Source organism: Nostoc sp. DSM 114167, assembly GCF_052692655.1.
In genome coordinates this window covers 3,554,801-3,610,726 of record NZ_CP195116.1, presented here as the reverse complement: position 1 = coordinate 3,610,726, position 55,926 = coordinate 3,554,801, and the positions used below count along the sequence as shown (strand labels likewise).

Annotated in this window: 63 protein-coding genes and 1 pseudogene (1 of these 64 running past the window's edge); 35 read left to right on the top strand and 29 right to left on the bottom strand. The window is 40.8% G+C overall.

All coding sequences use genetic code 11. The features are described 5' to 3' along the window. The first annotated feature begins 142 nt into the window (after positions 1-142). Complete coding sequence (locus NSTC731_RS15415) at positions 143-565, top strand: response regulator (RefSeq protein WP_445631554.1); 423 nt, start codon at positions 143-145, stop codon at positions 563-565. 21 nt (positions 566-586) lie between these two features. Here NSTC731_RS15415 and NSTC731_RS15410 read toward each other — a convergent pair whose 3' ends face one another. Next, positions 587-766 carry a hypothetical protein gene (locus tag NSTC731_RS15410; RefSeq protein ID WP_445631553.1) on the bottom strand — a complete coding sequence of 60 codons (180 nt, stop codon included), beginning with the start codon at positions 764-766 and terminating at the stop codon, positions 587-589. Between the two features lie 661 nt (positions 767-1,427). On the opposite strand from NSTC731_RS15410, the gene uvrC reads away from it, so the two are divergent. Further along, positions 1,428-3,305 (top strand): excinuclease ABC subunit UvrC, encoded by a 1,878-nt coding sequence (gene uvrC / locus NSTC731_RS15405; RefSeq protein ID WP_445631552.1) that lies wholly within the window; start codon positions 1,428-1,430, stop codon positions 3,303-3,305. 1,092 nt (positions 3,306-4,397) lie between these two features. Further along, a complete protein-coding gene (locus tag NSTC731_RS15400) occupies positions 4,398-4,577 on the top strand; it encodes a replication restart DNA helicase PriA (RefSeq protein ID WP_322728673.1) in 180 nt (59 codons plus the stop codon). 92 nt (positions 4,578-4,669) lie between these two features. Here NSTC731_RS15400 and NSTC731_RS15395 read toward each other — a convergent pair whose 3' ends face one another. From NSTC731_RS15395 to lgt, 6 genes are all read right to left on the bottom strand, one after another. Further along, positions 4,670-5,125, bottom strand: a complete 456-nt coding sequence (locus NSTC731_RS15395; protein ID WP_445631551.1) for a hypothetical protein — start codon at positions 5,123-5,125, stop codon at positions 4,670-4,672. 485 nt (positions 5,126-5,610) lie between these two features. Continuing rightward, complete coding sequence (gene rlmN / locus NSTC731_RS15390; RefSeq protein ID WP_445631550.1) at positions 5,611-6,702, bottom strand: 23S rRNA (adenine(2503)-C(2))-methyltransferase RlmN; 1,092 nt, start codon at positions 6,700-6,702, stop codon at positions 5,611-5,613. 79 nt (positions 6,703-6,781) lie between these two features. Continuing rightward, complete coding sequence (locus tag NSTC731_RS15385; RefSeq protein WP_445631549.1) at positions 6,782-7,135, bottom strand: phenylpyruvate tautomerase MIF-related protein; 354 nt, start codon at positions 7,133-7,135, stop codon at positions 6,782-6,784. An 84-nt stretch (positions 7,136-7,219) separates the two neighbouring features. After that, a complete protein-coding gene (locus tag NSTC731_RS15380; protein WP_445631548.1) occupies positions 7,220-7,660 on the bottom strand; it encodes a hypothetical protein in 441 nt (146 codons plus the stop codon). Positions 7,661-7,682: 22 nt separating this feature from the next. After that, positions 7,683-8,441, bottom strand: a complete 759-nt coding sequence (gene cobM / locus NSTC731_RS15375; protein ID WP_445632105.1) for a precorrin-4 C(11)-methyltransferase — start codon at positions 8,439-8,441, stop codon at positions 7,683-7,685. Positions 8,442-8,753: 312 nt separating this feature from the next. Beyond that, positions 8,754-9,629 (bottom strand): prolipoprotein diacylglyceryl transferase, encoded by an 876-nt coding sequence (gene lgt, locus NSTC731_RS15370; protein ID WP_445631547.1) that lies wholly within the window; start codon positions 9,627-9,629, stop codon positions 8,754-8,756. Between the two features lie 295 nt (positions 9,630-9,924). Between lgt and coaD the strand changes: the two genes are divergently transcribed. From coaD to NSTC731_RS15355, 3 genes are all read left to right on the top strand, one after another. Beyond that, the gene (gene coaD, locus NSTC731_RS15365; RefSeq protein ID WP_445631546.1) at positions 9,925-10,476 is read left to right on the top strand and encodes a pantetheine-phosphate adenylyltransferase; all 552 of its coding nucleotides are present in this window, start codon (positions 9,925-9,927) and stop codon (positions 10,474-10,476) included. Beyond that, entirely contained in the window at positions 10,386-11,054 is a 669-nt protein-coding gene (locus tag NSTC731_RS15360) for a DivIVA domain-containing protein (RefSeq protein ID WP_322696300.1), read from the top strand. The genes coaD and NSTC731_RS15360 overlap by 91 nt, the downstream gene beginning before the upstream one ends. Before the next feature lie 145 nt (positions 11,055-11,199). Continuing rightward, positions 11,200-11,526: a Ycf66 family protein gene (locus NSTC731_RS15355; RefSeq protein ID WP_445631545.1), complete on the top strand. Its 327-nt coding sequence runs from the start codon at positions 11,200-11,202 to the stop codon at positions 11,524-11,526. 101 nt (positions 11,527-11,627) lie between these two features. Here NSTC731_RS15355 and NSTC731_RS15350 read toward each other — a convergent pair whose 3' ends face one another. Then, positions 11,628-11,819: a DUF6887 family protein gene (locus tag NSTC731_RS15350; RefSeq protein WP_445631544.1), complete on the bottom strand. Its 192-nt coding sequence runs from the start codon at positions 11,817-11,819 to the stop codon at positions 11,628-11,630. A gap of 118 nt (positions 11,820-11,937) precedes the next feature. Here NSTC731_RS15350 and NSTC731_RS15345 point away from each other — a divergent pair, with 118 nt between their 5' ends. Together NSTC731_RS15345 and NSTC731_RS15340 are read left to right on the top strand one after the other, a co-directional pair. Further along, positions 11,938-12,276: a hypothetical protein gene (locus tag NSTC731_RS15345; protein ID WP_445631543.1), complete on the top strand. Its 339-nt coding sequence runs from the start codon at positions 11,938-11,940 to the stop codon at positions 12,274-12,276. Beyond that, complete coding sequence (locus NSTC731_RS15340) at positions 12,264-12,803, top strand: FG-GAP repeat domain-containing protein (protein ID WP_445631542.1); 540 nt, start codon at positions 12,264-12,266, stop codon at positions 12,801-12,803. Before NSTC731_RS15345 ends, NSTC731_RS15340 begins: the two co-directional genes overlap by 13 nt. Positions 12,804-13,073: 270 nt before the next feature. Here NSTC731_RS15340 and NSTC731_RS15335 read toward each other — a convergent pair whose 3' ends face one another. The 3 genes from NSTC731_RS15335 to cysS all read right to left on the bottom strand — a co-directional run bounded on the left by NSTC731_RS15335 (position 13,074) and on the right by cysS (position 17,676). Further along, a complete protein-coding gene (locus NSTC731_RS15335) occupies positions 13,074-14,420 on the bottom strand; it encodes a TldD/PmbA family protein (RefSeq protein WP_445631541.1) in 1,347 nt (448 codons plus the stop codon). Between the two features lie 253 nt (positions 14,421-14,673). Further along, entirely contained in the window at positions 14,674-16,113 is a 1,440-nt protein-coding gene (locus NSTC731_RS15330) for a TldD/PmbA family protein (RefSeq protein ID WP_445631540.1), read from the bottom strand. Positions 16,114-16,230: 117 nt separating this feature from the next. Then, positions 16,231-17,676: a cysteine--tRNA ligase gene (gene cysS / locus NSTC731_RS15325; RefSeq protein ID WP_445631539.1), complete on the bottom strand. Its 1,446-nt coding sequence runs from the start codon at positions 17,674-17,676 to the stop codon at positions 16,231-16,233. A gap of 137 nt (positions 17,677-17,813) precedes the next feature. Between cysS and NSTC731_RS15320 the strand changes: the two genes are divergently transcribed. The 5 genes from NSTC731_RS15320 (at position 17,814) to NSTC731_RS15300 (ending at position 22,693) form a co-directional block, all read left to right on the top strand. Beyond that, on the top strand, positions 17,814-18,938 hold the full coding sequence (locus NSTC731_RS15320) for a CobW family GTP-binding protein (RefSeq protein WP_445631538.1): 1,125 nt from the start codon (positions 17,814-17,816) through the stop codon (positions 18,936-18,938). A gap of 370 nt (positions 18,939-19,308) precedes the next feature. After that, the gene (gene dtd / locus NSTC731_RS15315) at positions 19,309-19,761 is read left to right on the top strand and encodes a D-aminoacyl-tRNA deacylase (RefSeq protein ID WP_445631537.1); all 453 of its coding nucleotides are present in this window, start codon (positions 19,309-19,311) and stop codon (positions 19,759-19,761) included. A 103-nt stretch (positions 19,762-19,864) separates the two neighbouring features. Beyond that, complete coding sequence (psb28, locus tag NSTC731_RS15310; RefSeq protein WP_445631536.1) at positions 19,865-20,206, top strand: photosystem II reaction center protein Psb28; 342 nt, start codon at positions 19,865-19,867, stop codon at positions 20,204-20,206. A gap of 101 nt (positions 20,207-20,307) precedes the next feature. Next, complete coding sequence (locus tag NSTC731_RS15305; protein ID WP_445631535.1) at positions 20,308-20,811, top strand: MogA/MoaB family molybdenum cofactor biosynthesis protein; 504 nt, start codon at positions 20,308-20,310, stop codon at positions 20,809-20,811. A 130-nt stretch (positions 20,812-20,941) separates the two neighbouring features. After that, complete coding sequence (locus tag NSTC731_RS15300; RefSeq protein WP_445631534.1) at positions 20,942-22,693, top strand: diguanylate cyclase; 1,752 nt, start codon at positions 20,942-20,944, stop codon at positions 22,691-22,693. A 194-nt stretch (positions 22,694-22,887) separates the two neighbouring features. Here NSTC731_RS15300 and mraY read toward each other — a convergent pair whose 3' ends face one another. Together mraY and NSTC731_RS15290 are read right to left on the bottom strand one after the other, a co-directional pair. After that, positions 22,888-23,991: a phospho-N-acetylmuramoyl-pentapeptide-transferase gene (gene mraY, locus NSTC731_RS15295; protein WP_445631533.1), complete on the bottom strand. Its 1,104-nt coding sequence runs from the start codon at positions 23,989-23,991 to the stop codon at positions 22,888-22,890. A 79-nt stretch (positions 23,992-24,070) separates the two neighbouring features. Next, positions 24,071-24,313 (bottom strand): DUF3134 domain-containing protein, encoded by a 243-nt coding sequence (locus NSTC731_RS15290; RefSeq protein ID WP_322711499.1) that lies wholly within the window; start codon positions 24,311-24,313, stop codon positions 24,071-24,073. Positions 24,314-24,557: 244 nt separating this feature from the next. On the opposite strand from NSTC731_RS15290, the gene NSTC731_RS15285 reads away from it, so the two are divergent. The 5 genes and pseudogenes from NSTC731_RS15285 to NSTC731_RS15265 form a co-directional block, all read left to right on the top strand. Then, positions 24,558-25,142 (top strand): PAP/fibrillin family protein, encoded by a 585-nt coding sequence (locus tag NSTC731_RS15285; RefSeq protein ID WP_445631532.1) that lies wholly within the window; start codon positions 24,558-24,560, stop codon positions 25,140-25,142. Positions 25,143-25,449: 307 nt separating this feature from the next. Beyond that, positions 25,450-25,665 carry a photosystem I reaction center subunit IV gene (locus NSTC731_RS15280; protein WP_094349537.1) on the top strand — a complete coding sequence of 72 codons (216 nt, stop codon included), beginning with the start codon at positions 25,450-25,452 and terminating at the stop codon, positions 25,663-25,665. 251 nt (positions 25,666-25,916) lie between these two features. After that, positions 25,917-26,777, top strand: coding sequence for a DNA-formamidopyrimidine glycosylase (locus tag NSTC731_RS15275; protein ID WP_445631531.1), 861 nt, complete (start codon positions 25,917-25,919; stop codon positions 26,775-26,777). 110 nt (positions 26,778-26,887) lie between these two features. After that, positions 26,888-27,103 carry an NAD(P)H-quinone oxidoreductase subunit O gene (locus NSTC731_RS15270; RefSeq protein WP_194042991.1) on the top strand — a complete coding sequence of 72 codons (216 nt, stop codon included), beginning with the start codon at positions 26,888-26,890 and terminating at the stop codon, positions 27,101-27,103. A 71-nt stretch (positions 27,104-27,174) separates the two neighbouring features. Continuing rightward, a pseudogene (locus tag NSTC731_RS15265) lies at positions 27,175-27,408 on the top strand (malate dehydrogenase); the annotation flags it as partial. A 105-nt stretch (positions 27,409-27,513) separates the two neighbouring features. Here NSTC731_RS15265 and NSTC731_RS15260 read toward each other — a convergent pair. Both NSTC731_RS15260 and NSTC731_RS15255 read right to left on the bottom strand, forming a co-directional pair. Further along, positions 27,514-27,906 (bottom strand): translation initiation factor, encoded by a 393-nt coding sequence (locus NSTC731_RS15260; protein WP_445631530.1) that lies wholly within the window; start codon positions 27,904-27,906, stop codon positions 27,514-27,516. A 90-nt stretch (positions 27,907-27,996) separates the two neighbouring features. After that, positions 27,997-28,479: a hypothetical protein gene (locus NSTC731_RS15255; RefSeq protein ID WP_445631529.1), complete on the bottom strand. Its 483-nt coding sequence runs from the start codon at positions 28,477-28,479 to the stop codon at positions 27,997-27,999. A 331-nt stretch (positions 28,480-28,810) separates the two neighbouring features. On the opposite strand from NSTC731_RS15255, the gene NSTC731_RS15250 reads away from it, so the two are divergent. From NSTC731_RS15250 to NSTC731_RS15240, 3 genes are read left to right on the top strand one after another with little or no spacing between them, the layout of a single operon-like run. Then, positions 28,811-29,485 (top strand): hypothetical protein, encoded by a 675-nt coding sequence (locus tag NSTC731_RS15250; RefSeq protein WP_445631528.1) that lies wholly within the window; start codon positions 28,811-28,813, stop codon positions 29,483-29,485. After that, positions 29,442-31,415, top strand: coding sequence for an ATP-binding protein (locus NSTC731_RS15245; RefSeq protein ID WP_445631527.1), 1,974 nt, complete (start codon positions 29,442-29,444; stop codon positions 31,413-31,415). The genes NSTC731_RS15250 and NSTC731_RS15245 overlap by 44 nt, the downstream gene beginning before the upstream one ends. A gap of 2 nt (positions 31,416-31,417) precedes the next feature. Then, positions 31,418-32,866 (top strand): DUF1802 family protein, encoded by a 1,449-nt coding sequence (locus NSTC731_RS15240; RefSeq protein ID WP_445631526.1) that lies wholly within the window; start codon positions 31,418-31,420, stop codon positions 32,864-32,866. Between the two features lie 170 nt (positions 32,867-33,036). Here NSTC731_RS15240 and NSTC731_RS15235 read toward each other — a convergent pair whose 3' ends face one another. Beyond that, a complete protein-coding gene (locus NSTC731_RS15235) occupies positions 33,037-33,288 on the bottom strand; it encodes a type II toxin-antitoxin system RelE/ParE family toxin (protein ID WP_445632104.1) in 252 nt (83 codons plus the stop codon). A 47-nt stretch (positions 33,289-33,335) separates the two neighbouring features. Then, positions 33,336-33,602, bottom strand: a complete 267-nt coding sequence (locus NSTC731_RS15230; RefSeq protein WP_445631525.1) for a ribbon-helix-helix domain-containing protein — start codon at positions 33,600-33,602, stop codon at positions 33,336-33,338. A gap of 599 nt (positions 33,603-34,201) precedes the next feature. Here NSTC731_RS15230 and NSTC731_RS15225 point away from each other — a divergent pair. Further along, positions 34,202-34,861, top strand: a complete 660-nt coding sequence (locus NSTC731_RS15225) for a Nif11-like leader peptide family natural product precursor (protein WP_445631524.1) — start codon at positions 34,202-34,204, stop codon at positions 34,859-34,861. 256 nt (positions 34,862-35,117) lie between these two features. Here NSTC731_RS15225 and NSTC731_RS15220 read toward each other — a convergent pair whose 3' ends face one another. The 3 genes from NSTC731_RS15220 to NSTC731_RS15210 all read right to left on the bottom strand — a co-directional run bounded on the left by NSTC731_RS15220 (position 35,118) and on the right by NSTC731_RS15210 (position 37,517). Then, positions 35,118-36,704, bottom strand: a complete 1,587-nt coding sequence (locus tag NSTC731_RS15220) for a glucose-6-phosphate isomerase (protein WP_445631523.1) — start codon at positions 36,702-36,704, stop codon at positions 35,118-35,120. A gap of 296 nt (positions 36,705-37,000) precedes the next feature. Then, positions 37,001-37,258, bottom strand: coding sequence for a cytotoxic translational repressor of toxin-antitoxin stability system (locus tag NSTC731_RS15215; RefSeq protein WP_251959737.1), 258 nt, complete (start codon positions 37,256-37,258; stop codon positions 37,001-37,003). Between the two features lie 61 nt (positions 37,259-37,319). Beyond that, on the bottom strand, positions 37,320-37,517 hold the full coding sequence (locus NSTC731_RS15210; protein ID WP_322715232.1) for a hypothetical protein: 198 nt from the start codon (positions 37,515-37,517) through the stop codon (positions 37,320-37,322). A 296-nt stretch (positions 37,518-37,813) separates the two neighbouring features. Here NSTC731_RS15210 and NSTC731_RS15205 point away from each other — a divergent pair, with 296 nt between their 5' ends. From NSTC731_RS15205 to NSTC731_RS15190, 4 genes are all read left to right on the top strand, one after another. Then, positions 37,814-38,947: a branched-chain amino acid ABC transporter permease gene (locus NSTC731_RS15205; RefSeq protein ID WP_445631522.1), complete on the top strand. Its 1,134-nt coding sequence runs from the start codon at positions 37,814-37,816 to the stop codon at positions 38,945-38,947. Then, positions 38,937-39,719 (top strand): ABC transporter ATP-binding protein, encoded by a 783-nt coding sequence (locus NSTC731_RS15200; RefSeq protein WP_445631521.1) that lies wholly within the window; start codon positions 38,937-38,939, stop codon positions 39,717-39,719. The genes NSTC731_RS15205 and NSTC731_RS15200 overlap by 11 nt, the downstream gene beginning before the upstream one ends. 132 nt (positions 39,720-39,851) lie before the next feature. Continuing rightward, positions 39,852-40,415, top strand: a complete 564-nt coding sequence (locus NSTC731_RS15195; RefSeq protein ID WP_445631520.1) for a YfbM family protein — start codon at positions 39,852-39,854, stop codon at positions 40,413-40,415. Between the two features lie 62 nt (positions 40,416-40,477). Next, positions 40,478-41,053 (top strand): Uma2 family endonuclease, encoded by a 576-nt coding sequence (locus tag NSTC731_RS15190; RefSeq protein ID WP_445631519.1) that lies wholly within the window; start codon positions 40,478-40,480, stop codon positions 41,051-41,053. Positions 41,054-41,141: 88 nt separating this feature from the next. On the opposite strand, the gene NSTC731_RS15185 is transcribed toward NSTC731_RS15190, so the two are convergent. The 4 genes from NSTC731_RS15185 to glpX form a co-directional block, all read right to left on the bottom strand. After that, the gene (locus tag NSTC731_RS15185; RefSeq protein ID WP_445631518.1) at positions 41,142-41,732 is read right to left on the bottom strand and encodes a Uma2 family endonuclease; all 591 of its coding nucleotides are present in this window, start codon (positions 41,730-41,732) and stop codon (positions 41,142-41,144) included. A gap of 46 nt (positions 41,733-41,778) precedes the next feature. Next, positions 41,779-42,339, bottom strand: a complete 561-nt coding sequence (locus NSTC731_RS15180) for a DUF2087 domain-containing protein (RefSeq protein WP_445631517.1) — start codon at positions 42,337-42,339, stop codon at positions 41,779-41,781. Between the two features lie 99 nt (positions 42,340-42,438). Further along, entirely contained in the window at positions 42,439-43,725 is a 1,287-nt protein-coding gene (locus NSTC731_RS15175; RefSeq protein WP_445631516.1) for a glutamyl-tRNA reductase, read from the bottom strand. A gap of 240 nt (positions 43,726-43,965) precedes the next feature. Next, positions 43,966-45,003, bottom strand: a complete 1,038-nt coding sequence (gene glpX, locus NSTC731_RS15170; protein ID WP_445631515.1) for a class II fructose-bisphosphatase — start codon at positions 45,001-45,003, stop codon at positions 43,966-43,968. A 356-nt stretch (positions 45,004-45,359) separates the two neighbouring features. Here glpX and NSTC731_RS15165 point away from each other — a divergent pair, with 356 nt between their 5' ends. From NSTC731_RS15165 to grxD, 7 genes are all read left to right on the top strand, one after another. Continuing rightward, on the top strand, positions 45,360-45,932 hold the full coding sequence (locus NSTC731_RS15165; RefSeq protein WP_445631514.1) for a DUF981 family protein: 573 nt from the start codon (positions 45,360-45,362) through the stop codon (positions 45,930-45,932). Between the two features lie 48 nt (positions 45,933-45,980). Next, complete coding sequence (gene grxC, locus NSTC731_RS15160) at positions 45,981-46,295, top strand: glutaredoxin 3 (RefSeq protein ID WP_445631513.1); 315 nt, start codon at positions 45,981-45,983, stop codon at positions 46,293-46,295. Positions 46,296-46,634: 339 nt separating this feature from the next. Beyond that, complete coding sequence (gene tadA, locus NSTC731_RS15155) at positions 46,635-47,120, top strand: tRNA adenosine(34) deaminase TadA (RefSeq protein ID WP_445631512.1); 486 nt, start codon at positions 46,635-46,637, stop codon at positions 47,118-47,120. Positions 47,121-47,232: 112 nt separating this feature from the next. Further along, on the top strand, positions 47,233-47,988 hold the full coding sequence (locus tag NSTC731_RS15150) for a lysophospholipid acyltransferase family protein (protein ID WP_445631511.1): 756 nt from the start codon (positions 47,233-47,235) through the stop codon (positions 47,986-47,988). An 809-nt stretch (positions 47,989-48,797) separates the two neighbouring features. Beyond that, on the top strand, positions 48,798-49,406 hold the full coding sequence (locus NSTC731_RS15145; protein ID WP_445631510.1) for a hypothetical protein: 609 nt from the start codon (positions 48,798-48,800) through the stop codon (positions 49,404-49,406). Between the two features lie 226 nt (positions 49,407-49,632). Then, positions 49,633-49,890: a BolA family protein gene (locus NSTC731_RS15140; protein ID WP_292776142.1), complete on the top strand. Its 258-nt coding sequence runs from the start codon at positions 49,633-49,635 to the stop codon at positions 49,888-49,890. Positions 49,891-49,995: 105 nt separating this feature from the next. Then, positions 49,996-50,319 (top strand): Grx4 family monothiol glutaredoxin, encoded by a 324-nt coding sequence (grxD, locus tag NSTC731_RS15135; RefSeq protein ID WP_445631509.1) that lies wholly within the window; start codon positions 49,996-49,998, stop codon positions 50,317-50,319. Positions 50,320-50,665: 346 nt separating this feature from the next. Here grxD and NSTC731_RS15130 read toward each other — a convergent pair whose 3' ends face one another. Continuing rightward, on the bottom strand, positions 50,666-50,914 hold the full coding sequence (locus NSTC731_RS15130) for a DUF6761 family protein (protein ID WP_194042008.1): 249 nt from the start codon (positions 50,912-50,914) through the stop codon (positions 50,666-50,668). Between the two features lie 582 nt (positions 50,915-51,496). Between NSTC731_RS15130 and NSTC731_RS15125 the strand changes: the two genes are divergently transcribed. Then, positions 51,497-52,270: a response regulator transcription factor gene (locus NSTC731_RS15125; protein ID WP_445631508.1), complete on the top strand. Its 774-nt coding sequence runs from the start codon at positions 51,497-51,499 to the stop codon at positions 52,268-52,270. Positions 52,271-52,386: 116 nt separating this feature from the next. Here NSTC731_RS15125 and NSTC731_RS15120 read toward each other — a convergent pair whose 3' ends face one another. The 4 genes from NSTC731_RS15120 to NSTC731_RS15105 all read right to left on the bottom strand — a co-directional run bounded on the left by NSTC731_RS15120 (position 52,387) and on the right by NSTC731_RS15105 (position 54,812). Then, positions 52,387-53,160, bottom strand: a complete 774-nt coding sequence (locus tag NSTC731_RS15120; protein ID WP_445631507.1) for an ABC transporter ATP-binding protein — start codon at positions 53,158-53,160, stop codon at positions 52,387-52,389. A gap of 27 nt (positions 53,161-53,187) precedes the next feature. Continuing rightward, on the bottom strand, positions 53,188-53,754 hold the full coding sequence (locus NSTC731_RS15115) for a hypothetical protein (RefSeq protein ID WP_445631506.1): 567 nt from the start codon (positions 53,752-53,754) through the stop codon (positions 53,188-53,190). A 68-nt stretch (positions 53,755-53,822) separates the two neighbouring features. After that, positions 53,823-54,284 (bottom strand): DUF4079 domain-containing protein, encoded by a 462-nt coding sequence (locus NSTC731_RS15110; protein WP_445631505.1) that lies wholly within the window; start codon positions 54,282-54,284, stop codon positions 53,823-53,825. Between the two features lie 132 nt (positions 54,285-54,416). Next, on the bottom strand, positions 54,417-54,812 hold the full coding sequence (locus tag NSTC731_RS15105; RefSeq protein WP_445631504.1) for a DUF1830 domain-containing protein: 396 nt from the start codon (positions 54,810-54,812) through the stop codon (positions 54,417-54,419). 589 nt (positions 54,813-55,401) lie between these two features. On the opposite strand from NSTC731_RS15105, the gene NSTC731_RS15100 reads away from it, so the two are divergent. Continuing rightward, positions 55,402-55,926, top strand: partial view of a photosystem II high light acclimation radical SAM protein gene (locus NSTC731_RS15100; RefSeq protein WP_445631503.1) — the beginning only. Its footprint extends 1,068 nt past the window's final position; only the first 525 of its 1,593 coding nucleotides appear in the window; the start codon lies at positions 55,402-55,404; its stop codon lies off the right edge, out of view.

Here is a 55,926-nt window from a genome sequence, read left to right as displayed (position 1 = left end):
AGCTAAATTTGATTGATTTATATTTTGGATTTAAATCGTATAAGTACAATTTCTATTTGTTTCACTCTTTAAATGCACTACTGTTTTAGTTTATGGTAATAATTACTAGCTTTTAATTAAGATAATCAGATAATAGGTAGCAATGACAGTACAATTACTCAATATAAATCAGCCATTGCAGTCACACAAAGTTAGACGAATTTTACTAGTTGAAGACCATTACCTTAATCGGATGTTGCTTAGTGACTATCTAAGTTACTGTGGTTATGAAGTCCAAAGTTTATCAGAAGGTTCTGCTTTTTTCTCAACCATAGAGAAATTCGAGCCTGATTTAATGTTATTGGACTTGAAATTGCCAGATATTGACGGTTATTCACTCTTAAAACAAGTCCAGCAAAAACCTGATTTGTCAAAAATACCTATCATTGTGGTTTCAGCCTTTGCTTTTAAAGCAGATCAAGAACTAGCTCTGAGTTTGGGTGCATGTAGCTATTTTGTCAAACCTTTAAAACTCAAGGATCTCATCCTTGCAATTGAAGAACAGTTTTCTTGTCGCCACAGATAAACTTTTTTGCTAATTGTGTGTTTATTCCGCTTTTTGTTCGGCAATAAACTCTTCAACGCACTCGCTAAGACTTTGTACAGAACTGCCAATTGTTGAGATTTTATGTTGTACTTGCGCTAATAACAAAACTGCTGTTTGCAGTTCATTAAGAGTTTCAGCCATAGCCTCACGATACTGGATTTCAAAGTCTTGTAAATTCATAATTTAGCTCTTGTATGAAATCATCATAATAAATATTTTTCAATCATAATCGTAAAATTAACTGACTAAATCCGTTAATTCGCTTAATATTATAAATTCAATAAATAAACATAAATATTATCAATAAATAAAAATTTTATGTGATATTTATACAAGCAATATACAAACATATTATTGATGAATAAAAAACTGAAGTCAATATAGAAATACGAGCATCTAATCTAAACTATAAAGTTTCAAATAATAAAGTACGATCGATTTAAAAATATTAATTATAAATTCAAAAAGCAAAGTTTTTATTCTGACAGTAGCAGCCAATGGCTAAGGCCGCAGCTAGACAAACTCTCGTCCGCTCCAAAGTTATACTGCTTGCAGTAAGTTTTTTGGCAAGTGAGCCTCTACCTTGGAAGCCAAAGAAGTGACTACAACAGACTTTTCTTTATGCGGGCTAAAAGCCTACCTGGCTTGAGAGTGATGAGTAAAGAGTGCTGAATGCTGAGTTAGGGGTTATTATTCTCCCACAGTCCCCAGCCCCTTTTTCATCTGTTCTGGTAGATGCCACTCATGACTACTACTTTATATTTACTTGATAAATAATTTATTAAATCGGCACAAAAAAATAATTTTTCTTAAAATAGAGAAAGATTACCTAATTTTGGTTGTGACAATATCTACTCAAATATTACCACTGGTTAAAGAGCCAGAACGACTAGAAAACCGTCTAGCCGAAATTCCACCGGAACCGGGGGTTTATTTCATGCGGGACAAGAGCGATCGCATTATATATATAGGTAAATCACGTAAATTGCGATCGCGTGTCCGTTCCTATTTCCGGGATGGCTACAACAAGACTGAACGGATCGCCACGATGGTCAAGTTAGTGACAGAAATTGAATTCATCGTCACTGATACTGAAGCTGAAGCTTTAGCGTTAGAAGCCAATTTGATCAAGCAGCACCAGCCATACTTTAACGTGTTGCTCAAAGATGATAAAAAATATCCCTATCTCTGCATTACTTGGTCAGAAGATTATCCGCGAATTTTTATTACCCGTAAACGCCAATTCGGTAAAGAAAAGGATAAATTTTACGGACCTTATACTGATGCTGGTTTATTGCGAGAAATTGTCCGCATCTGCAAGCGTATTTTTCCACAACGACAACGACCTCAACCACTTTTTAAAGACCGCCCTTGCTTGAATTTTGATTTAGGGCGTTGTCCAGGTGTTTGTCAACAGATGATTTCACCAGAAGAATATCGCAAAATTGTCCAAAAAATAGCGATGGTTTTTCAAGGTCGAACCCAGGAATTGATTGATATTTTGACCCAACAGATGAACGCAGCCGCTGAGAACTTGAATTTTGAGTCAGCAGCGCGGATTCGCGATCAAATTTCTGGGTTAAAGTCGCTGACAGCTGATCAGAAAGTTTCCTTACCAGATGATACTGTTTCGCGGGATGCGATCGCACTAGCAGCTGACGAACAGCACGCCTGCATTCAACTATTCCAGATTCGCGCTGGGCAATTGGTAGGACGTTTAGCCTTTGTGGCGGATGCTCACGCAGAACCAGGAGCTATTTTACAACGAGCTTTAGAGGAACATTACCAAACTGCTGATTCCGTAGAAATCCCTTTAGAGATTTTGGTACAGCATGATTTACCAGATACGGAAATATTGGCAGATGTCTTAACTCAACGTAAAGGCAAAAAAGTCACAATATTGACTCCTTTGCGCCAAACTAAAGCAGAATTAATTGAGATGGTAGAGCGAAATGCTCAGTATGAATTGCAAAGAATGCAGAAATTTGGCGATCGCCATCACCAAGCAATGCAAGATTTAGCCACCATTCTCGATTTACCAGATGTACCCCACCGCATTGAAGGTTATGACATTTCCCATATTCAAGGGTCAAATGCTGTAGCTTCGCAAGTTGTGTTTATCGACGGATTACCCGCAAAACAGCACTATCGTCACTACAAAATTAAAAACCCCACGGTGACAGCAGGACACTCAGATGATTTTGCCAGTCTTGCTGAAGTCATCCAGCGGCGGTTCCGTAAATATGGGGAAGATCAGCAATTACAACGTTTGGGTAATCCTGACTGGCCTGATTTAATCATGATTGATGGTGGTAAAGGTCAGTTATCATCAGTTGTTGCCGTTTTGCAAGAGATGAATTTATTAGAAGACTTGCGAGTTGTAAGTTTAGCAAAGCAGCGAGAAGAGATTTTTTTACCAGGAGAATCTAAACCCTTGACGACTGATGCAGAACAACCTGGGGTTCAGTTGTTGCGGCGGCTGCGGGATGAAGCGCATCGGTTTGCAGTGAGTTTCCATCGTCAACAGCGCAGTGATAAATTGAAGCGATCGCGTTTAGATGAAATTCCTGGCTTAGGACATCATCGACAAAAGCAGCTACTAGGGCATTTTCGCTCAGTTGACTATATTCGGCAAGCGACAACCCCGCAACTTGCCGAGGTTCCAGGAATCGGGCCGCGTTTGGCTCAAGAAATTTACGACTATTTTCATCCTGCTTGAGGAGATTAGTAGTTTGTCAAATTTCAATTGATGTATGAATAAACAAGTTTGTAGTAAGGACTTTAGCCCTTACTACAAACCTTTCAAACTAGCTTGACAAAGTATTAGTTCCACTCTCGCAGAGGATTCTGTTAAGGTTGTCTGCGAGAATTTAAGATGTGTAAATACCGTAAATTTACGGTATTTCGTAACTATGATAATTTTGATTAAATTTTCATACCAGAATTTCACCTCATAAATAGACCTCTTGCAAAAATCCTTGAATCACCCCTCTCCAACCCTCCTTTCAAGGGCAGGCTTTTAGGCTTTCGATAAATAGTTGAGAATGTTCTCAATTATTGAACGTAGTTTTAAGTTCTCAGACAATGGTTTTGGTTTTAAAATCCCAAAAATTTGTCTAATCAAAAAAACCTGCCCCAGAAAGCTCCAACCCTCCCCGTATGTATTGGGGAGGGGCAAGATTTTAAGTTTCCGCCAATATATCGGGGGGATTAAGGCTTTCAAGGGCAGGCTTTTAGGCTTTCGATAAATAGTTGAGAATGTTCTCAATTATTGAACGTAGTTTTAAGTTCTCAGACAATGGTTTTGGTTTTAAAATTCCAAAAATTTGTCTAATCAAAAAAACCTGCCCCAGAAAGGGGGATTAAGGGGGGTCTATTCGACTTATGCAAGAGGTCTAATCTTGCTAGCAAATATTAACTAATCCTTAAGATAAATATTTTGTTACTAAATATACAGTATTTTCTGTAGTTTAATTTTTGAATACAAGAACGGCTTTTTTTTGCATCTGCCCAAGATGACTATAAATAAGCCTCTCTCAAGGCATTCGTCATAGGGATCAGTAAATCTCTAAGCAGTATCTAATTTAAAGATAATTTATGTATCTAAAGTAAGAGGGTAAAATCACTTAAATTATAGGATAATATACAAAGATATCAAAAAGGATATCGAAAACTTTTTCAAATCTGAAATTTTGTTTAAAATAATTAGCCAATATTAAAGTCGTTTGTTAAGTTGGTTCAAACCAAAATCATTGCTACTTTAACTGGCAGTTCTCTCCAATAAAAAATACTTACAACCAGGGGTTTTAAAATGCAGACAGTACAAAAGATTTACTGCCCAAATTGCGGCTGCCAAGCAGAACGTTATTATATTACTGATAGTCAATTAACTCGAACACAATGCTCTAGTTGTGACTACTTGATGATTAGTTGCACTCGCACTGGCAAAGTAATTGAGGCTTATGCACCAGGAATTTATGCACAGCGCTAGATAATAAAAATTAAAAATTAGAGAATGTTTTCTCTAATTTCTAATAATAAAGTTACTTGTCAAAAATTTTAAAGACTTTACAGATTATTCTGTTATCTGAGTTGTTGCTGTCGGATCTGTTCTTGTAACCTAAATTGTTGCTGTTGTCTAATTTGTTGATCTTGTCTAAGTTGTTGCTGTTGTATTCTTAGTTGTTGCTGTCGTGAAAAGTCTTGCTGTTGTAGTCTTGTTTCTTCCTGTTGTAGTCTCAATTGTTGCTGGCGGAAGATTTCTTGCTGTTGTCGTGTAAATTCTTGCTGTTGTATTGTCTGTTGTTGTTGTAGTTGTTGTGGCTGTTGAAAATTTTGTCGTAGCCATATTTCATTCATTCGTTCTTGTGTTTGCTGATTTTGCCGATCCTGTTGTTGTCTGACTCTTTCTTGAAGTGAATCTTGCGTCTGGGGATTCGTCCGAATTATTTGGGCATTAACAGGAGAATTAATCGATAAAGCTTTGGCAAGCACAATCAATGGTAGCCATACTTTAACCAACGATAAGCGATTCAACATACAATTATTTCCTCAATTGTTATAAGTTAGGTTGAGCGATCGCTAAACCCTTAAAATGTCAACAAAATTTCCCTATACATCAATATAGGGGCTTGCAATAGTTAACTGAAGCTAATGTCTTATTTAGCGTTATGGGCTTACGCGATACTTACGGCTGACTACGCCAACATTCTTCAGTCGGCGACGTGTTCTAAATATTAGTGCGTTGGGAATAGCTTTCTAAATCAAGGTTATATCCAGTGCATTCTCTTGATTTTTCATAAAACTCTTGCTTATTAGATATTCATTAGATATTCATTTTAATTAAATTATACATTTAAATTTTTTACATGGTTTGCCGGATTACCGTAAATCTACCTGCGGTGGGTAAGTTAACAAAGGGATCTCAAGCGGTTTTACGCCATAGATAAACAGAGATGTATCTGAAGACATATCTCTGTTTATCTGCGGTTTGATATTCATTCATAGAATAGACTGCAACAAGTTTAATTTTTACTTGCTCTCAATTGTCCGCAAGCAGCATCGGCTTCTAAACCACGGGAATAACGGACACTAACAGCAGTATTTTGTTGCTTAAGGACGTTGACAAATGCTTGAATGCGATCGCGATTAGGGCGTTTGTAGTCTACTTCTTGGATAGGATTGTAAGGAATCAAATTCACATGACTTTGGAATCCTCGCAGGCATTTTGAAAGTTCTAATGCGTGTTCTGGTAAATCGTTAACACCAGCCAGGAGAATATATTCAAAGGTAACGCGGCGGCCAGTGATTTCTACATATTCTCGACATTCAGCCAGTAAATCTTCCAGAGGATAGGCACGGGCGCTAGGGACGAGTTTTTCTCGTAGTGCTTGATTGGGGGCGTGGAGACTTACAGCCAAAGTGATTTGCAAATTATTTTGTGCGAACTGACGGATGCGATCGCGAATACCCACTGTGGAAACTGTAAGCGATCGCTGCCCAATACCGATATCTTGATTGAGACATTTCAAAGCTGCTAAAACATTCTCAGTATTCAACAACGGTTCGCCCAGTCCCATAAACACCACATTGCTAACCCGTTGCTGAAAATCTTCTTGCACAGTTAACACCTGATCGATAATTTCATGCCGTGCTAGGTTGCGTTTGTAGCCTCCCTTACCAGTGGCGCAGAAATCACACGCCATTGGGCAACCCACCTGAGTAGAGACGCAAACTGTCAAACGGGCTTTTGGGCCTTCTCCTCTTTCTGCAAAGGTGGGGATACCTACAGTTTCAATAATCTGCCCGTCTGTTAATCGTAAAAGATATTTCACTGTACCATCGGGAGCCTCAGAGCGGTAATGTAAAATTGAGCGCCCAATTGGAACTTCTGCCACTTCTTGCCGCCATTGCTTGGAAAATACAGAAATATCAGCTAGCGATCGCACCCCTTTGTCGTAGATCCATTCATGCAGCTGCTTTCCTCTGTAAGCAGGTTGTCCTTGTTGCTGCACCCAAGTAGTTAACTCTGCCAGAGAAGCACCTAGAAGGGGAGGGATTAATTCTGATTTTTCTGAGTTGAAGTCAACCTGAGATACAAGAGGCGTAGCAGACATAAAAAAATCAAGAGTTGATGTAGGATCTCTATCCTACACCTGCTAGATAAAGTTAGCCTTGACCAAAGAAGACGGTAAATTAGCCAAAAGTTGTGCCGTTCCAGCCCCACATTGCCCCTTTAGCGTCTGCAAACTCTATATAAATGCGATTTTTCGGCACACCTAGAGTTTGGTTAATCTGCTGGCAAAAGTCTTGACTCATTGCTGCCGTTTGCTCTGGCTTCATCGTGCCAATACTCTTAATTTCAATGTAGCAAACTGGGTCTGTATTTCCTGCAAAAGTCATAGGAACTTCTGGCTCAAAAGCAGTCATTACATAAGATTCTGGTTTTCCCAAATGTTTCGCCAACTTGGCTGATAGGTTTAAAAGCATCGACTCAATTTCAGCTTTTTGAGGAGCAGATGCAGAAGTTTGCACTTTAATTAATGGCATAGTACCAAATTGGAATTTTGGATTTTATTACACTCTTAAGCTTATCTAAAAGCAGAGTACAGTTTAATATTCTAAAAGTTTTTGCTAATAAAAATTTAAGGGTATTTTTTCCCTAGTTGCAGCTTTTTTCATACTACTGCCAATAACGTTAACCTTAAAGGTTATACCTGACTTTCTAGGCAACCATCCTATTTGCATAGCTTGTTTTATCCATAACGCTACGTCTTTTGGTGTAACTGCGGTTATTTCATACCTCCGCTCAATTCTCCAAACCCGAACCTCTCCTGATGCATCTTGAAGTTGTATTGGCACGAGATTGCTATTAATAAGGCTGTACCCTTGTGGATGAAGCGTATCAGTAATAATCACTAATACTGAGCCAGGCTCAGTAGCGTGTTCTACGGCAACATGGAGATGTCCATCAGCATAGTCTGCTTGAGAGTTAGTAGCTTGTCTTCGGATTAGCCAGATGAATGGTTCTCCATCAATTATTATTTTTCTTGTACCTTTTTTCGGTATTGACATCTCTGTTGCTATATTTTTTGGACTATTCTGAGCGAAATAGGTGACTATGTTCGGGATGATATAAACGCGATCGCCCTTTTGTTGTCGAGAGGGCTGGACTAATTATATAAAGTGTTGTGCGAATTAGTTTTTCTTGATGAGTACATTCAGCCATTTGATTCAAAGGGACAACCTTGATTTTTTCATCAGGCCAGCCGATGCGAAAGCAAATCGCAATTAGGGTTTCGGCTGGATAGTGTTCGAGTAGTTTAGCTTGGGCATTTTCGACGTGACGCGCACTTAAATACAAGCAGAGGCTAGCCTGATGTGCTGCAAGAGTGGCTAATTCTTCAGCGATGGGGACTTCTGTACGTCCGCTGATGCGTGTCAAGATAATGGTTTGAACTAAACCAGGGACAGTCAGTTCTACTTTGAGTTTGGCAGCAGCAGCTTGAAAGGCACTAATACCAGGTATGACTTCAAAAGGAATATTTGCCTCTCTTAGGAGGTGCATTTGCTCGTGGATGGCGCTGTAGAGACTAGGATCGCCAGAATGGAGACGGACGAGAGATTTGTGTTGCGATCGCACTCTATCGAGAGTAATCGCCAAAATTTCTTCTAAAGTCTGATTCGCAGTCCTAATTATCTCGGCATCTTTTCGGCAAAGTTCTAAAATTTGTTCGGGTACTAAAGAATCAGCAAATAAAATTACATCAGCAACAGCCAGTAATTTCTGTGCCTTCACGGTTAATAAATCAGGATCTCCAGGTCCAGCACCGACAATATACACAGATGGTTCTATACCATATAGTGTTTTTTTATCACTCCCATTTTCTGTATATTCACTTTTAAAAGAACACACGGCAATCCCTCAAAAAATCTTTTTGATATTTTCTCAGTATCTTTCCGGATTTACCCTCTTTCCCTAGTAGAGAGTAATGGTAGATGCACCCTGGTTAAGCCCTAGAGAATACTCTGGGGCATTTTTTATTTTTTAGTCATTGGGAATTGAGCACTTGTACTGAGCGACTCGTACCGAGCGGAGCCGAGGTAAGCCGAAGTATTGGGCATAGGGCATAGTTATTCTTCTTGTCCCCTTGTCCCCTTGTCCCTCTCATGCCCCCCTCTCCCCATTTCCCTTAGCAGTAGGAACTACATCGGGTAAAGGGCGTTTGAGTAAGTAAAGCCAAGCTAATCCAACTAATCCCAATAGAATTCCTAGACTACTGACTACTTGCGCCATCCGTAATGGTCCCAGCATCAAGCTATCAGTGCGAAAGCCTTCAATCCATAAGCGTCCTAAGCTGTAGGCTGGCCAGTAAATGAGAAACAGTGTGCCTACCTTCAGACGTGGCTTACCAGATAAAGACCGGAAAAACAACGTTATTAGCAGCGTAAACACCATTAAATCCCATAGAGATTCGTAGAGGAAGGTGGGATGAAAGTAATCGAAACTAGCATATTCTAAAGGACGATGGTCTGGTGGAATATAGAGCTTCCAGGGTAAATCAGTCGGATCGCCAAAAGCTTCAGAATTAAAAAAATTGCCCCAACGTCCGATCGCTTGCCCTAAAATCAGCGAAGGTGCTACTAAATCTGCCAATTGCCAGAAAGAAACCTGCTTGATTTTGGCAAAGATTAACGCAGCCACAACGCCACCAAGAATCGCTCCATGAATGGCAATACCGCCTTCCCAGATCGCAAAAATTTTTCCTGGAGTTGGGGCATATTTTGACCACTCAAAAAAAACGTAATATAGCCGTGCGCCAGGAATTGCCCCAATCAACAACCAAAAGAACAAATCGCCTAGCAACTCAGGATTAACATTGCGGCGCTTTGCCAAATTCTGGGAAAGGATGACGCCAATTAAAACTGCTGTGGCAATCAACAAGCCGTACCAACGAATACTTAGTGGCCCTATTTTCACCAGAATCGGTCCTGGAGAAGTAAATTGAAACGCCAAGGGCAAAGTGGGAAAATCCAGTGCCATGAAAAATTACCTAGAAAAGTTCGTTAACTACCCGCGCACTTTGCTAAGTACGGAGTTTCTTGTGTCTCGAATACTGTAACTACACTTAAATCTTCCACAATATTGTGGGGACGTAGGTAAAAATCCAGTATTCATATTTAGGAGTCTAGTTCCTAACGCTTAGTTGAGCATAACTTGTGCCACTAAAACAATTGGGTTTACCATCCTTACTGAGAGCGCAAGATGGTAGATTTGAGTAAGTTACACAAAATAGTTTCGATATAATCACCTAAACAACTTTGATATATTTAAAATTGTGATTGCTATTTATCCTGGTAGCTTCGACCCCATTACCTTGGGACACCTCGATCTCATCGGGCGCGGTAGTCGGCTGTTTGAGCGGGTGATTGTCGCCGTACTACGGAACCCTAACAAAATGCCACTTTTTAGTGTGGAGCAACGGCTAAATCAAATCCGTCTTTCTACAGAACATCTACCTAATGTAAAAGTAGACAGCTTTGATGGTCTTACCGTCAATTATGCTCAAATGCAACAAGCACAAGTTTTGATCCGGGGTTTACGGGCTGTGTCAGATTTTGAAGTGGAACTGCAAATGGCTCACACCAATAAAACTCTTTCTACCCAAATAGAAACAGTTTTTCTCGCAACCTCAAATGAGTATAGTTTTTTAAGTAGTAGTGTGGTAAAAGAGATTGCAAGGTTTGGTGGCTCTATCGATCATCTCGTTCCCCCACACATTGCCCTAGATATATACCAATGCTACAATCAGAAATCTCCAATGTTGAACCCAATCTCAACGGAAGCAATCCCCCCTCTCAAGAATATCTCGGTGGAGAGGGAAGCATAGATATTCAGCAGGAACTCAACCGCCTAGAGGAAATGGTTCTCTCTAGTCTCAGAATTCCGCTGACGGGACGCACACTCATAGATGAAGAAAAGCTGCTAGATCAGCTTGATTACATTCGGCTGGCTTTACCATCACTTTTTCAAGAAGCAGCAGCAGTTCTCGACCAAAAGGACGAAATTCTGCTAGAAGCGGAAGAGTATGGACAGCAGGTTGTTGAGGCTGCACAAGCCAAAAGAGCGCAAATTTTAGCTGAAAGCGATATTATTCACCAGGCTGAACAGGAAGCTGAACGACTGCGGCGACAAGTGCAACAAGAGTGTGAGGGAATAATGCAAGAAACCCTCGCCGAGATTGACCGCAAGCGGTATGCTTGTCAGCAAGAGTTAGAGCTGATGCGACAAAATGCGATCGCTCATGCTCAAGAAATTGAAGATGGTGCTGATGCTTATGCCGATGGCATTTTGGGAAATATCGAGCAGGATCTCAAACAGATGTTGCAAGTTATCACTAACGGTCGGCAACAATTGCAAATTGATAACCTCACTCAGCGCAATTCACCTCCTGGCAAAAAAAGATAGAGGTTCTAATAAGAGATGAGGAAAAATTATCAGTTGGGTTTCGCTATTGCTTAACCCAACAATTTTCATGAAGGAATAATTTTAGGGAATCTACCTACTAATAAATTTAAAATTTTAGCTTGTAATTAAGCAGGATTTTTAATAAATGCTTACTTTTGCGCAAGTGAATTTTGGATTAAATATAGCTGGTTTAATTGTAATTATTTATTTGCTTTGGGCAATTATTTACTTAATTTTAACATTAGTTTGGCTATCCCAACGTGTAACCAGGCTTAGAGGTTGGGCTTTAGCCCTTTACATTATCCAACTTATATTTACGCCAATTATAATGTTGTTAAGTGGAGTAATCTTGTATTATCAAGGTTGGCGTTTAGATCCAGTTCTTCAATTTGAGCAATTTTTATTATTGCTATTAATTCTTTACCTGAGCATCAAAGATATTGTAATTAATGCAGTTTACAGAGATAGATAGTTTTAATATTGGGAGAATCTCATTAATATTTGTGTTTAAAACTCAGAAAAATGGGTACTGGATACTAGAAAAATTACTTAATCCCCAGTCCCCAGTATCCTTCACTGCGATCGTGATTGGTTAATTCGCTTTTGCAATTCGGCTTCAATTTCTTCATCTGTGCTGCAAAAGACTTTTGGACGTTGCTCTAATTTATCCATGAGAATGTGGAAGGCTTCTACATCTTTGGGATGGTAGCGAACCCAGTCCCGCAACTCTTCATCAGTCATCGCCTGGTAGTTAGAATCTGTCATGGAAATGTTACTGTGTAAAAGTTTGTAAATGATTTGCGTAGTTCCTGAACCTAAGACAGAATACTGAGATGCAAGTGGTTTTACTACTTGCCAGATTGTTCATTAAAGGAGCATTATCATGAGTACTTTCGGTTCGGTGTTTGTAGGTCTGAACAATAATTTTACTGTCAAAGATGGTGCATGGACTAGCTTTGACAAATATCCACGTCAGCTTGGTGATGTTAACGGCGATGGTCGTGATGATATTGTCGGTTTTGGAAATGATAATGTCTTGGTCTCTTTAGGTCAAAGCGATGGCACTTTTGGTTCGGTGTTTGTAGGTTTGAACAATAATTTTACTGTCAAAGATGGCGCATGGACTAGCTTTGACAATATCCACGTCAGCTTGGTGATGTTAACGGCGATGGTCGTGATGATATTGTCGGTTTTGGAAATGATAATGTCTTGGTCTCTTTAGGTCAAAGCGATGGCACTTTCGGTTCGGTGTTTGCAGGTCTGAACAATAATTTTACTGTCAAAGATGGCGCATGGACTAGCTTTGACAAATATCCACGTCAGCTTGGTGATGTTAACGGCGATGGTCGTGATGATATTGTCGGTTTTGGAAATGATAATGTCTTGGTCTCTTTAGGTCAAAGCGATGGCACTTTCGGTTCGGTGTTTGTAGGTCTGAACAATAATTTTACTGTCAAAGATGGCGCATGGACTAGCTTTGACAAATATCCACGTCAGCTTGGTGATGTTAACGGCGATGGTCGTGATGATATTGTCGGTTTTGGAAATGATAATGTCTTGGTCTCTTTAGGTCAAAGCGATGGCACTTTCGGTTCGGTGTTTGCAGGTCTGAACAATAATTTTACTGTCAAAGATGGCGCATGGACTAGCTTTGACAAATATCCACGTCAGCTTGGTGATGTTAACGGCGATAGCCACAATGATATTGTCGGTTTTGGAAATACTGATGTCTACGCCGCTCTAGGTTAATAGGATCACCCTTCTCACAAGTAATAGTTTGTTTGTCATTGGCTCCAATGTCACCTCCCCGTTAGAGTAGATTTCTAGGTTCTATCGCGCCCCTTATGCTAAAGTGACTTACGCTATTATTAAATACCAAGCTAGAAAACTGCAAAACCCTTTCTGCATAAGGATAACAGGTTTAAAAAAGTATGGATTTAATATTAGGAACCATAAAGGGAGCGATAGAGCCTATTTATACCTGTTAGCTTTTGATTTCCTGTCAGCAGATAATTACGATTACAAAGTATATGTAAAATCCTCTACCAGCATACCGGGAACTAAACTACCTCCAAGTTGACGACTTTCATAAGTTCCTACTTCGGGAATGAATTCTTGAAAATTGGTTAAATCTACTAAGTTTTCTCCCCAAAAGCGGTAGAGACTTTCGTCAAAACGTAAGTTTTCAATGGGGGCAAGAATTTCTCCGTTTTCTACCCAAAAACAAGCATAACGGGTCATACCTGTGATTCTACCAGTGTGGCGATCGCTCCAATTCAAGTAATGCAAATTAGATACATATAATCCTGTATCTAAACTCGGAAGAATCTGCTCAAATACTAAATTTCCCGGACTCACTTCTGGCGCTCGTAAAGTCTCTGAACCATTAGCGCCATTGGCAATTTTTTGATATTCCTTAGCAGTGCGAGAATTCACCAAAGTATTTACCAAACGTCCTTTTTCGATTACAGGTAACTCCGGTGCTGCCATTTCTCCCAATTCATTAAATCGCGGCACTAATCCCTGCTGAAAATTTTCTTTTAAACTAAATCTTAGAGAAAGTTGTTTTTCTTGACGCGATAAAGCAGCTAAAGCACTGTTTCCTTGTTGGATATCAGCTTCGCTTACCGCTCCCCAAGAAAGCATTAATAATAAATCTGCAACAGCAGCAGGTGCAAAATAAGTTTTGTATTGTCCCCGTGGCAGTTCTTTTGTTGGGTGAGCAAGCAATTCTAGTTGTTTTTTAGCTTCGCTAATTTTGGCTATATATTTAGATTCATCCCAATTACTCCCGGCAAATGTGCCCTTAACTGCTTGTCCAGATGAGGAAAATAGAGAATAATCTAAGGTAAAAGAATCAGTAGCAAACCAATGTTTTTGACCGCTAGAATCACCATAAGCTTTAATTATCACTCCCCCTGCATATATCCCTGTAAAATCCAATTCAGCAACTAGTTCAAGTACAGTCGGGACTACTGCCTTAGCCGCCAATAAATTTCCAGAATGTATTTCTCTACTGAGATTATTTCCTGATGGCAAAACTAGATATGGATCGACAGGTAGTAGAATAAGTTCGTCACGTAGTTCTTGCAAAGCACTATATGCTAACTGCCAGTCTACCTCCCAATTTCCAGTAAAAGGAAACTGCCGAACACTATTGCGCTGATTTTGCATCAAAGTTAGTTCTATCCAACCATCAGCAACACAACCAGTCTGACGCACTTTCGCATGATTAAAACGAGTAAATTGACTTATTTCACTACTAAGTCTTACAGTGAATTGTTCATTTTCTGCTTTTTTGATCAGCAGACTTTCAATCAGTCGATTAAAGCTGACTTCTAACGCAGATAATTCTTCAATTTTCATGGATATTAAAAATTAATAGGGAATAAAGAGAGGGAGAAAGTTAGGAGTTAGGAGTTAGGAGTTAGGAGTTAAAAGAATTTTTAGAAGTAGCTAGGCGAAAATAAATTAAAGTTTGGAGTAAGGACTTTAGTCCTGATAATCATTTTTTTGAGGGATGAATCGCTTACTACAAGCTAGGATTTTATTTGATGTTAATTATGCCTATTTACTTAATTTAAAACTCCTAACTACCAACTCATAACTATTGTATTTTTCAAGTTCCTCCACCAAAAACTTCGACATTAGCAAATACACAAACAGGTGAACCGTGTCCTACCCAAATGGCCTGATTTGGTTCTCCTTTGCCACAATAAGGAGTACCATACATTTGCCAGTTTGTGGCATCTCCGACTTTAATTAAACTATGCCAAAACTCTGGTGTTGTGGCGCGATAGTTGGGATTACGAAGGGTTTTGGTAAGTTTACCGTTTTCAATTAATTTAGCGTACTCACAACCAAATTGGAATTTGTAGCGGCGATCGTCAATTGACCAAGAACGGTTAGATTCCATGTAAACGCCGTGTTCTATCTCGCCAATAATGTCTTCAAAAGTGCCGTTTAAAGGCTCTAAATTCAAGTTACCCATGCGATCGATCGCTGGTCGATTCCATGAGCAAGCACGGGCACAGGCAACTCCTGCTACACCTGCTCTTGCTTGACTTTCCAGACTGCCTAAACCCCGTTGCAGTACACCTTCTTTAACCAAATACTCCCGCGTTGCTACAGCACCGGTATCATCAAAGCCGTAGCTAGAAAATTCACCAGCCACGGTAGGATCAAAGGTAATGTTCATCAACGGCGAACCATATACGAGGTTGCCAAAATCACTTTTATTAACAAAGCTGCCCCCAGCATAGTTACGCTCATCTCCCAAAATTCGGTCAATTTCTAGGGGATGCCCAACACTTTCATGGATTTGCAGCATCATTTGATCTGGGGCTAAAACTAAATTGGTACGGGTGGTTGGGCATTCTTCTGCTGTCAATAGTTCTACTGCTTGTTCGCCTATTTGCCGCACCCGATGCCATAAGTTTTCTTGTTTTAAGAGTTCGAGTCCGCCTTGGTAACAGTTTGCTTGCGAGCCGTTGTTGCTGCGCTGTTGTACAACCGCTCCATCTTGGGCAGTAGCTCCGTAATTCGTGCCTATAGATAGGATTTTTTGATAGACTTCTGAGCCGTTACTGCTAATAAACCAAGATTCTCGCTCAGTTGTGCTAGCACTAGCTATGGTTTGCACAATTTTGTCGTCAACTTTGAGCGTTTGGCAAATACGAACCAGTAAATCGTTGATTTCCCCTGGACTTAGAGCATCCAATGGCTTAAGAAAGGGAGATTTATATTCACCAACGACTTTAGGGCGCTCACTTTCACGGAAGGGATGTATCCACCATTCACTGGCTGCTAGTGCCTGGTTATAGGCTGTTTGAGCAGCAGTTTGCAGGGAAGATAATTCTAGGGAGTTAGTAGCTGCGTAACCCAGACAGCCATTCACCAAAACTTCCAGCATAGCTCCGACAGTGAAGGATTTGCCGTTTAGTTGGGGTAAGGCGTCACGGACTGAACGGGTAGTAGAAGTCTCCTTTACGGCTCTAATACCAATCCAATCTGCGGGAATATCGAAACTAGCGATCGCTTTTTTGAGTTCAGACCACATAAAGAATGGGGAATAAAGAATAAAGAATAAAGAATGGGAATGGGGAATGGGGCATGGGGCATGGGGAATGGTACAAAGGAGAGGATATTTCCCTCCTACTCCTACTCTCCACTCTCTCTAATTCCGATGCCAGCGCGTGCCATCACGACTATCAATTAGCGTAATACCTTGTGCTTGAAGTTCGTCACGAATGCGATCGCTTTCGGCAAAATTTTTGCCTTTACGTGCTTCTTGCCTTTGCTGAATTTTCGCCTCAATTTCTACATCGCTTAAACCATTAGTTGTTTGAGTTTCGGCTTCTATCTCGGCTTCTAAACCCAAGACTCCAGCTAAAGTGACGAGAGTTTGCCATTGACGCTGTAACTCATCAGGGGAAGTTTCGGTTTTCCCTTCATGCACAAGAATATTTCCCTCACGGCGCAGTTCTTTGGCTAATTCAAACAGCACTGTTAACCCACCAGGAAAATTAAAGTCGTTATTTACGGTTTCTTGAAAGCGTTCAACAGTTTCAGGAAGTAGTGAGGTAGTCTCCACTCCCCATCCTAGTTTTTCACCGTATTGGTGGCCGAAGAGTAAACCTTCTTTAATGGTGTGCCAGCCATTGGTTGCTGCGGCGATCGCTTCGTCGGTAAAATCAATTGGTGTGCGATATTGAGCGGTCAGCACGAACAACCGTACTGCCATCGGGTCAACTCCTCGATCCAGTAAGTCTCTAATAGTGGTAAAGTTGCCCAAAGATTTGGACATTTTTTCACCATCTACTTTCACCATGCCGTTATGCAACCAATAACGCGCTAATGGTTTTCCGGTTACAGCCTCAGATTGGGCAATTTCGTTTTCGTGATGGGGAAAAATTAAGTCAGCACCACCAGCGTGAATATCTATGGTATCACCCAAGCGATCGCGCACCATTGCCGAGCATTCTATATGCCACCCCGGACGACCTGCGCCCCACGGTGATTCCCAAGCAGGTTCTCCCGGTTTTGCTGCTTTCCACAAAGCAAAATCAAAAGGGTCTTTCTTTTTCTGGTACTCTGGATCTTCTACATTGACGCGCTCGCTTTTCCCAGCTTGCATATCCTCTAACTTGCGTCCAGAAAGCTTGCCATACTCAGCAAACTGCCGCACTGCATAATACACATCGCCTTCAGATGGGTAAGCAAAACCTTTATTTTCCAACTCATGAATTAACCGTTGAATGCCATTCATCGTGTGAGTAGCGCGGGGATACTCATCAGCTTCTTTGATTCCCAACCGCGCCATATCCTCAAAATATGCTTTGATAAAGCGATCGGCTATCATATCCATTGATGAATGTTCAACACAGGCTCGATTAAGAATCTTGTCATCAATATCAGTAAAATTTTGGATATATCGGACTTCATAGCCGATAAACTGGAGGTATCGGCGTACTACGTCCCAAACGATGCAAGCTCTAGCATGACCCAAATGGCAGTAGTCATATACCGTCACGCCGCAGTAATACATCTTAACCTTGCCTGTTTCGACTGTTTCAAACGGTTCTTGACGACGGGTGAGGGTATTGTAAAGGGTTAGGGTCATAACAGAGTAATGCTGAAATAGAGAGATACGTAATAATAGGGTAAAGCAGCTGGGATGACAGTCCAGCATCCCTATGCTAGTGTTTTCTGGACTATCTGCGCTACATTACTCTTTTTTGACTATTTGATAACAGCGCTATGCAATCAGCAGTTAAACCCGAATCTTCGGCAATGGATACGCCCAAACAAGGAATGCCAGTAACAATTATTACGGGTTTCCTCGGTAGCGGCAAGACGACTTTACTCAATCATATCCTCAACAACCAACAGGGTTTAAAAACCGCTGTTCTAGTGAATGAATTTGGCGAAATTGGCATCGACAACGAGCTAATTGTTTCCACTGGTGAGAACATGGTGGAGCTAAATAATGGTTGTATCTGCTGCACTATTAATAATGATTTGGTAGATGCAGTTTACAAAGTTTTAGAACGCCAAGAAAATCTAGATTATCTAGTAGTGGAAACAACTGGATTGGCAGATCCGCTACCAGTAGCTTTAACATTTCTCGGCACAGAGTTGCGGGATTTAACCCGCTTAGATTCGATTATTACTGTGGTAGACGCGGCTAATTACAGCCTAGATTTATTTAACTCTGAGGCAGCATACAGCCAAATTGCTTATGGTGATGTGATTGTGCTGAACAAGGCAGATTTAGTTGATGAAGCCACTTTGAACCAGTTAGAAAGAAAAATTAACGAAGTCAAGGAAGGAGCAAGAATTATCCGCGCGACGCGATCGCAAGTGCCACTTCCTTTAATTTTGAGTGTTGGTCTGTTTGAGTCTGATAAATATTTTGACACAGTGGTGGATGAACACGACCATCACGATCGTCACGACCATGACCATGACCATGACCACTCAACATGCGGTCACGATCATCACGACCATGACCATGACCATGACCATGACCATCACGGCCATCACCATCATTCTCACCATTTAGAAAATGATGGTTTTACTTCCATCTCTTTCCAAAGTGACAAGCCTTTTTCTATTAGGAAGTTTCAGTATTTCTTAGATAATCAGCTACCCTCAAATATCTTCCGAGCCAAGGGGATTATGTGGTTTGATGAAAGCCCGAAGCGTCATATTTTCCACCTTTGTGGTAAACGCTTCACCTTGGATGATGATGAATGGAAAGGCCAACTGAAAAACCAGTTAGTACTGATTGGTCAAAATTTGGATCGTGAGACTTTAATTAGTCAACTCGAAAACTGCATTTGTCTACCTTCAACCTCTCGCGGTAAAGGGTTTGGCAAATAAAAGTTAGAAGTTAGAAACTTACTACTCGTTCCCAGGTGGAACCTGGGAATGTATTCTCAATGGCTCCGCCATCAATTTTAAGTAAAATGAGAGAATAGCGATCGCTTTCTGAATACAGAAAGTTTCAGCAAGAAACTCACAAGTTTTATCGAACATTAAGAATTTTTATCGGGTGGTAGACACTCGTTGTTTTTACAGCAGATTTCAGGGAAATGAGGTACAAAATTTCATAAAAAAGTCATATACCAAGAGACTTGAAACCTTATTCCCCATTCCCTATTCCATGTTCCCTGTTCCCTATTCCCTATTCCCTATTCCCTACTGTATATATTGCTCTAAAATCAAAACGTTGATAAATGTTCTGATTAAAATGCGCGTTGTTATCCAGCGAGTCAAATCATCTCAAGTTACAGTGAATGATGAAATTGTCGGTAAAATTGGGCGGGGGCTAAATTTGCTCGTAGGTATAGCCAATACCGATACTGATGCTGAAATTGACTGGATGGTGCGTAAGTGCTTAGAGTTGCGGCTGTTTCCTGACGAAGGAGGAGACGACCGTTGGCAAAAATCTGTACAAGAAATTGGCGGCGATTTGTTAGTAGTCAGTCAATTTACCCTTTATGGTGACTGTCGCAAAGGTCGCCGTCCTTCTTTTGACCGTTCAGCCGCTCCCCAATCGGCAGAAGATTTGTATAATCGTTTTGTTATCAAGTTAAGAGCTAGCGGGTTGCAGGTAGAAACTGGTAAATTTGGTGCAATGATGCAAGTTATCATTGAAAACGATGGGCCCGTAACTTTGTTACTTGAAAAAGAAGCAATTTAAGTATATACACTAAAAACTGAATCACAGTAGCTTCTAGACCGTGGTGTTCTAATTGATGAGAGAATATTAAATTAACCATCACCAAAGTTTAAATTCATTCATCATGGCGAAAATCCAGTTTTCTAGAGGTCTTGACGAAGAGGTAATTCCAGATGTGCGCTTAACGCGATCGCGTACTGGAGATAGTGGTACAGCGACCTTTATTTTTACGAATCCGAAAATTTTAGATCAAGGTACTACCGAAGATATTACCGGAATGTACTTGATTGACGAAGAAGGCGAGATAATTACCCGTGAAGTTAAAGCTAAATTTATTAACGGGAAACCGGAAGAATTAGAAGCACTTTACATAATGAAATCTGCCCAAGAATGGGATCGCTTTATGCGCTTCATGGAGCGGTATGCTGAAGAAAACGATCTGGGATTGAGTAAAAATGAGGCATAGGGCATAGGGCATAGGGCATCGGGCATCGGGCATTGGTAACTGTCAATGCGTCATTTACCATGCCCAATTATTCATTATTAAAAGTTCATGAGTGACATATAATGCCACAACCCCATCCAGACTCGCCTGGAGTTTTAGTAACTTGTGCTGTGGTTACTGTCAGCGATACACGCACTTTGGAAACAGACAAAAGTGGCCAGCTAATTCAGCAGTTACTCCTTGGTGCTAACCATGCTGTAGGAGCCTACACGATTATCAAAGATGAACCGACACAAATTCAAGAGCAGATAGAAAATCTGGGCAAAAGCGCAAATTTGGATGCTGTAATTTTTAATGGTGGTACAGGTATTGCACCAAGAGATACGACCTATGATGCTATTGAGAAGTTACTAGAGAAAACTTTGCCAGGATTTGGTGAGTTATTTCGTTTTTTAAGTTATCAAGAAATTGGTTCGCGGGCGATCGCTTCTCGCGCTGTTGCTGGTGTTTATCAAGATAAATTAATTTTCTCGCTTCCTGGTTCCAGTAATGCTGTGCGACTGGCGATGGAAAAACTGATTTTACCCGAACTCACTCACCTGGTAAGTCAGGTTTGTAAGGGTTGAAATGAGCAACCTTTCAGAAAGCTACCATAAAATTTAGGTATGAAGCACTGAAATCATCCTTTATCCACTTACACCTTGAGACTACCTAGAATTATAGTGAAACGGATGAAATTTTAATATCAGGTCAGTAATGGAACCTATTTCCTGGAATTGCATAATTGCTCATAGCATTACTGCATTTTCATACTTTGGTATCCCCATAATCATAGGGGTTTTCTTTGCCAAAACTAAGGCAACTATCCCTCCTAAGTTTTGGCTAGCCTTTTTCTTATCAGGTGGATTCGTACTATTTTGCGGATTTCATCACCTTCTGACGATCTTCGAGCCACATATGGCAGTGTCCCTGCTGCACTTAGGTGTGCTTGATGTAATGGCATTTATTTCTTTATCTGCTTTACTCTACCTAATGCCAACCGCTTATCAAATTGTAGAGGCGATCGCCAGATATCAAGAAGATACCCGCGAACTGCAACGTAGCCAGCAGATGCAACGGCTATTCCTAGATCAGGGGCCATTTGCAGCATATATCAAAGATGAACAATCTAGAGTGCTTTACTACAACCAGGAAATACAGTCTAGATTTTCTGTAGATTCACAAGAATGGTTGGGAAAAACTGATAGTGAATTCTTGCCAGATCCAGAAGAGGGGCGGCAGGTTATGGAGAACGATCGAGTTGTTTTGAAGACTCTACGTCCTTTGAAGCTAATTGAAGAGGTAAAAGTATCTAGTAACAATCAGCCGTGTTACTGGCTATCGTTTAAGTTTCCGTTTAGCGATTACGCAACGGGTGCTTACCGGATTGGGGGAATCAGTATTGATATTACAGAATCCATAGAAGTACAGCGATCGCTAACTGACTTAAATCGGCAGTTAGAAGAAAAGACACTGAAATTGGAAGCAAAAAAACGAGAACTTATATATCTCTCAGATATGGCGGAGATGCTTTATTCTTGCGAGTCTGAAGATGAGGTGTATCAAGTAGTTGCTTTAACGTGTTCCAAGCTATTTCCGAATATGAGTGGTTCTATTTATATAATTGCTAATTCTAAAAATTATGTTCAGATGAATAGTTTTTGGGGAGGTGAAAGAAGAAGTAAAGAAATATTTTCACTATCTGATTGTTGGGCTTTGCGGAGAGGAAAATTAAATCTTTTATCGCCTCGTAATTCAGGACTAATGTGCAGTCACTTAATACAGCCTGTTAGCGGCACACATTTGTGCATTCCATTGTTTGCACAAGGCGAAGTAGTTGGCAGTTTACACCTCGACGCGCTTGAAGAAATCAGTCTAGAAGAGCGACAAACTTCTGAGATTATTGCTAGAACATTAGGCATTGCACTGAATAATCTATCGATCAAACAACGTCTAACCTATGAAAACTTGCGGGATGGGATGACCCAACTATTCAATCAAAGCTATATGGAAACCATCACGGAACAAAGGTTAGCTGAAGCGGAACGATCGGGACAACCTCTTAGTATTATTTTTCTTGATATCGATAACTTTAAATCTTACAATTCGCGCTACGGACACGTGACTGCCAACATTGTTCTCCAGGGATTAGCAAAGTTACTGTTAAAATCTATTCGCTCCTTTGACATTGCTTGCAGATGGGGTGGTGAAGAGTTTGTGATTGTTATGCCTAATATGACACTGGAAACGCTCAGAAAGCGAGTAGAACAATTAAGGGTAGATATTGAACGAATGCAATTGAAGGACGGCGATCGGCTCCTCGAAAGCATCACCGCTTCTTTTGGAATAGCTGTATCAGAACCAGGAATTACGGTTAAAGATTTTCTAAATCGGGCAAATCAAGCGATGCTTGAGGCAAAGCGAACAGGAAAGAATCGAGTTAGAGAATATATAAATACCTATAATTGAAGAATAAAGAATTTAGAATACCGCAAGCAGTCAAACAATTTTAGGTTTTAGATTTTAGATTTTCGATTGACTCTATAACTATCCTTTGCGCTTGTGTTGGCATAGAAATCAGAAACTTATAAATTTGCCTATAAAAAAACAACTCCCTGAAGATGTGGGAGTTGTTTTTTATATTCAAGCAGTTTTTAAAACATTTAGAATGGAGCGATCGCTAAACAAATAGTAGCCAAAATAGCAGCGATTATATAAAACACTCCAACCACTTGTAATTCTGACCAGCCAGTAAGTTCTAAATGATGGTGTAAAGGTGCCATTTTAAAGAGGCGTTTGCCTTTGCCATCGGGGCCCTTCGTGGCTTTGTAATAAGTTACCTGTGCCATCACCGAAAGGGTTTCTACGAAGAAGATACCACTGAGAATAAACAGACCTACTAAGGTATTTGTTAATAGTGCTACAGCAGCTAAAGCTCCTCCCAGTGCCAGGGAACCAGTATCTCCCATGAAAACGCGGGCTGGGTTGCGATTATGGGCTAAGAAACCTAAACACCCGCCACTTAAAGCAGCACAGAAAACCATCAATCCTGGTGCTGTTGGTGCGACTAAAGCACCTAATGCCAAAAGTGCGATCGCTACTGTTCCTGCTGCCAAGCCATCAATACCATCTGTTAAATTAGTCGCATTACTTTCTGCAACTAGCACAAAACCTGCTAAAGGCCAAAATAGAAATCCTAATGGTAGTGTGAAGCTCACCCAAGGCAAAGCAATATTTGTAATATTAGAAGGTTGATTAAACATCAGCCATAGACAAAACATAGCCGCAAAACTCACCTGCAAAGCCAGTTTTGTTTGTGGAGATATACCTTTATTTGATTTCCGGCGCAGAATTTGCCAATCGTCGAGCCAGCCAATCAATCCATAGCTGATGGTCAAAGCCGAAACAGCAAGCACCTCTTTAGAAAAGTTAGACAATATGCAGGCAAGCAACACAGATACAGGTATAAAAAATATACCACCCATTGTGGGAGTGCCTGCCTTTTTGAGATGAGCTTGAGGCCCATCTTCACGAATTATTTGTCCAGTTTTAAGTGCTTGAAGTAAAGGTATTACCCAATAGCCCACCACACCTGAACCCAATGCACACAACAGTAATGGCAGGGTTAACGACATACTTTGCCAAGGTAGCCGATTGGCCATCGAATCCAAGAAAAATGCTGTTGTACCTAACCCTACGGCTAATAAAGAGGCTAGAGCGATTCCAGAAATGTTTAATCCTTGCTCAGGAGATAATTTAGCGTCCACAGAAGTTTCCCTTCACTCCACACTTATAAAATTGAATACCATTAACTAGGGATACTACCAATTCCATAGCCTGAAAAGGCTAATTCTCAGCGATTCCTATATCATCATCTTCATCATCATCGAGGTCGTAGCCAATTCCATCTTCTACACCCATTAAGGAGTCTATTCCTTCTTCGTCAGCTTGAAAATCCGGTTCGTGAAGGTCACGCGCGATGATGCGACCGTTATTTTGTAACCAGTCCAACAAAGAAGATTCTGGCTTTAGGGGGATGACATCGGCTCGCTGGTTACGGGGTTCTTCACGTAATGGAGAGTTCAACATATCGAGTGAGGACAAGAAAAGGTTTACGTAAGTTGACATTTAGAGTCTATCACTTGACACGGATTAATTTAGTTATCTTTTCAACCCTTTAGTTGATAAATCCGCATTCAGATAGAAATTTTTTTATTTAATAAGCATAAGGCTTAAGTCAAGCGATTCTTAGTAATTTTTATGGCTGTACATATATGTCATTAATATCTTGTTTATGCTGATGGAAAGTGAGTGATTTTTGAGGTGACAGGCGATGATGCCAAAAGCGGCTCTTATGGATGCGATCGCACTTACTAATCGCGGTTTACTGGCGACCGAAGAACAGAAACAGGCTATCTTAATCGCGATCGCCTATTTAGAAGACTTTAATCCTACACCCCGTCCGGTGGAAGCTAGTAATTTGCTAGATGGCAATTGGCGATTACTATACACCAATAGCAAGGCTCTTTTAAACTTAGATCGTTTACCTTTATGTAAACTAGGTCAAATCTATCAGTATATCCGGGTAGATACTACCAGTGTTTACAACATAGCTGAGATTTATGGCTTACCTTATTTAGAAGGATTAGTCAGCGTTGCTGCTAAATTTGAGCCAGTTTCAGGTCGGCGTGTCCAAGTAAAATTTGAGCGTTCTATTATCGGCTTACAACGTTTAATAGAATACAATTCTCCGGTAACTTTTATCCAACAAATTGAAGCAGGTAGAAAATTTCCCGGAATTGATGTTGCCATAAACAGTGACAAACAGCAAGGCTGGTTAGATATCACTTATATAGATAACGACCTACGGATCGGCAGAGGTAATGAGGGAAGTGTGTTTGTCTTAACTAAAACATAAGCTTTTACAAAATAGCTATTTGCGAATGAAGGTACACTATAACGTTTACCTTGTCAAGTAGGGTTTAATACCTTTTGTAATTTTGGATGTGGTATGGAGTCGGGAGTGAAGAAGGGAATAGGGTACAGGTTACAGGGTACAGATTATTCCCTATCACCTTTCACCTGTAACCTCTCCCCTAATCCAATGCCCACTCCTCAATTCAGACAAATAACTTAACAAAGACTCTTGCTGCGACCTTGAGGTTGTAGAGTGAAATCAATTAGCCCTCTAGATTGGCGATTGATAACTAAAAGGGAAAATAATCATGGTTCAACGTGGTTCTAAAGTACGTATTCTCCGCCCTGAATCCTACTGGTTTCAGGATCTAGGAACTGTGGCTTCCATCGACCAAAGCGGCATCAAATACCCTGTAATTGTCCGCTTTGAAAAGGTCAATTACTCTGGTATTAATACCAACAACTTTGCCCAGGATGAATTAGTCGAGGTTGAAGCACCAAAGGCTAAAGCACCGAAAAAATAGCAGCAAAGCTACAAGGGGGTTGTTTGATGCGATGATGAAGGGTAGTCTCAAGTCTGAAGTATGAAGTCTGAAAATTTCAGTTCATTCATTCTTTGTCCTAGCCTACCCTAATCTACGAGAGCCGCCCTGCGGGTATTTACGGTTTCTTTTGGGTAGTAATACGAGCCATCTACGGCTATGTAAGTTACTACCCCATCTTTTCTAGCTCGAACCCTCAAATAAATCACAATTGCCTGCTTAACTCAGCTTGAATGCCCGAACTGCCTGAAGTTGAAACAGTCCGAAGGGGTCTAAATCAATTGACCCTCAACCAAGAAATTACGGGAGGAGATGTGTTGCTCGATCGCACCATCGCCTACCCGTTTTCTGTTGGTGAGTTTGTTAATGGAATTAAAAATAATGCGATCGCTACTTGGCATCGTCGCGGTAAATATCTCCTCGCCGAACTCTCCTCGTCTTCCGGCTGGCTAGGGGTTCATTTGCGAATGACCGGTCAACTATTATGGCTGGATAGAGATGAACCATTACACAAGCACACGCGGGTTAGATTATTCTTTGGGGATCGACAAGAATTACGCTTTGTTGACCAGCGAACCTTCGGTAAAATATGGTGGGTTCCGCCTGGTGTTGCTGTAGAAAGCATTATCACTGGTTTGGCAAAACTGGCAGCAGATCCATTTTCATCAGAATTTACTGTTGAATATCTAGCAAACAAACTCCAAAACCGTCGCCGTCCGATTAAGACTGCGCTACTAGATCAATCCGTGGTGGCGGGATTAGGTAACATCTATGCTGATGAAGCATTATTTAAGAGTGGAATTTTCCCTGAAACCTTGTGTATAGATTTGCAGCTAAAGCAAATTGAACGTTTGCGAACAGCGATAATTCAGGTGTTAGAAACCAGCATTGAGGCTGGTGGTACGACATTTAGTAATTTTTTGAATGTTAAAGGTACTAATGGCAATTATGGTGGTGTAGCCTGGGTTTATAACCGCGCTGGAGAACCCTGTCGAGTTTGTGGTACAGCAATTCAACGGATCAGGTTAGCTGGGCGATCTAGTCATTTTTGCTTTGAGTGTCAAACGCTAGGGGGAGTTAGGAGACGCGATTAATCGCGTCTCTTGTACAGACGCGATTAATCGCGTCTTTACAAGAGTTAAGAATTCTAACTCGGAACTCTTTTAAAATGCAGGTGAAAGACGTTAATTTGAGAGAGGAACTTATGGCAGTTAAAAAAGGAGATATGGTTCGCGCTGTGCGCGAGAAACTAGAAAACAGTCTGGAGGCTAAAGCCAGTGATGCTCGCTTTCCTTCATATTTGTTTGAAACCAAGGGCGAAATTGTCGATATTAAAGGTGATTACGCCTTGATTAAGTTTGGGAAAGTGCCAACACCTAATATTTGGTTACGTGTGGATCAACTCGAAGAGTTTAAATAAGTAAAAAGAATTCAGGAGTCAGAAGTCAGAATTCAGCATTTATTCTGACTCCTGAATTATTGCTGAGAAAAATCGTATCTTATTTATTAAATCAGTCGCGGTTGTTGCCTGTGGCGGCGTATCTGCAAGGTGAATACGGTTTAGAAGATGTTGTAATTGGCGTTCCTTGTCGGTTGGGATGCGGTGGAATTGAGAGTATTTTGGTATTGACGCTGACTGATGAAGAAAGAGAGGGTTTGCATACTTCGGCTCGATCTGTGCGTCAAAATATTGAGCGATCGCAAGAAATCATTCGTAATTCGTAATTTGTATAAATAGCAGCCAAAATAAAAGACAGTAGGTTCTAATCCCACTGCCTTATTTGTTATTCCAAACCTTATGAAAACCAATATCACCAGATTGGTTTTGCGTTAACGGCGGTAATCCTGATCTGCGGGGTCGCCGTAGGGGTCTTCGCTGGCTGGGCGGACATCACCAAACTCCCCTGTGTCTGCGGGGTCGCCGTAAGGGTCTTCGCTAGCTGGGCGAACATTGCCGTAAGACGCAATATCTGCGGGATCGCCATAAGGGTCTTCGCTAGCTGGGCGAACATTGCCGTAAGATGCGATATCTGCGGGGTCGCCGTAAGGGTCTTCACTAGCTGGGCGAACATTGCCGTAAGATGCCGGGTCTGCGGGATCGCCGTAGGGATCTTCGCTAGCTGGACGTACATTGCGATCGCGGAATTCGGCATCTTGATCGGCTTGATCGCTGTTCGATCCCAAAAGTAAGTCTTTCGCCTTTCGGAAAAATTCATTTACCATAATCTGTCTCCTGATTTAAGTTCGTGTTTCCGACGGGCGCGATCGGCGTTATCCTCCGGGAAACCCGCTTTATACACACGCTTCACCGATCTAGAGTGCTGGAGCTGCGGATGAAGTTATACCAGTTAGATCGCGACCTGTAGCACTCCGGTTATAGCCTTGGAATTCCCGATACTTTTGTGCTTCAGATTCTGGTACTCGAATTCCTTCTGCTGGTGGTGTTACCCAGTGAGCGCGATGTTCAGCATCACGGTAATATACACGTCCGTTCTTAGAAAGATAGTACTTACCTTGCGCTCCATCTTGGGGAGCATTTTTATGTTGGTTGTAGAGGTAATAAAGTCCCGCAGCACCCGCCAATATAGCAACTTTCTGTCCTGTAGACAAGCCCTTTTTCGCTTCGGTTTGGCGATCGCTCACTGTTCTACCGACGGTATCATCAACAGGTGGTGGTACATTAGCTTTTTGGGAACCGCCTCCGCAGCTACTCAGCAAGGGCACCATTAGCAATGCCGAAAGCAGCACTGCAAATAGACGCGAAACTATTTTACGTTCTTTATATATTGTGTTCATTGGATTTCGTTCTCACCTGTATTTGCTAAAAGCCTTGCTGTTGCAAAAACAAAGTTGGAATTCCTGTTATTTCCCTGGGAATTGAAAAAACATATACCACTCAATTTACAACTGCGCAGCTACAGCGTTTCTCTGTTCATAATCGGCGATTTTCTCAAGTATTCCATCCCGCCTTTGAGAGAAACTGCATTCATCCTAAGGAAATATATTGTTGATTATTTATTAATCTATTTAGCTGAAATATTCAGCAATTTCTCGGTTATTTTTTGTGCATAAATAATTTACAAAGATACAGTTACTATGATGCTTTTTGTCAAAAAGTACACTCAATATGACATCAAAAAATACTAGCACTCGTCTTCTTTTGGCTTTATGGGATTTGGGAGGAACGCAGCAGGAAGTTAAGAAAAGTCAACTCACTAAGCGAATTGTAGCCAAAAGCCAGAGGGTAGCAGATTATCAGGGCATATTCGAGGAATTACAGAAGCAGGGGGCGATCGCAATTTCCAAAAAGGGATACTCTCTGACATCTGGCAAAGGTTTAGAGGTATTGGGTGAGGGTTTGAGGAGTGGCGATTTTAAGTTTGAAGGGACGATTGTCGGAACTTGGGCGGCGAATGCGTTGGTGAAATGGATTAGTCAGATTGATGTTGCGGTAGTTGGTGCAGATGTACCAGTTAATGGGAAGGGTGCGTTAGCGCAGCTTTCCGAAGAAATCGCTTCTTACGACGAGTTTAAGTCTGTAGCGTTAGAAGTATACGACAAGTTAAACCGAAACTACAACCTAGACGATCTGGTGCCAATTTATCGCATCAGGAGAGAAATAGGCGATCAGATCACTCGTGAAGATTTCAATGAATGGCTGCTGGAAATGCAGAAGAACGACATTGTTCAGTTAATAGGCGGAGAGATGACAGATATTACTCCTGATAAAGCTGAAGACTCAATCACAACTAAATTAAGTGGATTACGCTATTACGCCAAGCGCCTCAGTTTTGCAAATTAATCTAAATCCTGTTGTTTCTTCTTGCACACAAACCACTATGACTAGTTCTCCCATTTCCTCTATTGAGGATATTAACGCAGCTTTACAAAATCACAACCCCTTTGCACTGCCTCCATACGTAGGAAGCCAAGAAGTTTGGGGCAAAGAATTTCCTGATGTGATAACTCTCAATGCTCATGCTTCTGATGCTGTGTTTCAAGCAATTAACCAAATCAGTACTGGTCAGTACCAAAGAACTTCAATTGCTATCACAGCCGAATCAGGCACTGGGAAAACACATATTATCAGCCGTATTCGCCATCGTCTTCAGACTGAGGGTGGTGCTTTATTTATTTACGCTACTGAATTTAGTGATTTAAATAATATTAAGCACGGATTCCAGCGTATTTTGGGAGATAGTCTAGGTAAAGTTGGCAGCCAAGGAGTAACACAATGGCAAGAACTTGCCTCATCAATTGCAAATCAAGCTGTCAAGTTTATTCACCCTCAAGCTAAAACTTTGTTATCCCAAGATTTAGTACAAAAACTAAGTCGAAACGAATTAAGTAAAAACAGAACTTTAGTAAATCAATTAACAGATGCATTCCGTAAAACTAAACCTAATCTAAAGAATCCTGATATTGTCCGAGCTATCCTTTGGACACTAGCAGATTCTGAAGGACTGTACGCAGTAAATTGGTTATCTGGTTATGAACTTGCTCAATATAAAGCTAATGAACTATATTTGCCTAGTATAAGTGGTGGATCTTTTGATACTATACAGCAAGTCTTAGATTTAATTAGTGATTACAATCAGTTGCTCATTTGTTTTGATGAATTAGATAATCCATCTGAATTTAATGACGCTGGATATACAAAAGCACAGATTGTTGCTGGTTTTGTCAAAGAATTGTTTGAAAATTTTAGTAGAGGTGTCATCTTAACCGTAATGATGCCTGCAACTTGGACTAATAAAATCAAGCAATTACCTACTGGTGTATACAGTAAAGTTACAGCTCACTCTCATCCTCTTGACTTAAAATATATGGACGGAGATTCAATTATTGAGCTAGTAGCTTTGTGGTTAAAAGAATTCTATGAAAACAGAAATTTATTACCTCCTTCTAGAGTTTATCCATTTACTGAAGGTCAACTCAGAGAACTAAGTAGTGAAAAACCACCAGTAAGAAGAATTTTAGAGTGGTGCAGAGAAAACTGTAAACCTACACAACGTATAGAAAATAGAGTTGAAGAAGCTTTTAAAAAGGAAATTTCTCAAGAATTTAGTAGTTATTTAGATGATAACTATTTGTTAGCTGATGCCTTATTATTTAACTTCCAGGCTTTGAAAGATAAAACAATAGAGCGAGTAACCATTGGGGAAATTAAAGAAAAGGTAAAACAACGTGGAGGTAAAGATGATTATTTAAATTTTAAGATTATTGGGAAAGAGAATGGGAAAGATGTATGTATTGGAGTTGCTGTTCTTCAACATACTAGTGGCAGTAAGTTAGGAGCAGGATTTAGAAGGTTAAATGACTTTGATAAATTTGGATTAACTCGTGGTTGTTTCGTTCGTTCTAAATCTAAAGATAAAAAAATAAGTCGTTATATATATAATACTTATGTCGCACCACTTATATCTAAAGGTGGTGAATTTGTAGAACTAAAGGAAGAAGAAATAAAACCACTTATAGCTATTCGTTTTGTACATAAAAAACGTGAAGTAGATTATGGGTTGACAGAAGAAGAGATTTTTAAGTTTATTCAGGAGAAAGGTTCTGCCAATTATCTAGGAGCTAGTAATCCGTTACTAAAAGAAATTTTGAGTGACCCTTCGTATAAAATATCCGAAGATATTATTGAAAACAACTTAGAAATTATAGATAAAATTAACAACTCTGAATCATCTGAATCGGGTGATATTAGTGAACTAGCTATAGTGGATTAACAATGAGTGATTCAGTTGTTGTGCTTGACCAAGCTATATGTCTACCGACTCCTGATGTTGAAGCATTAATAGAAGGGCGAATGATTGTAGCACTTTCTCGTATTTTTATTGAATGTGAACGCCAATTTGCTCTTTATCCGGCTAATGCTTCAACTCTCTCATTACCAATTGAACAATACTATGATCCAAATTTCCTGCCAATTGCCAAAGGTGCTTTTACTCAGTGTAATTCTCAGAGTATATTAATTAAAGCTTGGGCTAAGTGTAAGCTGTGTCAAATACCAGATACTACTGAATGGTTAGAGGCTATATCATGTTTAAGCATTTGGACTAGAGATGGGTTACAAGAAATATTAGCAAAAAGGCACACTTTATTTCTCATTTATCTACGTGTTTACCAACTACCTCAACCTATTGAAGTACCTGCAAATTTAAGTAGTCAGTTCATTTCACTACCATATGCACTAAATAATTTTGAAACCAAACCTATATTAACCGATCGCACTTTCGCCCAACGCAAGCATCAACTAGAAAATCTACAGCCACCACTGCATCCTGAATTAGAAGAATTGCAGAGTGCGATCGCATCTCTAAGCATTAGCCAACCAGCAGCTAAACAATTAGACGACGATATCAAAATCTTTTTGGGTTGGAGTAGTGACAAACCAACAAATCCATTAGATTTAGACTTACCTTGGATTCAGAGAATTGCTAAAGTCGGAAACTCTAGCGATGGACATACATTTGAAAAATTGGTTCGTAGAGGATTACTAAAATTAGGCTTTACAGGTTCAGGCTTAAATCCAGATGCAACGGGTGGCGCAGGAGGCATGGATTTTTACACTGAACAACCTTATCCAATAGTAGGAGAGTGCAAAGCAACTAAAACTGAAAAAGTTACTGATGGTACACCTGCACAGTTACTGAAAATAGGTATGAACCATCTTGGTAAATTTCAGTATGACAATTCTATTAAATTAATTATAGCCGCCGGAGAATTAAATTTTTACGCATCAAGAACAGCTACCGAAAATCAAATGAATGTTATTAGCCCGGAAACTCTACAAAAACTAATCGAACTGCAAGCACACTACAAAAACTCTATCAACTTGTTAGAACTAAAAGAGTGTTTGCAACAAGCTCCTTTTGGTTTAGCTGAAGATAAACTTAATACTTATATCGATAAAGTTGAACAATCTATAAGGTTGCGATCGCACATTACCCAGCTTGTCAAAAACTATTTAGAAAATTCAGGTATAGAATCTACTGGTGTTGAAGCTCTACATGGTGCTTATTTCGGATCGCATCCGCCACAGCCAATCAAAATAGCAGAAATGCACGAAATTCTGATAGAACTTTCCTCACCTTTAACAGGCTATTTAGGACGAATTAAAAGTAGTGATTGGAAGAGCGATCGCTTTTACTTTCTCCGAGATTTATTTATTAATTAAAGATAGTACAATATATCTCTTTTCTTCCCTGTGAGTTCTCTGCATCTTCTCTAAGAGACGCTGCTCGTAGCTTGCTTCTCCGTATGAGTAGGCGGTTCATTTAAAAATAACTGAAGTGTCTAGGCGTAGCCAAAGCCAGGAGATAATTATAAATCAACTAAAACATCAACTTACTCATCTGATTCTGCAAATAAAGATTCTAAATTTTGATAACCACTAACTACACGGACAATTTCAATTCCACTATTTATAACTCGATAAAGAATAATATAATTATCCAAAGGAACACCGCGCAAATCAGATTTAATATTTCCGTAGCTGCGCCCCATATTAGGGAAATTAGCTAAATATTTACACTTTTTATCAAAATTTTCAACAAAATCTTCCCCAGCATCAATATTTATCCTGGCAAAATAATCAATAATTTATGATAAATCTTGACTGGCTTTTGGAGAGATAATATGTTGCTTCATCCTTGTAGTTCTCTTGCTTTACGAAGTTTTTCTCGCAATTGTTCAACTACAATTTCTCCATCAATACCTTCACCTTTATCCAGTTGAGCGATAGCAACCTCCACTTTTTTGCGTGTTTCTTCAACCCATTGCTCGTAACCTTTTTCCCACTCTAATAGCAACTTCAATACTTTACTAATAACTTCTTCGGGATTCGCATATCTACCTGTAGCAATTTGCGCTTGGATAATTTGCTCTAGTTCAGGTTTAATTTGGATATTCATGATTTATATTCGTGTTTCTTGACAGCTTTAACCTATTTTAACAAGATTTAAAATCAAAGAATTGGAAGAGCGATCGCGATTCTATTTATCTCAAAGTTAATATACACAGCCTGATAATTCAATAATCCCATTTTTTAATGCTGCCTTAACTTTATTTTAGAGGAAGACAAAGGCGATCGCTCGATTTATCTATGTAATTATACTTTGTGTATAACTATAAAATATACTTACTTTTCGACAAGATGCTATACTTAGCTTTCTTCCCCGTAGGAATATCTGATTCGCTTCAAAATAACTAAAGTACAGATTGCTTTACAATTAATTGCTTCATGAATAATTAATACTATCTCTTGACTTAATTTTATTTTATGAGAAGCAATAAAAATCTTAGTTGCAGACCGCCCCAAGGCATCGTAATCTTTCATGTTTCCCTCAGTAAATATTATTTATGGTGACAAACTTTACAATAAGTTCATACTTAACCACTGTGTAATTTCATTTACAGATTTAGTACTGTCGAAGAAACACATTATACTTACTACACTGGTGTTCATTAATCATAAACCTCTACCAAGTTTACAACTTAGGCAAGATGACCTATGTATTATCAAATTTGGAATTTCTTTCTTAAAGAAGATAAATACATCTATTGGAAAGAAAAAATAAAAGTTAACAAAAACTTTGACAAAGTGACATGGCAAAAGATTATTGATTTCTTGTCACTAGTAGAGCAAACTTTCCAGTTGAAAAGTCAACTAGCAGAAACCGATAGCCTTGAGCCATTTCTCAAATTAGCAAGAGAAAACGGTTATAATTTGACCGCAGAAGAACTTGGCTGGTTTCTAGTTACGAGAAGACAGATTTGGGATCTTTTCGATGTTGCCCAAAAAACGCCATCTCTCAAAGAAGAATTACTAATAGCTAAAGATCCGCAGCAATTCGTCGATATTGCTGCCGAAAATGGCTATTACTTTTCTGCTGATGAGTTAGCTTGGCTGCTAATTGACATCAAATCATCATCAGATTTAGTATCTATTAACAACAGCGTTGGAGAAATTCTCACAGTATCAAGCTACGGCAGAATTGAAACAGGATACTGGATTTGGCTAGCAGAACATTGGGGAATCGTGCCACCATTTTGTCATCGGGATAAACCCAGCACTTTCTTATGTCAAAATCTCAACAATCCTTTTTTACCCGATCGCTGTTTTTTACCCAAGAGTTACTTCAATCAACGCCTGATGGCAATTCATAATTAAAATAATTCGTAATCAGGCAAAGGAAGAGAAGAAAGCAACACTTAGATAAAACAGTATTGAGCGATCAAACTGAATTACGAATTACGAACTTGTACTGAGCGTAGCCGTTGGCGCAGCCTCTCGTAGAGAAGTATTACGAATTATACGGTGAAGCATCCTAGACAGAAGATATATCTTCTATTTAGGATGCTTCACAATAAAAAATTGTTGTCTCAACAACAATTCTAGACAAAATCTAAGATTTAGATTAGAGCTATCAGCTAGCAGAAACGGTCAAACTACCGGGTTTCTGAAGATTGCCTTGTAAAACTACACCCCGCTGATTGGCATGGATGTGACGCAAAATCTTGTAAATTGCTTCAACTTGGTCTGATGCGCCTGCTTTCTCGGCGAGTTCGTCAAGAGTAAGGGGAGCTTTTTCTTTTTGTAGCACTGCTATCACTCGTGTTTGTAAATCAAGAATGGAAGCAGCAGCTTTTTTGCCAGCTTCTACGCCTGGTTGATGATAGGCGTTGACGTTGACCAAACTACCATATAAACCAACAGCACGCTCATACAAAGCAATTAATGCCCCTACAATTCGAGGATTAACTTGGGGAATCGTGACTGTAATCGAATCGCGGTGATTTTCATAAAGCGCTTGTCGGGTTCCTTGGAGAAAACCGGAAAGATAATCGCCTGATGTAACTCCTGGATCTATTTCAGTGGATGGGCCTTGACGATCTTCCAACACTTCGATGAAGGTAGCAAAGAAATTCGCTACACCCTCGCGTAACTGCTGGACATAAGCGTGTTGATCTGTTGAGCCTTTGTTGCCGTAAACGGCAATACCTTGATGAACAACGTTGCCATCTAAGTCTTTTTCCTTACCCAAGGATTCCATCACCAACTGTTGCAAATAGCGGCTGAATAAAAATAAGCTGTCCTTGTAAGGTAGAACAACCATATCTTTTTCGCCCTTTCCGTTACCTGCAAAGTACCAAGATAAAGCAAGCAAGGCTGCTGGGTTATTTTTCACATCTGGGACGCGGGTAGCGTCATCCATCTCTTTGGCGCCATCTAGCATAGCGCGAACATCAATGCCTTGTAATGCGGCTGGTACTAGCCCCACAGCAGACATTTCTGAGGTGCGTCCTCCTACCCAGTCATACATGGGAAATCTGGCCAGCCAGCCTTCATCTTTGGCCAGCTTATCGAGGTTGCTATCAACACTAGTAATTGCTACCGCGTATTGGGCAAATTCCAAATTGTGTCCGGCGTAGGCTTTTTTAACTTCAATCATGCCGTTGCGCGGTTCCGGCGTTCCCCCAGATTTGGAGATCACCAATACCAAAGTGCTGGCGAGGCTATTTCGTAGATGATTAAGAACGCGATCGATACCTGCGGGATCGTTGTTATCGATAAAATGAATTTTCAGGGGCGGAAAATCAGGAGCGAGAGCTTCTGCGACGAATTGGGGGCCGAGAGCGGAACCACCAATGCCAATGGAAATAATATCCGTGAAGCGGCTTGCTCTAGGAGGATGAATAGCACCTGTTTGGACTTTTTCCGCAAAGGCTTCGATTTGTTCTAGAGTTTGAACTATTTCTTGTGTAAGTTCTGGAGCTGGCGCTAAATCAGGATTTCGCAGCCAGTAATGTCCAACCATGCGGTTCTCGTCAGGATTTGCGATCGCACCCTTCTCTAGTTGAGCCATATCTGCAAACGCCTTGTCAAACTTCGGCCGCAACGAATCCACAAAGGCATCATCGAACCGCATCCGACTTATGTCTAAGTACAGTCCCAATCCCTCGTGGAAATACAACCAGTTTTGGTATCGTTGCCAAAGTGCCCTAGCATCCATAGGGAAATCTCAAATAAAGTGTTTTTCAAAAACCAGTTTAATGTAAGGTTATAGCGATCCCTGCCTAGCCTTATACAGTTTACAGTTTTAAGTGTTCCCTTGACCGTGCCAATTTTAGATTTTAGATTTTAGATACTTCGACTTCGCTCAGTACAAGTTTTAGATTAAAAATTATTTCGGTTGATGCCCCGCACTTCTTTACCAGACGCTACCGCGAATGTGCCAAGAAAGCGAATGTGGGTGGAACAAATCCAAAATCCGCAATTCCAAAATCCAAAATTGATTGACTTTTGACTTTAAACATCTGGCATAGGGATGACACGCAGAAATTTCACAATTTCACCCCTAATTTCTATACCAATCAGATAATTGTCTAGGGTGAAGCGGTGAAAAATGCCTTCACTATCAAGCTGTCGCAGTTCTTTTAGATCGCTCAACTGCCACTTTTGGGCTAATTCAATAAAAACAAAATCATGCACCCGCTCGTAGGCGGCAGGTTCTAAATTCTTCAGGTCTAGCAAAAAAGACCTGGCATAGCGCATTTCCAGACTCACTGGGCGTTACCTTCACCAAAACTTGAGGGGCCACTGGCACTAGCTCAAAAGCGCTGCTGAATTAAAAAAACATCAACAGTCTTACAGCTTCTTCATGGGTTAAGATATCCCACGGTTGCTGCGATCGCTTGACTTTTTGTATCGCTTTGAGCATATAAAAGTCATAATATAATGCTTCAAGAACATTCCAAATGTCTTGCAAATCGTCATCGCCTAATTGCTCGATTAAGTGATGCATTCTAAGTCGCAGTAAATTCATACGTTAATTATTCCCTACCACCAAACACCAACAATAAATAGTATTCCCATAAAATTAGCTCCGCTCAAGCTACGCTAAAATTTATTCGCCCGGCGCGGGGGGCAGAGGAGCAGAGGGGCAGGGAGCAGGGGGGCAGGGAGCAGGGAGCAGGGAGCAGGGGAGAATAATAAATAACTATTGACCAATGACAAATGACAAATACTTCTCTACGAGAGGCTGCGCCAACGGCTTCGCTCAGTACAAGTGACAAATGACAAATGACAAATGACAAATGACCAATTCCCAAATAATTTAATATGGTTGACTATCTAATTTTCTTAGCAATTTCTACGGCGCTTTTTGCTCTATTCGCACTAGGACTGAATTTACAGTGGGGCTTTACGGGATTAATTAACTTTGGTCATATTGCTTTCATGACTCTGGGAGCATATACAACGGTATTGTTAAGCTTAAAGGGTGTACCCTTACTTGTATCAGCACTGGCTGGGGCAATTGTCGCTGCTTTGTTGGGTTTGATAATTGGTTTTGTAACTCTCCGCTTACGAGAAGATTATCTAGGAATTGTCACCATTGGTACGGGCGAATTAATTCGTTTGGTGGTGAATAATCAGGAATTACCTGTGGGTGACACCTGGATTTCTGGGGCGTTTGGTGTACAAAGTTACCCCATACCCCTATCCACAGAGCCAAGTTTGTTTGTCAGATTAATCATGATTGGGCTTTTAACCCTGCTGGCTGCTGTAACTTTCTTTACTTTGTGGCAATGGATTCGCACCACTCAAATATCTCGGACTACTGATTTAGGCAAAAGGACGACTAGCAAACAAGAATTTATATCCCGCTTGGGTGTGGGAATTGTGTTAGCAATTTTGGCGGTAGCAATTTATATTTCAGGGGCGATTGGACTGTATAATTACAACCCAAAAGCGGGTTTAATGCTGGTGTTGCTGTTGGTTTTAGCATTTGTATACTGGCGGTTAGAAATTTTGGTGCGATCGCCTTGGGGTAGAATTCTCAAAGCCATCCGCGAAGATGAAGAAATTCCCAAGGCGCTGGGAAAAAATGTCTTTTGGTATAAATTACAATCTCTCATGTTAGGAGGTGCGATCGCAGGTATCGCTGGTGCTTTCTTCGCTTGGCAACTGGGCGCTATCTACCCTGATAATTTTCAACCGCAGATCACCTTTGACACTTGGATTATGGTGATTTTAGGCGGTTCTGGGAATAATGTTGGCACAATCTTAGGTGCGGTAATTTTCTTTGCTTACGATGCACTGACGCGAGAAGTCTTACCCCGAATCGTTTCCCTTGATGAAGCACGTTTGGGTGCATTTCGCATCATGGTAATCGGATTAATTTTGATGGTACTGATGATTTGGCGTCCTCAAGGTATCTTAGGGAAAAAAGAGGAACTCACCCTTGGTAAATAACTATTCATCTCCACTTCCCCTTTTGGCAGCCAGTGGACTTTCTAAAAGCTTTGGTGGTGTCAAAGCAGTTAATGAGGCCAGAATCGAAGTTGCTAAAGGCAGCATTACGGGCTTGATTGGCCCCAATGGCGCTGGTAAAACTACTTTATTTAACTTACTCTCAAACTTCATCCGCCCTGATAAGGGACGAGTCATTTTTGACGGCGAACCGATTCACAACTTGCAACCATATCAAATTGCCCAGCAGGGAGTAATCCGTACCTTTCAGGTTGCACGAACTCTCTCGCGGTTATCGGTGTTAGAAAATATGCTGCTGGCGGCGCAAAAACAAACGGGTGAAAATTTTTGGCAGGTGCAGTTGCAACCGCACATCGTAGCTAAGGAAGAAAAGCAACTGCAAGAGCGGGCAATGTTCCTGTTAGAATCAGTAGGCTTGGCAAAAAAAGCACACGATTACGCTGGTGGCTTGTCTGGTGGACAACGCAAGCTGCTAGAAATGGGACGGGCGCTGATGACTAATCCCAAGTTGATTTTGTTGGATGAACCGGCGGCTGGGGTGAATCCGAAACTGATTGATGATATTTGCGATCGCATTATTACTTGGAACCGCCAAGATGGGATGACGTTTCTGATTATTGAACACAATATGGATGTGGTTATGTCCTTGTGCGATCGCGTTTGGGTACTTGCCGAAGGACAGAATTTGGCTGACGGGACACCCGCAGAAATTCAAACTAATCCCAAAGTTCTAGAAGCTTATTTGGGAAAATAGAATGTGATTAGCTTTCTGTTTATGCAATGTATTTAGTGATTTGACTTTGGACAAATAAAAGTACATAAATACTGTGACTTGTCCAAAGTTAAAGTGAACACTATTAATGATGTTTAGATTAGAGTAAATATTATGGGTATTACAGCTAGCTATAAACGCATTACGCCACAAAAGTTTGCAGAAATTCAGAATGATACTGAAGCAGCAGCATCTTTCTTTAATCCTGATTTAGATAATTTAGTTTTTGATTTTAGTAATCCACAGGCAATGATTGCCCAATTACAAGAGCAACGAAGCGATGAACATTACTTCAGCCTTGAAGATTGGCACGCACTACATTTTCTTCTCACTGGAGAGTCAAGTTTGGAAGGTGATACCCAAGCATTACCGCCTCTTTCTAATGTAGTCATGGGAGGTACGCCGACACAGTTTGAAGCGGGTTACGGATTTGTACGCTATCTCACACTTGAAGAGGTTCGAGATGTTGCCAATGCTTTAAGTCAAATTTCTGTTGAAGAATTGAAGAGGCGATTTAATTCTACTGTATTTAATGAAGCGGAAATTTACCCAAATCCTACCCCTGGAGGATGGGAAGAAGAGGAGATAGAGCCATTGTTTGAACTATATCCAAAATTGGTAGAGTTTTTTCAGAATGCTGCAAAAGAAGGTGATATTGTTTTGCTCTCATCTGATTAATTTTTTTGCAAATTTGGCTCTTGTTAAAATCGAGTTGTATATCTCAGTGGAAAAAGCTTTTTATGTCAATGATGACAGTCAAAGATTTAGAGCAAGTTCAAACCGCTTTTACTGAAGCAGGTTTAGATTACCAGCTGGAACTCGAAAATGGAAAAATTTCAGTCATGGGCCCGTCAGATATTGTATCCAGCGAAATCAGTAGTCGTCTCATCGCCTTTCTCTTTGCTTGGATAAATCCTCGTCGCTGGGGAAGAGTCTTTGATTCTGCTGGCGGTTTTATCATGCCAGATACAAACCTCAAAGCACCCGATGTTTCCTTTGTTCGTGCTTCCCGACTTCTGCAAAGTCCTCGTTACTTTGGCGAACTTGTCCCTGACCTGGTGGTAGAAATTAAATCTCAGAGCGATAAAATTAAACTTATAGTAGCCAAGATTTTAAAATTTATAGAACTAGGAGCGATCGTCGGTATTCTGATTGACCCTGATGAAGAGACAGTTACAATTTATCGCTCTACAGGTGAACCGACAGTTTTAGAAAATGGCGAAATTTTAACTATACCAGAACTTTTTCCCGGTTGGGAATTACCCATTACTGAATTGTGGCCTCCTATCTTTACCGAGGAAGAAACACAAATTTAGTGAAGGATTTTGGTAGCTACTCCCTAAACAATTCCAAGTTAATTTTGTTGGATAAATCAGCATCCGGGGTGAATCAAAGCTTTATTTTTTAATCTTCGTTATTTTCTGCAAAATTGACTTGCTCATAAAGGTCGCGCAATTCAATTTGAAAATCAACTGTTTGCAGCGATAAAATTGCAGATTCATGTTCAAGTTCAGTAAATAACCATTGACTTTCCGCAGTTTTTACATATTGCATCACATGATATTGATATTGGTCAATTAAAATATATTCCTTGAATTCGGGAATAGAGCGATAATAAAGAAACTTATCGCCTTGGTCATAATTTTTAGTCGATTTAGATAAAACTTCAGCAATTAACATCGGGTTCATAACCGTTGTTGTGCTGGTTCCTGTATAAATAGGTTGTCCTTCAATCACCATCACATCAGGATATGTATGCTGCCGATAACGGGGTATCCATAAACGCACATCACCAATATAAACATCATAATTATTGCCTCTCAACCCAAACTTCAAATAAGCATAAAAGTTGCCTGCAATTTTATTATGATTTGTAGTGCCACCCGTCATTGGTACAATTTCTCCATCACGGTATTCGCTTTTGTATTCTGCCTTTTCTTCAATTTCTAAATACTCTTCAGGTGTGTAATATAATTTTTGTGTTTCTAATTGCATAAATATACGACCTATGATTATGGGGTTGCTTATTCATCTTTCATATCTACGTTATACGCCAATAAATCCCATTTTCTCGCTGCATTAACTGGCAAGCAATCAACTCTCGTCGCAGGGTGGCGCAGTCGATATGGTAGCGTTTGAGAATATCATTTACCAGGCGTTCAGGGTAGTTGACTCCTATATCAAACTGGTTTGCTAACCATTTGAGAATTACTAAGCGCTTTTTCCGACTAGCAGGAATTTCTTTGAGGCGATTACCCTCGAAATAGTTTTTCAACACTTTGCTTTCCCAAGCTTCAGTATCCACATCCTCAATCAAGGATGCTATCTTCTCAGGTGTGAAAATTTCCTTGCTAATGCTTTGCAAAGCCTCACTATCTAATTGATATAGACGGCTATTACCTTCAGGACGCATTGTCACCAAATTTAGCTCTTTAAGTTTCGCTAAATGATGGGATACCGTCGGTTCCTTAAGTTGCAGTAGCGCCGCCAATTCTTCAACGCTGCACTCCTGATTCGCCAAAATACCTACAATCTTCAATCGGCTATCATCCGCTAATGCCTTGAAAAAGCGCAGTAAGATATTAAATTGCTCTGGTTGCATAACTAACTTCTAATTAGATAGATATCTAATTAGAAGTATATCTAATTGAAAGCTCAGATCCCCAACTTTTCACAGAAGCCGGGGATTTTGTTGTTAAATTTAACTAAATTGTTCTTCTGCATCGAGGTTGAACAGCATTTGCAGAGTTTGCATACAGCGCCGTCTAGCTTCAACATCTTGCTGCGATCGCAATTGCACCATCGGGTCATGTAAAATTTTATTGACAATTCCCCGTGTTAATGCTTCAATCACCTCTTGATGTTTTTCGGCGAATTCCGAACCCAATCTCGACAAAGCTTTTTCTAACTCTTGTTCGCGGATGGTTTCTACTTTATTTCGCAGACAGCTAATAGTGGTAACAGTTTCTAAACTGCGCCACCAAATATCAAAGGCTTCCACTTCTTCTTCTAAGAGTCGCTCGGCTTCTTGTGCAATCTTGCGACGGCTTTCGTAGTTTTGCGCTACAACAGCCTTCAAATCATCCACATTAAACGCTTGCACATTTTCCAATTCATTTACATCCGCATGAACATTACGCGGCACAGAAATATCAAATAACATTAAAGAGCGCTGAACTTCTAAAACCATTTCTAATTTGGCACGGTCAAGTATTGGCTCTGTTGCCGAAGTACTTGTAAACACTAGATCGCTTTCGGCAATTACGCTCATCATTTCCGATAGTGGATGAATTTTGATCGGTTGTTGAGGGAACAGCTTTGTTAATTCTTGGGCGCGATCGCGAGAGCGATTTACAATACTAATTTCCACAGCACCTTTAGAAATTAGGTGTTGCACCAAGAGGCGCGACATTTTACCAGCACCCAGAATTACCACTCGGCAAGCTGCCAAATTTGCCACTTTTATCTGTGCTAACTCTACAGCTGCCGAACTGATAGAGACAGCCCCAGTACCAATACTCGTTTCAGTGCGAACCCGCTTACCAGCTGTCAGCGCTTGTTTAAATAATCGATTCAAAATGGTTTTTATACCGCTATATTGCTGTCCCAGTTTGTGAGTAGTCTTCACCTGAGCCAGAATTTGACCTTCTCCGAGTACCAGACTATCTAAACCACCTGCTACCCGCATAACGTGCATCACTGCATCATCATGTAGCAGCATAAACAAGTGTTGTCGCAGAGAAAGCACGGGTAATTTACTGTATTCCGCAAGAAACTGCGTTACTTCCCGAATACCTTGGTCTGCTTCACTGGCAACAATGTAAATTTCCAGACGGTTACAAGTACTAAGAATTGCAACTTCATCAATATGGGGATAGCTGGCCAGTTGAGCGATCGCACCTTCAATTTGTGGTTCTGGAATGCTCAGTTTTTCCCGGACTTCTACTGGGGCTGTTTTATGGCTTAACCCCACCACTGCTATATTCATTTGCTAAATCGTAGTTACTAGTTGGTAGTTGAAAATAGGGCATTGAGTGAGAATAGGGAATGGGGAATTTTTGTTTATTGGTTGATAATTTTTCCAACTAATAAACAATAACTAATCACTAAATACTAACTACTAACTAGTGTAACGATGAAGCATTTGGTTGACTATTTTTCCATTTTCTAGAAAGATTTATTTCCTAATGCTTCACCTCTACTTTTACCATTCCCCATCCCCTAAAAATTAGTTCAGTTGGAGAGTCTTGCCTTCACCAAACATGTGAATTGTATCAACAAATCGAGCAGTTTTTGACTGGTTAGAAATTACCAAGCTTTGAGTTCTGGCTCCGCCGTTGAAGAAACGTACACCTTGCATGAGATTACCACTGGTAATGCCGCTAGCAGCGAACAGAACAGTTTGACCAGATGCCAATTCATGAGCATCATAGACCTTATCGGGGTCATTGATATTCATAGACTTTAAGCGATCGATATTGGCTTCTCTGCTTTCTCCAATCAGACCTGTTTTTACGATTGCGGGATCGTAAATCAGTTGACCTTGGAAGTGTCCACCCAAAGCACGCATTGCAGCTGCCGAGATTACACCTTCAGGAGCCGCACCGATACCCATCAGCGCGTGGATATTAGTTCCAGCAAAACCGCAGCTTATAGCTGCACCCACATCACCGTCTGAAATTAGGGTGACTCTCGCTCCAGCCTCACGGATTTCTTTAATTAAATCGTTGTGGCGTTCGCGCTTCATCACCACGATCACGAGTTCTTCAATCGAGCGATCTAGACACTCAGAGAGAATCTTGAGGTTTTCTGTTGCTGACTTGTTGATGTCTACTTTGCCCTTAGCGGCGGGAGGTGCTGCTAACTTTTTCATGTAAAAGTCAGGAGCAGCAAATAATCCACCTTTTTCAGAAATTGCCAAGACAGCCATCGAACCAGGTTGTCCATAAGCTACCAAGTTCGTACCTTCACAGGGGTCAACGGCGATGTCAATTTCGATTAATTCATCGGGGTTACAGAGAGCTTCGGCATTTGGTTGGGTACAGATACCAACTTCTTCCCCGATGTATAACATCGGCGCGTCATCGCGTTCGCCTTCCCCGATCACAATGCGACCGCGCATATAGATTTTATTCATCCGCTCCCGCATAGCTTCCACAGCTACTTGGTCAGCAGTGTTTTTTTCGCCTTTACCCATCCACTTTGCGGATGCGATCGCCGCTTGCTCTACTACTTCAATAATCTCTAACCCAAGTGTATTTTCCACAGAGTCTGCCCTCTCAACTGCTTGAATTTCCGCTGCTTTATCTGGCCATTTCAGTTTTCAAGTCTACCAAAGGGCGGATACACGTGGAAGAAAGTTAAGTTTTACTGCTAACTCGTTAGAAAAGTGCCAGTTAACACATCCTCATTTTTCACCCCTAACTACTCCAGTATAAAGCGTGTTCAAAAGCAACTAAGTTAAGAACTAGCACAAATAGGTAGCAGTGTATATCTAAAACATTGCTTTTATTCAGTGTTTATCTTTAGGTATAAAATAATAAAGAAAAAAAGCTGGTGAATTCACTAAAAACTAAAAAACGAGACGCAAAGTAAAAAGCTTGTCAAATTCAGAGGTTAATCGTGTTTATCGACTACATCACACTGATGTTAATCAACATGGTAGCTGGGCTATTTCTACTGGCTGACTATGTGTATCGTGGTATAGATAGTTCTAATCAGAGACAGTGGATTCCCGGTTTCGGAATTACGGGTGCGATCGCACTCACAACTGGTTTACACATGAGCTTCACCTGGCCAATAATGGGTAGCTTCAATATTGCCTTCGGTGAAACAAGTATCCTATTTGGAATCTTGTTTGTGGCGGCTGCGATTTCTCTTGCTCAAAGTTGGGATTTGTTGACAATCGCAATTTACGGCTTCTTTGCTGGTGTAGTTGCGATCGTAGTGGGTATTCGCATCATCAACTTGAATTTGACTAAGCAACCGCTTTTATCGGGAATCGGCTTTATTTTAACTGGCTTAGGTGGTATTTTTGCAGCGCCAACCCTCTATTGGAAACCCAACCGAACCTGGCGGTTAATTGGCGTAGCAGTGCTGATAGTAGCCGCTTTAATTTGGGCATTGACTGGATATTTGGCTTACTGGAGTCATTTAGAGGGTTTCCAAAAGTGGGTTCCAGCGCCGATGCGGTAAGCAATGTTCTAGGCTAGAGACATAGTTAAAACATTGCTTAAGATCAATATGCTGGACTTTCTTAATCCCCTCTTAAATCGCCATCCAGAGCGATTCAAAGCCAACGTCGAACTTTATACCTGGCAAACTTGCCCCTACTGCATTCGTGCCAAAATGCTGCTGTGGTGGAAAGGTGTAAATTTCACTGAATATAAAATCGACGGTGACGAAGCAGCCAGAGCTAAAATGGCAGAACGCGCTAACGGAAGACGTACCGTACCACAAATTTTTATCAATAACCAGCACATTGGCGGTTGCGATGACCTCTATCAGCTAGACACACAAAGTCAACTCGATCCCCTTTTAGCCCAAGTCGCTATTTAGAAATCAATACGGTTCAGTTAAGGAAAATTGTAGGTTGGGTTAAGCAAAGCGCAACCCAACAAAGTCCCGAAAATGTTGGGTTAGCCTTTGGGATCTTGCTACCTTCCTCAACCCAACCTACGCAGTTTAAGATTTTTGGCGCTAACCCAAGCGTATTGATTTAGAAATCAAATTAGCCCCCAATGGCTGGCTTGGTAACGCTAAATTTAAGAATTTTGATTTATAGTTTAGCCCCAGACTTCTAGCTGCGGGCTATATGCTTTTTATTTCTTGTTAGATAGGAGAGATACTCATCCTAGAAAATGTGTGGAATTTTGAAATTTTTATATTGATAAGAATATGCTAACTAAATACACAGAATATCTTATACATCAACAATGGATGAGTTATGCCTTAGAATTAGCAAAAACAGCAGGAGATGCAGGTGAAGTCCCTGTAGGTGCTGTTATCATTGATTCAACAGGCAAATTGCTAGCACAAGGAGAAAACAGAAAAGAGCGTGACAAAGATCCTACCGCTCATGCGGAAATTCTCGCTATCAAGACAGCGGCAACAACTTTACAAAATTGGCATCTTAATGAATGCACACTCTATGTAACTCTCGAACCTTGCCCGATGTGTGCAGGTGCGATCGTCCAATCACGGCTAGGAATACTGGTATATGGAGTAGACGATACAAAAACTGGCGCCATTCGTACAGTTATTAACATCCCTGATAGTGCTGCTTCTAATCACCGTCTCCAAGTAATCGGAGGCATTCTAGAGTCAGCTTGTCGTCAGCAATTACAGACTTGGTTTGCTGCTAGGCGGCGTAAGGTAAACTAACGGACAGAGGTAAAACTGTCCATCTAGTACCAGACAAGTCACGCAAGAGAATCTACGGTGTAACTAATCAGACTTTTCGTTAAATTTTACCCGTCAATCAGCTGCATCCGTCATGATGGAATTTTACTCTTCATCCGATACCTGCCAGCACACACCAGCAAATCATCAGGTAGCTGGTACTACCTCAAGGGTTTCTCCTTGGTTAAGTCCTCTGGCATATTTATTAGGGCGTCACTGCCTATTACCATTATTCTTTGGACAAATTAGAATAACCGGACAAAAAAATATCCCCACAACTGGGCCTGTGATTCTCGCGCCTACCCATCGGGCGCGTTGGGATGCCTTGCTTGTACCCTACGCTACCGCTTGTCTGAGAAAGCAAGACTTGCGATTTATGGTAACAGTTGACGAATGCCAAGGTTTGCAAGGCTGGTTTGTCCAACGTTTGGGTGGGTTTCCTGTAAATTCTAAGCATCCATCAATCCGCACGCTACGACATGGAGTAGAGCTACTTCAGCAGCACAAAACCCTGGTAATCTTTCCAGAAGGCAACATTTTTCGTGATGGCCAAGTTCATCAGTTGAAACCGGGAATTGCTCGTCTTGCTTTGAGTGCTGAATCTAGTCATTCCGGGCTGGGAGTGAAAATTATACCCATAGGAATTAACTACAGCCAACCTTATCCCAATTGGGGTACAGATGTGAGTATTGACATTGGCTCCCCAATTAGAGTCGCGGATTACATGAATGGCTGTATAAAACAAGATGCAAAAAGCATCACAACTGATTTAGCAAAGGCACTGCAACAATTGAGCCATCAAGAAACAAAAGTTACTAATCACGCATTTGCAGAAATTACTAATTCTTGATTTAGTAAAACCTCATAATTATTGACCGTGCATAATTAAGAAACTGCAAAATCCAATATTTGACACTAATTACTAACTGCTATATTCATCCTGAGTAAGTCACAAAACATCAGTAGTATTTTGCAACCTTTGAGGATGTATATATATAGATTACGCTCTATTAATAATATATTCAGCCAAATTGGCATTTTTTTGAGCCAATAGCTAATTAATTGTCTGCAAACTACTGAATTGCTTGATGATAAATATTTTCACATTCGGTCAGACAGTTAAATAAAAGTTAGGAAGCGCCGACTGAAGACATGGCTAATCTGAAATAATTTGGTGCGATGCCTACGGCGGTCACTGAGCGCAGCAGAAGTGCGGGCTACGCCTACGCAAAAACTTCAAGCAGTGCTTTGAGAAAATTCTCCTGCCAAATATCCCAGTTAACCAGAGATAATAGACCTCTTGGCATTTGTGCTTTTTGCACTCTTGGGGGAAAAGGTTTTGGTTAAAGGGGAAGGGGACTTTTGCAGAACCTTTTCCCCTTCCCCCTTCCCCCTTTTCCCGACTTATGCAAGAAGTCTAATTATTGGGGAGGAAAGCTGGTAGTTAAGCAGATGGTGACGCACTCCCCCGTAGGTATCGCCGATCGCAGCGATATAAGTTTGTTGGTATACAGGGGTAATGGGAACTCTATTAAACTGATTTTTAGTCTAAATCAGAGATACTTAGGATGTAACTTTGCTTTGTCCAAGACCAAAACAGAGTTAAGATACCCGAAGTTTCCATAACTCTTTTGTATAGTTGTCGCACTAATTGATCCCATGAACACTGCTGTCGCTGTTACCTTGATGCACCGTACTGTTTTATCAGTTATAGCAGTCCTCAGCCTGCTATCACCTGTGAATGCTCAGGTATTACAGTCACCAGGCACTACCAGCCAACCACAACCCATTGACCCCAACGATCCTAATAACCTCCGCCCTATAACCGAAAATAACAGCCTTTTGAGCATTGCAGGTGGCGATCGCTTAGTAAAAGATGCAGAACAAGCTGTTTCTGCTCAAAACTACACCTTAGCTGCTAAGAAACTGCAAGAAGCACGTCAAGTTTATAATCAGCTATCTAATTTTTATCAAGAGTTAAATTCTAGCTTTTCGGGAATTGACAACAGAGTTTCTGATTCTCAGCGTCAAAAAGCTCTATTAACAGCCCAAAAGCGAGATGAAGCCACTTTTCAGCTAGCATTGGTACATCGGGCACAAAATCAGCCAGAATTAGCTGTACCATTGTTGATTCAAATAATTAAGAGTCAAAACCCGACGCGGGATTTAGGCAAGAAAGCCTATAAACAGTTATTTGAGTTGGGTTTTGTTGATTCTCCCTATCCCAGAGAAGGTGGCAGTTCATCTTCCTCATCCCCAAAAAAATAAATTAAATTTTTGTTACCTGTTTTTCCCTACCCACATTTCCTTAACCAGTCGCTTGGGAACGCCCCAGTGCTAGGATAGAGCTATCCGCCGCAGCCAAAACCTGAGCGTTCTCAAAAATACACCTTAGAGGCGCGTGTATCTACAGCCTTGCCAAAGCCTGAAGTTGGCACAGGCATTTGCTCTATATCTGTTAATAATAGAAAAGTAAGTTTTTTCAGGAATTGCGATGATTAGTCCGCAACAGGTTGAGGAAATGATCAAGGCGGAACTGCCAGACGCACAGGTTCAGGTGCAAGACTTGACTGGTGGCGGCGACCACTATCAAGTAACAGTAGTTTCATCGCACTTTGCAGGTAAAGGACTAGTGCAACAGCACCAGTTAGTTTATGGTGCGTTGGGTCAAGCGATGTCAACTGAAGCGATTCATGCCTTGGCGGTGAAAACATACACTCCCGAAGCTTGGCAAGCAACAGCAAGTTCCTAAAGTTAGGAGTTGGAAGTTAGAAGTTAAGAGTTATGAATTATGAATTTTTAACTCCTCACTCTTCACTCCTCACTCTATTAATGCAACATAGGAAACATAATTACCATGACACCAGAACTCAAAGACAAAATTGATAGCTTGGTACAAGAAAACAAGATTTTAGTTTTTATGAAGGGAAACAAGTTAATGCCCCAATGTGGTTTCTCCAACAATGTTGTGCAGATTCTCAATACCTTGGGAGTTCCCTTTGAGACGGTTGACGTTCTCTCAGACCCGGAAATTCGTCAAGGTATTAAAGAATACTCTAGCTGGCCGACAATTCCCCAAGTATATATTAATGGTGAATTCCTTGGCGGTTCTGATATCTTGATTGAACTGTACCAAAAAGGTGAATTGCAAGAAAAGGTAGAAGTAGCATTAGCTTCTTAAGCTCTCTTTAGCCAAACTAAAGGGTATGTTGCTGAATTTGCACTTCGCAATCGAGTTAATGTGCCGTTTTTAATATCCTTGAAAGGAGAGATACTATTTATTTCCCCTTTCAAGGGTTTTTTAATCGGTTTATGACAAAAATACTCTTTGTTGGACTTGATTTTATTGCTAAACAACAATCCCCTCAGTCTAATTGGCAAAACCAATATAGGGCTGAGGGGATGCGTTTAATCAATACAATATCTCCAAAATTTCACACCACGACAACCCGTTGACGAATACAGATAATATGCTATAATCATCTGCGGTAATTAACGGTTACTATCAACGACCAGGCAAATGGTACTTAGTAGTAATCGGGTTGTGGCTGTGGTTGCGGTACTGCAAAGTTCGATCCATCGTACAAGAAGCGGCTGGCCTCCTCTTCTAGGCGATGAATCAGATAAGGTTCAATGACATTGCTATGTCGCAGTGCGGCTAGATATCCATCCAAATACATCCGCATATCATCCGTGCGATAACCGCGATTCCATAGCTCGATGAAGGCATCGGTAAGTCTTTGGTAATAGCGGATGGTTTGTGTGTCTTGGAGCATAACTGCTGTATTAATCTCTTTGGAATGAGAATTGTAAATGATTCACGCTAAAAAGTGAAGTGTAATTTCACTTTGGCATCAACTCAAGGTCAACACATCTACTTTGGGTATTACCCTCATAGCAGCTACAAGCTACTTTAATCCTATTCCAGAAAACATCGATTCTAGTTAACTGCTAAGTTATTTTTTTGATTTTCACAATCAACAGCCCAATTGTATTGATGTTATATTCCTGGATGAAGCACTAAATTTTTGCGATAAAATTGACTTTCATCATCAAGTTGAAAAGCTGTTGTAGCAGGGTTAGCTAGTTGGGTTCTAGATATTTGTCATATAACACCCATCTAAAAGCAAAATGTTAAGCTAAAAGAACTTTTTATAAGTCTAACAACACTTTCGAGAAATTTAATAAAAATTTAATAATATTTCTAATCGCCTATCAGCAAGGCATAGATTAAAGATATTGCCACTCATTTTATTAGGAAATGTAAAGTTAATTGCAATTGAAGTAACAAAGGCTACAAAACCTTAGAGATGGGCTTGTTACTTTGAAAGTCATCGACGCTAAGGGGTCTTGCCGCCGTGGGTTCGGTTTGTATAGAAATCATTGAGGGGAATCCCCATTTGAGATCGTTGTTGGGTTGGCACTTGCAACAACTGGAATACCGCGTGCATCAAGCTGCCAGTATTTATCAAGCAAGGGAAGTATTTTTGAGCCATCAACCAACACTGGTAGTTTTAGATGCAGACCTGCCTGATGGTGATGGCATTGAGTTTTGTCGTTGGTTGCATCGTCAGCAGCAACCTCTAATTTTAATGCTATCTGCCCGTAATAGTGAAGCTGATATAGTTGCAGGTTTAAAGGCGGGTGCAGATGACTACCTGAGCAAACCTTTTGGAATGCAAGAGTTTTTGGCACGGGTAGAGGCACTGATTCGGCGGAAGCGCACACCTATTGCACCAGCTTATTTGGATTATGGCACTTTGCAAATCGATTTAGTTCAGCGTCGTGTCCGCTTTCAAGGGGAGTTTATTGACTTAACGCCCCAAGAATTCAGTTTACTGTATGTTTTAGCACAAGCTGGAGGAGTACCTCTAAGTAGATCGGAATTGCTGCGTCGTGCTTGGCCTGACGCTATCGATAACCCTCGTACCATTGATACTCACGTTTTATCCCTGCGGAAAAAGGTTGAACTCGATCCCCGCCAACCTAATTTGATTCAAACTATCCGCAATGTTGGATACCGTTTTAACATGGAAATTTTGAATACGAATATTTCACTGTCACAAACAACAAAGTTAGCTAGAGAGAGATTTAATAATCAACGTTCAACACTTACTAGTAGTCAAGTGTGAATGGGGCATCCCTTCGGCTTACCTCGGCTTCGCTCGGCACAAGTCGCTCAGGGCAAGTGGGCATTGGGGTGAGGGGGAGTAAGAAAACGATTCCTGATTCCTGTCTCATCCAAAATTTAAAATCCAAAATCGTCTTGAGCTGCTGCTTGAATCAGGCTTTTTCGTAATTCAATCCAGTCTATCTCCGAGGCTCTTTGATTTGCGAGTAAATGACCTTGTTGTAGGTGTAATAACCGAGTGCAAAACATCTGGGCTAACTCCAGTTGGTGATTTACCATCACAATCGTTGTTTGATGAGTTTGACTCAACTGGATTAAGACTTGCATTAGATGAGAAGCCGTACCAGGATCGAGGGCAGAGGTTGGCTCATCTAATAGTAATATTTTAGGCTGGATGACTAAGGCACGAGCGATCGCTACTAGTTCTCGTTGTCCCGCAGAAAGTTGCACCTCTGTTCGCCCTAACCATTCATGGGGAATGTGCAGTTGGTCTGTCCAGTGATTGACTCGTTCCTGAATTGTCTGTTTGGGTAAACCACGCAAAACTAAAGGATAAGCCAAGGCTTGCCCAACTGTCATCCCCAACAGCTTTGACTCTTGCAATACAAGTACAAGCATCTGCCGTAGCTGGATGACGGGAATTTGGCGATATTCTTGATTTTCAAGATAGAGTTTACCACTCGTGGGTTCAATTAGGCGATTGATGAGGCGTAATAACGAAGTTTTCCCAGCGCCTACTGGCCCTACAATGGCAATGCGATCGCTCTGAAATACCTCCAAGTCAATATCTCGTAATATGGGATACCCTTGCTGATTGCCGGGAAGTTGCGTTTTCAGCTTTGTAAACAGATTAACTTGCTCTAGCCTGAGTGTGGCTTTTGCTGTATTCAACGGGACTGAGGATTGCAGAGAAATAACCTAAGTTAATTGTGTACTAGTTAAAGCTGTAGCGATCGCCCAGCCATCGACTAATAGTAGCAGCAGTGTGAATACTAGTAAAATCAGGTACATCCAAGGCTGCGCTAAAGGGCGAACATCTGTGGTGTCAATACTCGTCTTTGCTTGGACAATTTGCACCAAACGGGCAAATCCAGCTACACGCATCGGTAGTAAATAAGCTTTTCCATCCTGGCTGAGGAAGTAATAAACTAGCCCTCCTTGGCCAGTGCTGCGGGGTTTTAACTCTTTGACTTGTGACCAAGGTAAAGACCAGCCTTTACGAAAAAAGCGAGGCACCCAGGCGGGGTAAGTAACCTGAATTCCTTGGTCATCTACCATTACTTGTTCAGTTAATACCGCGTACAAGGCAACAAAACCGATGCCAATCCCTATCCACAATAATTCTGGAGGTACAGGTGCAGCTGTTACCTGCGATAAAAAGGGTAATGGGACTGTGAGTGCTATGTATAGACTCAGCAACGTTATCCGAATCAAAGGAGACAGACGAAAAATAGAAGCTGAGATATTGGCTGAGTTTGCTGTCACGGCTCAATTACAATACTTTTCTTCATTGTAGGGTAGGTCTATGTCCCTGGTAGTTGATGTATGGCAGTTCACGGTAAATACTTCTGCACTACAATCCAACCAGTAAGGGATACCCAGGCAAATCCTATAAATAAAATAATATTTACGCCGATGTGTAAGGGTCTAGCCCAAGGTCGTCTGACACTAATTTGGGTGGCACTGAAAGCAGATAGTAAAACTAATGCTACGACTATTAACCCAGCAACCAAGTGTGACGAGTGTCCTAGTGAACCAAAATGCCCCCAAGTGCCAACGATGCCGATCGCTAGCAGTAGTAGCACTAAACTTACCATGCTGATGCCCATTGTATAGTGAAGCGATCGCACCCCTTTATTACCGCCCATAAATGGCGTAATAAAAGGAAATTGTTGCGAAGTTCTCGCCCGAAACATCCAAACGCCGGTGATTGCTAACATTAGATATGCCAGCAGGGACAACCCCATCGACCAGGCGGCTATTTTCCACAACCAAAGAAATGAAGGCAGATTCATAAGAATGATTGTAGATGAGATGAGGGAGACAATGAGAATAACCAATGCCCCATACCCAATAAATAATAAACAAAAAGTAAACAAAAAGGGCTGCTAAATTAGCAACCCTTAAATTTAGATAAAATTGTTTTTTTAATCAACCGAGGCTAAACCAAGGATTTGCAAGGGTTTTGTAGTATCTCCAATTTTTGTATTAATTTGCTGCACCATTAGTTTGGTATTAAAAGGGTCTTTTTCATCTGATGAGTCTGTATCAAACTCATTAGTACTGGGTTCTTCGAGCATCAGGCGATCGCACGGAATCTTATCGGATAAAATTGCACTTGCCATCATCCCTGTATGAATCTCCACTTGACCTTTTGGTGGAGCTTCAAAAACTAAACGTTGTCCAGGGAAAACAACCCTTTCAAAATACCAGTTGGGAATATTGGAGATGCGAGCTACCTGTATTTTGCTCGTGGCATTAATGTAGCAGCAGAGAATTTTTCCTGATTGCTCAGGTGGTAGAGGATCTAATATTTGAGCCATAACTGCTGAGGAGCTTTACGCCACAATTTTACATTACACTAGCCAAGCCTAACACCCACTGATCCCCAGTTGTTGTAACTGCGAATACCAACTGAGTCTTTGTAGATTATTTCTGTCTAAAGATATATTTTCAGTTATGAAAATTTTGTAATTATTCACACCTTTTTCGGAATTATACACTATAAAGAAAAGTTTTTGAGATTTTTTGCTGGTATAAAAGTTTCTATTCTCTGAAAGCAGATTGTTAGGGAATTGACATAATAACGATCCCCTAGCTTTTAGCATAGCGAGGAAGTGAGTTTTGCTCTTTCATCTATCCCAGGATTAATCGGCAGGGATCATCGCTTAATGAATAAACTCAATGTTATGGTAAAGCTATATGAAAAAATGTCTTCAGAAAGCTCTCTATAGATTCCATGTATGTTTTATGCACAGCAATTTTAGCGTTTTTGGCAGTTGTTAACGGCAGGTTAGCGTGTATCAATAATCGGCTGAAATGTCAAGCATGATTGCGATCGATAAAACCAAATAAAACAAGCACACACTTTAAAAGTGAATGTTTTTCTCGCTTTCTCCACAGATTGGCAAGATGGAAGTTAAAACACAGATGATGGAAAATCGAATTCTTTACGTTCGCCTTCCTTGTAACCCCATCTTTCCTATTGGGGTTGTCTACCTAAGCGATCATGTCCACAAGCAGTTTCCTAATATTGAACAGCGCATCTTTGATTTGGGAACAGTGCCACCTTTAGATTACAGTTCGGCTCTGGATCGCTGTATTGATGAATTTAAACCGACACTGCTAGTATTTTCTTGGCGGGATATTCAAATTTATGCCCCAGTTGGCGGACGTGGTGGCAACCCGTTGCAAAACGCCTTTGAATTTTACTATGCCAAGAATCCTCTATTGAAACTACGCGGCGGATTGGGCGGTTTGCGAATCTTCATCGCTTATTATGTAGAGTTGTGGCGAAACCAGAGCTTAATCAAACGCGGTTTAAAGCGTGCCCAAAAATATAATTCTGATGCTCGCGTAGTTGTCGGTGGTGGTGCAGTCAGCGTATTTTACGAGCAATTGGGTAAAAGTTTACCCCAAGGAACAATTATTTCTGTG

Excerpts from the sequence above, each read along its gene's own strand:
- NSTC731_RS15220 (WP_445631523.1), bottom strand. The coding sequence starts at position 36,704 with ATGGATGCTAGGGCACTTTGGCAACGATACCAAAACTGGTTGTATTTC.
- NSTC731_RS15385 (WP_445631549.1), bottom strand. The coding sequence starts at position 7,135 with ATGCCATTAATTAAAGTGCAAACTTCTGCATCTGCTCCTCAAAAAGCT.
- psb28 (WP_445631536.1), top strand. The coding sequence starts at position 19,865 with ATGGCGAAAATCCAGTTTTCTAGAGGTCTTGACGAAGAGGTAATTCCA.
- NSTC731_RS15300 (WP_445631534.1), top strand. The coding sequence starts at position 20,942 with ATGGAACCTATTTCCTGGAATTGCATAATTGCTCATAGCATTACTGCA.
- rlmN (WP_445631550.1), bottom strand. The coding sequence starts at position 6,702 with ATGTCTGCTACGCCTCTTGTATCTCAGGTTGACTTCAACTCAGAAAAA.
- NSTC731_RS15415 (WP_445631554.1), top strand. The coding sequence starts at position 143 with ATGACAGTACAATTACTCAATATAAATCAGCCATTGCAGTCACACAAA.
- NSTC731_RS15275 (WP_445631531.1), top strand. The coding sequence starts at position 25,917 with ATGCCCGAACTGCCTGAAGTTGAAACAGTCCGAAGGGGTCTAAATCAA.
- NSTC731_RS15105 (WP_445631504.1), bottom strand. The coding sequence starts at position 54,812 with ATGGCTCAAATATTAGATCCTCTACCACCTGAGCAATCAGGAAAAATT.
- NSTC731_RS15145 (WP_445631510.1), top strand. The coding sequence starts at position 48,798 with ATGAACACTGCTGTCGCTGTTACCTTGATGCACCGTACTGTTTTATCA.
- NSTC731_RS15260 (WP_445631530.1), bottom strand. The coding sequence starts at position 27,906 with ATGGTAAATGAATTTTTCCGAAAGGCGAAAGACTTACTTTTGGGATCG.
- NSTC731_RS15110 (WP_445631505.1), bottom strand. The coding sequence starts at position 54,284 with ATGAATCTGCCTTCATTTCTTTGGTTGTGGAAAATAGCCGCCTGGTCG.
- cysS (WP_445631539.1), bottom strand. The coding sequence starts at position 17,676 with ATGACCCTAACCCTTTACAATACCCTCACCCGTCGTCAAGAACCGTTT.
- dtd (WP_445631537.1), top strand. The coding sequence starts at position 19,309 with ATGCGCGTTGTTATCCAGCGAGTCAAATCATCTCAAGTTACAGTGAAT.
- NSTC731_RS15400 (WP_322728673.1), top strand. The coding sequence starts at position 4,398 with ATGCAGACAGTACAAAAGATTTACTGCCCAAATTGCGGCTGCCAAGCA.
- NSTC731_RS15345 (WP_445631543.1), top strand. The coding sequence starts at position 11,938 with ATGAGTACTTTCGGTTCGGTGTTTGTAGGTCTGAACAATAATTTTACT.
- tadA (WP_445631512.1), top strand. The coding sequence starts at position 46,635 with ATGCTAACTAAATACACAGAATATCTTATACATCAACAATGGATGAGT.
- NSTC731_RS15175 (WP_445631516.1), bottom strand. The coding sequence starts at position 43,725 with ATGAATATAGCAGTGGTGGGGTTAAGCCATAAAACAGCCCCAGTAGAA.
- NSTC731_RS15270 (WP_194042991.1), top strand. The coding sequence starts at position 26,888 with ATGGCAGTTAAAAAAGGAGATATGGTTCGCGCTGTGCGCGAGAAACTA.
- NSTC731_RS15150 (WP_445631511.1), top strand. The coding sequence starts at position 47,233 with ATGATGGAATTTTACTCTTCATCCGATACCTGCCAGCACACACCAGCA.
- NSTC731_RS15360 (WP_322696300.1), top strand. The coding sequence starts at position 10,386 with ATGCTACAATCAGAAATCTCCAATGTTGAACCCAATCTCAACGGAAGC.
- NSTC731_RS15290 (WP_322711499.1), bottom strand. The coding sequence starts at position 24,313 with ATGTTGAACTCTCCATTACGTGAAGAACCCCGTAACCAGCGAGCCGAT.
- NSTC731_RS15240 (WP_445631526.1), top strand. The coding sequence starts at position 31,418 with ATGAGTGATTCAGTTGTTGTGCTTGACCAAGCTATATGTCTACCGACT.
- NSTC731_RS15250 (WP_445631528.1), top strand. The coding sequence starts at position 28,811 with ATGACATCAAAAAATACTAGCACTCGTCTTCTTTTGGCTTTATGGGAT.
- NSTC731_RS15350 (WP_445631544.1), bottom strand. The coding sequence starts at position 11,819 with ATGACAGATTCTAACTACCAGGCGATGACTGATGAAGAGTTGCGGGAC.
- NSTC731_RS15185 (WP_445631518.1), bottom strand. The coding sequence starts at position 41,732 with ATGCAATTAGAAACACAAAAATTATATTACACACCTGAAGAGTATTTA.
- grxD (WP_445631509.1), top strand. The coding sequence starts at position 49,996 with ATGACACCAGAACTCAAAGACAAAATTGATAGCTTGGTACAAGAAAAC.
- NSTC731_RS15130 (WP_194042008.1), bottom strand. The coding sequence starts at position 50,914 with ATGCTCCAAGACACACAAACCATCCGCTATTACCAAAGACTTACCGAT.
- NSTC731_RS15335 (WP_445631541.1), bottom strand. The coding sequence starts at position 14,420 with ATGAAAATTGAAGAATTATCTGCGTTAGAAGTCAGCTTTAATCGACTG.
- grxC (WP_445631513.1), top strand. The coding sequence starts at position 45,981 with ATGCTGGACTTTCTTAATCCCCTCTTAAATCGCCATCCAGAGCGATTC.
- NSTC731_RS15320 (WP_445631538.1), top strand. The coding sequence starts at position 17,814 with ATGCAATCAGCAGTTAAACCCGAATCTTCGGCAATGGATACGCCCAAA.
- NSTC731_RS15410 (WP_445631553.1), bottom strand. The coding sequence starts at position 766 with ATGAATTTACAAGACTTTGAAATCCAGTATCGTGAGGCTATGGCTGAA.
- NSTC731_RS15305 (WP_445631535.1), top strand. The coding sequence starts at position 20,308 with ATGCCACAACCCCATCCAGACTCGCCTGGAGTTTTAGTAACTTGTGCT.
- NSTC731_RS15230 (WP_445631525.1), bottom strand. The coding sequence starts at position 33,602 with ATGAATATCCAAATTAAACCTGAACTAGAGCAAATTATCCAAGCGCAA.
- NSTC731_RS15355 (WP_445631545.1), top strand. The coding sequence starts at position 11,200 with ATGCTTACTTTTGCGCAAGTGAATTTTGGATTAAATATAGCTGGTTTA.
- NSTC731_RS15380 (WP_445631548.1), bottom strand. The coding sequence starts at position 7,660 with ATGTCAATACCGAAAAAAGGTACAAGAAAAATAATAATTGATGGAGAA.
- NSTC731_RS15190 (WP_445631519.1), top strand. The coding sequence starts at position 40,478 with ATGTCAATGATGACAGTCAAAGATTTAGAGCAAGTTCAAACCGCTTTT.
- NSTC731_RS15285 (WP_445631532.1), top strand. The coding sequence starts at position 24,558 with ATGATGCCAAAAGCGGCTCTTATGGATGCGATCGCACTTACTAATCGC.
- NSTC731_RS15255 (WP_445631529.1), bottom strand. The coding sequence starts at position 28,479 with ATGAACACAATATATAAAGAACGTAAAATAGTTTCGCGTCTATTTGCA.
- NSTC731_RS15330 (WP_445631540.1), bottom strand. The coding sequence starts at position 16,113 with ATGTGGTCTGAACTCAAAAAAGCGATCGCTAGTTTCGATATTCCCGCA.
- lgt (WP_445631547.1), bottom strand. The coding sequence starts at position 9,629 with ATGGCACTGGATTTTCCCACTTTGCCCTTGGCGTTTCAATTTACTTCT.
- NSTC731_RS15180 (WP_445631517.1), bottom strand. The coding sequence starts at position 42,339 with ATGCAACCAGAGCAATTTAATATCTTACTGCGCTTTTTCAAGGCATTA.
- NSTC731_RS15395 (WP_445631551.1), bottom strand. The coding sequence starts at position 5,125 with ATGTTGAATCGCTTATCGTTGGTTAAAGTATGGCTACCATTGATTGTG.
- NSTC731_RS15225 (WP_445631524.1), top strand. The coding sequence starts at position 34,202 with ATGTATTATCAAATTTGGAATTTCTTTCTTAAAGAAGATAAATACATC.
- NSTC731_RS15280 (WP_094349537.1), top strand. The coding sequence starts at position 25,450 with ATGGTTCAACGTGGTTCTAAAGTACGTATTCTCCGCCCTGAATCCTAC.
- NSTC731_RS15205 (WP_445631522.1), top strand. The coding sequence starts at position 37,814 with ATGGTTGACTATCTAATTTTCTTAGCAATTTCTACGGCGCTTTTTGCT.
- NSTC731_RS15210 (WP_322715232.1), bottom strand. The coding sequence starts at position 37,517 with ATGAATTTACTGCGACTTAGAATGCATCACTTAATCGAGCAATTAGGC.
- NSTC731_RS15195 (WP_445631520.1), top strand. The coding sequence starts at position 39,852 with ATGGGTATTACAGCTAGCTATAAACGCATTACGCCACAAAAGTTTGCA.
- NSTC731_RS15140 (WP_292776142.1), top strand. The coding sequence starts at position 49,633 with ATGATTAGTCCGCAACAGGTTGAGGAAATGATCAAGGCGGAACTGCCA.